Here is a 57,671-nt window from a genome sequence, read left to right on the forward strand (position 1 = left end):
CGCTTGAAAAAAAAGAAGGAACCGATATATATGGAATGCTGGGATTTACCCCTGATATGAAAAAAGTCGGTGAAAAGGACTTCGGAGAGGAACTTGGAAGCACTTGGCGCAAAGGCAGTGCGCCGGAGCGAAAGGATTTAAGCATAGGAAGCTATTTTGCGACGAGAAATAAAAATACAATCAAAATGAAGACTGATAAAAAAACAGGAAAATTAAAAGCAGCTATTTCTTTTATGGAACTACAGGGTTCTGCACATTACTCAATGGAAGAATGCCAAGAGACAGCGCTTCAGTTTTTGTACGCGCTCTATCCGAGAGCTGATGAGTTTTTCAGAGTGAATCCAATCCGAATCGACGAACGAGGCAGGGTCCGCAATCATTTTTCTGTCTGGTATAAAGGAATACCGCTGCGGTTCGGTGCTGCCCGCATCATCGTCAACCCGGAAACAGGAAAAGTTGACGCTTTTATGGCTCCGGATATAGACCCAGAGCAATTAGAAACAATCAACCACAAACCGGATGTTTCAGCTGACGAAGCGAGAGAAGCATTTTTATCAGCGTTTGATGTGAAGCTGGAGTGGCAGCCTGATTTTTCAGCAGGCAGCCATCAGCATTATAAGCTTGTGTATAAGCCGATTTATCCTTCATATATTGATGCGCATAAAAGAAAAAAGAAGAGGCTGTGAGGTGTCTAGTCAGGAATCATCTGCAAGTGAGGGTAATCCTTGAACCGTTCCCAATCCCCGCCCCACTCAAATCCGAGTTTTTTAGCGATGGTGACGACCTCCAGCCAATCTGATTTCCCGTTTTGATTGCCGTCGTAATCCATATCCCATAAGATGCTGCCATCCTTTTTCTGAAGAGCGAAATCAATCGCCAAACCATAATTATGATACGATTCCCCTCCTTTTGCGTAGGTGACAATATTCCCTTTTTTTGTGCGTCCTTGCTTATATAATTCGTCTTGTTCCTTGAAGGATCTGAATCCTTCAGTAATCACGATCGAGATGCCTTTATTTGATGCGGCAGCCTTGAGGGTGTCGGCATTCTGCTTCACAATCGGATCAAGAGCGGAAGGAACAGGCCTGTCCTGCAGAGCGGTTTGAGCGTGCCATGCGTGCCGCACATATGAAAAACAAAGGTCCGCCACAAACAGGAGGCATAAGATGAAGGATGTTTTTGCTATTAATTTCATACCGGTCTCACTTTCTCATGAGGTGCTGAATGTTATGTTTTAAGCCAATGACTCTCTCTAAAAGAGAATAGCTATGATAAAATATAACATAAATAGTAGCAGGAGGAAGGAGGCAGATCATTGAGAGCAAAGATTCCATCTGAAGAAGTGGCGGTAAAACTAAACGAATGGTACAAACACATTCGTGCGTTTGAAGCAGATAAAGCAGAAGCGTTAAAGCAGGAGATCGAGTACGAATTAGAAGATATGGAAGAAAATCAGGATTTACTATTATATTTTTCTTTGATGGAATTTCGGCATCGGATCATGCTGGACAAGCTGATGCCGGTGAAAGACAGCGACACCGAGCCTCCGTTCTCTGACATGCTGAACGAAATTGAAAGCAATCAGCAAAAACTGACGGGCTTATTAGAATATTATTTTTACTATTTCAGAGGGATGTACGAATTTAAGCAGAAAAATTTCATTTTAGCCATCGATCATTATAAGCACGCCGAGGAAAAGCTGGAGTATGTGGAAGATGAGATTGAAAAAGCTGAATTTCTTTTTAAGGTCGCAGAAGTGTATTATCACATCAAACAAACGTATTTTTCGATGAATTATGCAAGCCAGGCGCTTGATATCTATACGAAATACGAACTGTACGGCCGCCGCCGTGTGCAGTGTGAATTTATCATTGCCGGAAATTTGACGGATGTCTACCATCATGAAAAGGCGCTCAAGCACCTGTGCAGCGCTTTGGATCATGCAAGGCAGCTTGAGGAAGCATATATGATTGCCGCCGCTCATTATAACGTAGGCCACTGTAAGTACAGCTTGGGAGATCTTAGCGAAGCGGAGGGCTATTTCAAGAAGGCCGCCGCCATTTTTGAAGAGCACAAATTTCAGCAGACCGTTCAAGCTGTATTTTCACTGACACATATCTACTGTAAAGAAGAAAAATATGACAAAGCAATAGAGACGTATCAACACGGGGTAAAAAGCGCGGCGGAATGGGCGGATGACATGTACTTAACAAAATTCCGCCTTATTCACGAGCTTTATCTTGGCAGCGGCGACAGGAAGGTACTCGAAGAATGCTTTGATCTTCTCGAATCCCGCCAGCTTCTCGCTGATGCAGAGGAGCTGCTGCTGGATGCGGCAGAACGCTTCAATCAGCAGCAAAATTATGAGTCAGCCGCTTTCTTTTACCGCAGGCTGATGGACATAAAAAAGACACTTGCCGAGCAGCGCTTCCAATAAGAGATGGCAGAGAACCGAAAAGGTTCTCTGCTTTTTTTATGCTGTTTTCAACCCGGAAAAATGGGGTATTTTCCAGATACACAATGGAAAATCAGAGGAGGACATCATTTATGTATAAAGACTTAATCGGGAAAACAGCCATCGTAACAGGCTCTTCAAAAGGAATCGGGAAAGCCATTGCGGAACGCTTTGGCCGCGAGAAAATGAATGTGGTGGTGAATTATCATAATGATCCGTCAGGAGCCGATGAAACAGTGGACATCATTAAGCAAAATGGAGGGAAAGCCGTCGCAGTCGAAGCGGACGTGTCAAAGGAAGAAGGGATTCAGGCGCTGATGGATGCCGCTTTAGAACACTTTGGCACGCTTGATGTAATGGTGAACAATTCAGGCTTCAACGGTACAGAAGCCATGCCGCATGAGATGAGCCTTGAAGATTGGCAAAGGGTCATTGATGTAAACGTAACGGGAACCTTTATGGGGGCAAAAGCCGCGCTCAATCACATGATGAAGAACAATATCAAAGGCAATGTGCTCAATATCTCAAGTGTTCATCAGCAGATTCCGCGCCCAGTCAATGTTCAATACTCAACTTCTAAAGGCGGCATCAAGATGATGACGGAAACGCTGGCGCTTAACTATGCAGACAAGGGAATTCGCGTTAACGCGATAGCACCGGGCACTATCGCCACAGAGTCCAACGTCGACACGAAAAAAGAAGAAAACAGACAAAAGCAATTGAAAAAAATTCCGATGAAAGCCTTCGGAAAACCGGAAGAAGTGGCGGCTGCAGCGGCTTGGCTCGTATCGGGAGAAGCGAGTTATGTCACCGGCACAACACTGTTTGTAGACGGGGGAATGACACTTTATCCGTCTCAGCTCGAGTAGAAAGAAAAAAACAGGGGGGAGTGCGGGATGAAAAAAGACTGGTGGAAGGATGCAGTCGTTTATCAAATATATCCAAGAAGTTTTCAGGACAGTAATGGAGATGGGATCGGGGATTTGCGGGGAATGATTTCCCGGCTGGACTACATAAAGGAGCTTGGGGCAGATGTGATTTGGATATGTCCCATCTACCCTTCTCCAAATGTTGATTACGGTTATGATGTGACTGACCATAAGACGATTATGGAGTCTTACGGCACGATGGAGGATTTTCATGATCTGCTTGACGAGGTGCATCAGCGCGGCTTAAAGCTTGTCATGGATTTTGTCCTAAATCACACCTCAGTCGAGCATCCGTGGTTTAAAGAAGCGGAGCTGGACAAAAACAGCAAGTACCGCAGTTATTACTTTTGGCGCCCCGGAACCGAAGATGGCCCGCCGACAGACTGGGTGTCAGACTACGGACGTCCTGTTTGGCAATATGAGGAGCACACTGGCGAATATTATCTGCACATGAATGCCGTCAAACAAGCTGATTTAAACTGGGAAAACCCTGACGTTCGCCAAGCGGTATATGACATGATGAAGTTTTGGCTCGATAAAGGGGTCGACGGCTTGCGTATAGACCAGCTTCATCTGATCTCAAAGAAAGAGTTCCTTCCTTCACATGAGGACTACGTCAATCAGTGTGCAGAACCGAAACCCTTCCAGCCGAACGGCGAACGCATCCATGACTATTTAAAAGAGATGACAGACGAAGTATTTTCACAATACGATGTCATGTCGGTCGGTGAGGTTGGCTCTGTCACACCGGAGGAAGGCTTGACATATACGGGAACGGATAAGCATGAACTGAATATGATTTTTCACTTTCAGCATATGGAGCTTGACCAGCAGCCGGGAAAAGAACATTGGGATCTGAAGCCCCTAAAGCTTTCTGATTTAAAATCTGTATTAACAAAGTGGCAGAAGACGCTTGAACATAAAGGCTGGAATACTCTGTTTTGGTGCAACCACGACCAGCCGCGGATCGTTTCCCGTTTCGGAGATGAAGGGAGATATCGCAAAGAGTCTGCGAAAATGCTTGCCACTGTCCTTTATTTTATGAAAGGCACGCCGTATATTTATCAAGGAGAAGAAATCGGCATGACAAACGCGCCGTTTACGAGAATTGAGGACTACAAAGATATCCAAACGATTAATATGTATCATAAACGGGTGTTTGAGAACGGCTATGATCCTGAAGAAGTGATGACTTCTATCTTGGCCAAAAGCCGGGATCACGCCCGGACGCCGATGCAATGGAGCAGCGGGAAGAATGCCGGATTCACGGACGGAACGCCATGGCTGAAGGTCAATCCGAACTATGCATCCATCAATGCCGAGGAAGCGGAAGCAGACCCAGATTCCATTTTAGCCTATTACAAAAAGGTGATCAGCCTGAGAAAGCAGTATGCAGATCTCATAAAAGGAAGCTACGATCTCTTGCTCCCAGATGATCCGCAGCTGTTTGTATACGTCAGAGAGAACGGCCGGCAAAAGCTTTTGGCGGTGAATAATTTTTCAAAAGAGCAGGCTGTATTCCAATGGCCGGAGTGCTGCAGCAAGGATCAGGCGTCCCTTTTACTCAGCAATTATAAAAACAACGGTGATATTGCTGATGAAATGGTGTTTCAGCCTTACGAGAGCAGAGTATATCTTTTGAACACAAGAGAATAAGAAGTCAGCCCGGCGCAGTTTGCCGGGTTTTTCAGTACATATATCCGCGCTGCACGCGGGAAAAATAAAAACATAGCGTCAACATAAAATTAATCTTGCAAAACGTAATGACTTCGGTTTATTATTATTAAGGATTACAAAATCGTTATCATTTTGATTTAAAGTCATTGTGAAAAAGAGGGGATATCGTTATGTTTAAAAAATGGAGCGGTTTGTTTGTGATTGCAGCGTGCTTCTTATTGGTCGCGGCATGCGGCAACTCATCAACGAAAGGGTCAGCGGATTCAAAGAGTGATAAACTGCACATTGTCACGACGTTCTACCCGATGTATGAATTTACGAAACAAATTGTGAAAGATAAGGGCGATGTGGATCTTTTAATTCCGTCTTCTGTCGAACCGCACGACTGGGAGCCGACGCCGAAGGATATTGCAAGTATTCAGGACGCAGATTTGTTCGTTTATAATAGCGAATACATGGAAACTTGGGTTCCTTCAACTGAAAAAAGCATGGGCCAAGATCATGCGGTTTTCGTAAATGCGAGCAAGGGCATCGATTTAATGGAGGGCTCTGAAGAAGAACACGAACATGAACATGAACATGAACACGGAGATCACGAAGAGCATGAACACAGCCATGAAATGGACCCTCATGTATGGCTCAGCCCTGTTTTAGCGCAAAAGGAAGTTGAAAATATTACTGCGCAAATCGTGAAGCAAGACCCGGATAACAAAGAATACTATGAGAAAAATAGTAAAGAATATATTGCAAAACTGCAGGATCTTGATAAACTATATCGTACAACCGTAAAAAAAGCGGCGAAGAAAGAATTTATCACACAGCACACAGCTTTTGGCTATTTGGCAAAAGAATACGGCCTGACTCAGGTTCCGATTGCGGGGCTTTCTCCTGAACAAGAGCCGAGTGCAGCTGACTTAGCAAAACTGAAAACGTATGCGAAAGAGCATGACGTGAACATTATATATTTTGAAGAAATTGCATCCTCCAAGGTTGCAGATACACTGGCCAGTGAAATCGGCGCGAAAACAGAAGTGCTGAATACGCTGGAAGGCTTAAGCAAAGAAGAACAGGATAAAGGTATAGGGTACATCGACATCATGAAGCAAAACCTCGATGCCCTGAAAGATTCACTATTGGATAAATAAAAAGATAGTGTGCGCCGGAGGGTGCACACTATTTCTTTGTGAGAAAGGAAGATTGACATGAATCTCGTCTCATTGAAAGATATCGTTTTTGGCTATTCCCACACGCCTGTGTTGGATAAAGTATCTCTTGATATTGAAAGCGGCGAGTTTGTCGGCATCACAGGTCCAAACGGCGCTTCTAAATCAACGCTGATAAAAGTGATGCTCGGCATGCTGAAACCGTGGGAAGGCAAGGTAACAATCAGTAAAAAGAATGCAGAAGGAAAACGTCTGACTATAGGGTATGTCCCGCAGCAAATTTCTTCATTTAATGCAGGTTTTCCGAGCACCGTGCTTGAGCTTGTCCAATCCGGCCGGTACACAAAAGGGAAATGGTTTAAACGTTTGAATGAAGAAGATCATATCGAAGTAGAAAAAGCCCTGAAAATGGTGGAAATGTGGGAGCTTCGCCACCGGAAAATCGGTGACTTGTCGGGCGGCCAGAAACAGAAAATCTGTATTGCCAGAATGCTTGCCAGCAATCCCGATCTCTTAATGCTGGACGAACCGACGACAGCGGTTGATTATGACAGCAGAAAAGGGTTTTACGAATTCATGCACCACTTGGTGAAAAATCACAATCGCACAGTTGTGATGGTCACTCATGAACAAAATGAAGTACAGCAATTTTTAGATAAAGTGATTCGATTAGAGAGAGGAGAAAAAGGCGGATGGAAATGTTTGACTTGGAATTCATGCGACGAGCTTTTCTAGCAGGCGGCATGATCGCCATCATGGCCCCGATTTTAGGGGTATATCTTGTGCTTAGAAGGCAGGCCTTAATGGCTGACACACTCTCGCATATTTCACTGTCGGGTGTTGCCATCGGCTTTTTCCTCAGCACCAATATTACCGCGGCGAGCATAGTCGTTGTGACCGTCGGCGCGGTCGGAATTGAATACATGCGGCGGGCATACCGGACATACTCGGAAGTGTCCATTGCCATCTTAATGGCGGCGGGTTTGTCCTTCGCGATGTTTTTAATCAGCCTTTCGAAAGGCGCCGCCAATATGAGCATTGATCAGTACTTATTCGGGTCGCTCGTGACGGTTAACCAGCAGCAGGTCTATATTATCGGCATCATTACATTGTTGATCCTGCTCTATTTTATCGTGCTGAAAAGGCCGCTCTATCTGCTGACATTTGATGAAGCAACAGCCAAAACGTCCGGAATCAATACAAACATTCTGTCGATGTCATTCAGCATTGTCACTGGTCTTGCGATCTCAGTTATTATTCCGATTATCGGCGTACTGCTCGTATCGGCACTGCTCGTATTGCCGGCAGCTTTCGCCATTAGAATCGCAAAAGGCTTTAACATGGTATTTATGTCAGCCATACTCATTTCCTTATTCAGTGTATTTATGGGACTGACGTCATCTTATCAGCTCGGCACACCGCCAGGGCCTTCCATTACCCTGCTGTTAATTGTTCTGCTCCTGATCGGATTTGCAGTTCAGGGGATATGGACGTTTATCAAAAAAGAAACCCAGCGTAAAAAAGGGCACAGATAAAAATAAAAAGCAGTTTTTCCTTTGGGAAAAACTGCTTTTTTTATAGAAATAACCCGGCAAGACGTTCATATGATTCTTTTTTCGCCTCAAAATCAAACACATTGCAAAGAACCATAATTTCATTTGTTTCATAGCGGTCCGCCAGCTCTAGAAGCTGCTGTTTTACAGTGCTTGGAGAACCGATGACCATGCGCTTTCTGTTTTCTCGTATTTGGTTTTTATCTGATTCAGTATAGTGGTATGCTTTCGCTTCCTCAATGCTTGGCACCCTGCTGTCCAAGCCTTTCCCGACGCGAAGAAGCCACAAATCCTGGCTTAACGCGAGCTCCTCTGCCTCTTCATCTGTTTTTGCGCAAATGACAAAGATCGTAAACAGTGCGGCCGGAGATGTGAAATGGGCTGATGGCTGAAAGTTTTCACGATAGATACGAAACGCGCTTTCCCCTCGTTCAGGGCTGATAAAATGCCCAAACACATATCCGATTCCCTGATGGGCCGCTCGCCTTGCGCTGTTCTCCCCTAATCCAAGCACCCAAAGCTCCGGTGCTGTGTCAATAAGAGGAGCCGCTTTGATCCCGGCATACGGATGCCCGGCGGGAAGCGAATCGGTCAGAAAATAAGAGACATCCTGAAGCTGTCTGTTAAAATCGGTTAAGCTTTTTTTGATGCCGTCGGTTAGTGCGAGCCGGGTTTTCGTCGTTCCGCCCGGCGAACGCCCGAGACCAAGGTCAATCCGGTTCGGATACAAGGCCTCAAGCTGGCGAAAGGTCTCGGCCACCTTAAACGGGCTGTACTGAGGCAGAAGCACACCGCCAGACCCGACACGAATCTTGTTTGTGTGAGCCGCGATACGGGCGATCATAATTTCCGGTGCCGTGCTTGCCAGTCCTTTCGTGCTGTGGTGTTCGGCAAACCAATAACGCTTATAGCCCCATTCTTCACTTCGTCCGGCCAGCTCGACCGAATGCTGAAGGGTTGTCACGGGGCTTTCTCCTTTAGAAACAGGTGCCTGATCAAGTATGCTTAAATGAATCAAAAGGCCGCTTCCTTTCCGTTGCTTTTTAGAATGTGATACAAGAATAGGCAAAATGACTCGCTCACGTCAAATGGTTTGTTTGAGATCCGCCATTCATATGATTTGCAAAACATATATCAAATATGGGAGATTTTTTTCGAGGATTTTCGTCAATTATTCTTAACTTTTACGAAACTTTGATATAATAAAAAACGTATATATTAATAATTTACGGCATACTCAAGTTACGTTTGTACGTAAAAATAAATGTGACTATATTCACATTTCGATGATTAGGAGTGAATCGTGTGGCAATTTCTTTAGAAAAAGGTCAGCGAATTGATTTAACAAAAGGAAAAGCGGGTCTGTCAAAATTGATGGTCGGTCTCGGCTGGGACCCGGTTTCATCAGGCGGCGGCTTTTTTGGAAAGCTGCTCGGCGGAGGCGGACCAAATATTGACTGTGACGCATCAGTGCTGATGCTGGAAAACGGCAAATTCACTGATAAGAAAAATGTCATTTATTTTGGAAACCTGAAAAGCCGCTGCGGCAGTGTCAAGCACACAGGTGACAACCTGACAGGCGACGGAGCGGGCGATGATGAGCAGATTTTAATTGATTTGGCGAAAGTGCCTGCCAACATTAATAAGCTTGTATTTGTTGTGAATATTTATGATTGCGTGAGAAGAAAACAGGATTTCGGCATGATTCAAAATGCTTTTATCCGTGTTGTTGATCAATCGAATCATGAAGAAATGCTCAAATACAATTTGAAAGACAATTATGCAGGCAGGACAAGCCTGATTACCGCTGAAATCTACCGCCAGGACGGCGAATGGAAATTCGCGGCGGTCGGCGAAGGCACAAACGATACGAGATTAGAAGATATTGTCAACCGGTACGTATAAAAGAAAAAGGAGTGGATGAAACATGGCAATTTCATTGGCAAAAGGACAAAAAGTAGATTTAACAAAAACAAATCCGGGTCTTTCAAAGGTTGTTGTCGGTTTAGGCTGGGATACGAATAAGTATGACGGCGGTCATGACTTTGACCTTGACTCAAGTGTATTTCTTTTAGATGCGTCTGGAAAATGCGCAAGTCAAAATGATTTTATTTTCTATAACCAGCTTGAAGGCGGAAACGGTTCAGTTGTTCATTCAGGCGATAACCTGACAGGTCTTGGCGAGGGTGATGACGAGAATGTAAAAGTCAATCTCAGCGCCGTACCTGCGAATATCGACAAAATCTCATTTGTTATCACGATTCACGAAGCGGAAGCGCGCAGCCAAAACTTTGGACAAGTGTCAAACGCGTTTGTACGCATTGTCAATGAAGAAACAAATGAAGAGCTTATTCGTTACGATCTTGCGGAAGATTTCTCTATTGAAACGGCAATTATCGCTGGAGAGCTTTACAGACACAACGGCGAATGGAAATTCTCTGCTATCGGCTCAGGCTACCAAGGCGGTCTTGCCCGCATCGCAACAGACTACGGCTTGCAAGTCGGTTAAGACATATTACGAAGAGCAGAAAGGAGAGAGGCAGTATGGCCATTCAATTAGCAAAAGGACAGCGTGTTGACTTAACGAAAACAAACCCGGGACTCACAAAAGCGGTGATCGGTTTAGGATGGGATACAAATAAGTACTCAGGCGGACACGATTTTGACCTGGATGCTTCAGCCTTTTTAGTGGATGCGCATGATAACTGTGTGAATGATCTCGATTTCGTCTTCTATAATAACCTTGAGCACCCGAGCGGCGGTGTCATCCATACGGGTGACAACCGCACCGGTGAAGGCGACGGAGATGATGAGCAGATCATCGTTGATTTTTCAAAAATCCCTGCTCACATTGAGAAAATCGGCATCACAGTTACAATTCATGACGCGGAAGCACGCAGCCAAAACTTTGGACAAGTGTCAAACGCGTTTGTACGCGTTGCAGATGAAGAGACTCAAAATGAGCTTCTTCGCTTCGATTTGGGAGAAGATTTCTCCATTGAAACAGCCGTTGTCGTATGTGAGCTGTACAGACACGGAAACGAGTGGAAGTTCAATGCGATCGGCAGCGGTTTTTCCGGCGGCCTTGCTTCATTATGCCGGAACTACGGTTTGCAGGTGTAAGCGAGTGACAAATAAAGCAGTCACCGTTTTCAATTAATAGGAGGAAAAAACTTGGAATTTTTACATCACATCATGTCTACGTATGCTTCATTTTTCGATTGGAAAATGTGGGGGGAAGTTCTGACTGATCCGGTTTCTTGGGGTCTGATCGGTTCCCTTGTTGTGCTGGAAGGCCTTTTATCGGCCGATAATGCGTTAGTTCTTGCAGTTATGGTGAAACATCTTCCGGAAAAACAGCGTAAAAAAGCGTTAACGTATGGTTTATTCGGAGCGTACATTTTCCGATTTATATTCATCGGACTCGGTATGCTTCTCATTAAATTCTGGTGGATCAAAGTGCTTGGCGCGCTTTACCTGGCTTGGCTCGTCATTAAGCACTTCTGGATCGGCGAAAAAGAAGAGGAAGCAGACGGTATTAAGAAAAACTCTTGGATGGTCCGTACATTCGGTATCTTCTGGGCAACTGTTATTTCAGTTGAGCTGATGGACCTTGCCTTTTCTGTGGACAGCATCTTGGCCGCGTTTGCGGTGTCTGAAAAAGTATGGGTTCTTTTGATCGGCGGTATGCTGGGTATTTTAATGATGCGTACAGTCGCAAAAGTATTCCTTGTGCTGATCGATAAAATCCCTGAGCTTGAAAACACAGCATTCGTGTTAATCGGAATTATCGCGCTGAAAATGGCAGGGAGCGCTTTCCATTATGAAATGCCGCATTCTGTATTCTTCATTATCATTATCGCTGCATTTGCGGTAACATTTATCATTCACTATATCAACAAACAAAAGCAGGTGCGCGAACAAACAGCTGCGTCAAAAGAAGAATAAAACAAAACAAGGAGGGAGTTTCATGTCCTTCCTTTTTTGTTACAGAAAAGAGGGTGACTGGTTTGCGGTATTTCCACTATTTATCAGCGCGTCAAGAAGAGCATGTATTTTATCAAGTGCCGAAACAGGTCACGAAAGAGGCGCCTAAAAAATGGCTTGAACAAGCGCTGGGAGCCCTATTATATATGCCTGCAACCCGCCACGACATAGCCGCTATGATTACTGAACAAAAGTACGAGGATCTAACGTCCGTTGTTTTCTGCTTAGAGGATGCGATTGGGGATCATGAAGTCGAGCAGGCTGAACATAATCTCAATATTCAGCTTGAGCGCATAGAACAGGCGATTCAGCAAAACAAAATAGAACCGGATAATCTTCCGCTCATGTTTGTAAGGGTGCGTTCTCCGAAGCAGCTGCAGGAGCTGGCGGGCCGCTTGAAGCGCTTTCTTCATTTGTTAACCGGTTTTGTGTTTCCGAAATGTTCGGGAGTGAACGCCCGTGACTATGCGGAAACGCTGGAAAACATCTCTCGCGATAGGAGAGCGCCGATTTATGGAATGCCGATTTTAGAAACGCCCGATTTGCTTTCTAAAGAGACGCGGCCGGAGGCTTTCGGAGAGCTGAGTGCGGTTCTGCATCAATATCAGGACTTGATTTTAAATGTGCGAATCGGTGCGACTGATTTGTGCGGGTTATACGGCATCCGGAGAAAGCCGGGGCAAACCATCTATGATATTCGCCTGATTTCCGATTTTATGGCGGATGTCATCAATTATTTCGGCAGGACGTTTGTCGTTTCTGGATCGGTCTGGGAATATTTCCAGACAGCGCAAAAGCCTCACCTTCTGTCAGCGCACCAGCCTTCTGAGCTGAATGAGCATGTCAAAGGTTTGGTGAAGGAAACAGAGCTTGATATCGCTAACGGGATTCACGGGAAAACGGTCATTCACCCGTCTCAGCTTAAAGCGGTAAACAGCCTGTATGTTGTATCAAAGGAAGACTATATGGATGCGTTAAGCATTATTCATCACGGAAACGGTTCAATCGGTGTGATGAAAAGCCATTTTTCCAACAAAATGAATGAGATGAAGCCCCATATGAAATGGGCTGAGAACATCATAATAAAATCAGAAATCTATGGGGTGTATCATGAAAACCGATCTTTCTCCGATTTGCTCAACGAACAGCAAAACACTTCAAATATTGGACAATATGGCGGTTGACCTGTCGGTCACTGACAATCCGCTTTCTATTCCGGAGCAAGTCTTATTTGAAATGGCGGCGCGTGTAAACAAAAAAAGGGGTTTTTTATTTGTCAGCAAAGTGCTGGGAAAGCATATTCCAGTTCATCCGCTGAAGCCGCTTTTGGCGTCAGGGCTGCTTGCTTTGGAGTACGCTGAACGAAAAACGGGCCGTGAGCTGAAGGAGAAGGCCGACATTCTGAACGGTTTTCTTTCAGGAACGGACAGCGGGCTTCGGGCTGCTTATCGAACGTTGCAAAAGCAGCGTATTGCACTAGAGGAGGCGCCGCTTGTGATCGGGTTTGCGGAAACGGCGACAGCCCTTGGACACGCGGTTTATGACTGCATTGAGAATGCGTCGTATGTCCATACAACACGTGAACTGATACGGAACAACGAGCCTTCCATTACCTTTGTCGAGGAGCACTCCCATGCGACCGACCAGCTATGCTATGCGGAACCTCATATGATCAACAACGATTGCCCGGTGATTCTCGTGGATGATGAAATCACGACAGGAAAAACCGCACTGCATATCATTCGGGATATACAATCGAAGTTCCCCCGCAAAGAATACGCTGTTTTGTCTTTATTGGATTGGCGCACTGAGGAGCACAAACAAGCTTATGCTGAAGCGGAACGGGAATTAGGGGTTACCATATCAACAACAGCTTTACTGTCTGGGCGCATTTCCTTTAAAGGAGAGCTTTTGTCAGAGTCCTCCTATGATTACAGACCGAAGCCGCAGGAATCAGCAATAAACAGAACAGACATCGACTTGTCCGGCTTCTTTGCATCCTTACCTTATCAGCCGGCCATATTCGCAGACGAGCATTTTTATGTGAAGGAAACAGGGCGGTTTGGCTTAAAGGCGAGTGACAGGCAGGCGGTTCACGAGGCCTGCCGCCTAGCTGCGCAGCATGTGGAACAGTATCGGAAGGGGAGAAGAACGCTTGTGCTTGGAACGGGAGAGCTGATGTACATTCCTATGAAAATCGCAGCGCATCTTCAGGGCTCCATTTCCTATCACTCTACTACCCGCAGCCCGATTCACCCTGTTGTCAAAGCGGGCTATGCTGTGCAAAACGGTTATTCATTTATGAATCCCGAAGATGAGGCGGTTCGCCATTTTATCTATAACCTCCCCGCCGGAGCGTATGACGAGGTCTTTTTCTGTCTTGAAAAGACCGTTTCGGATGAGGCGTTACAGCCAATTTTTCATATATTCAAAGAAAAAGAAGTGCCGCATATCCACATTGTAACCCTTTCACGAAAGGTGTGATCTGAATTGACTGAGATAATTGACCAGATTGGGAGCTATCCGAAGGAGGATGTCACCTTTCTATTAAAAGATTTGTCCGCTGTTTCGATTGAAAAAAGCACGGAAGAACGGGAACGCTCGATCCAAAGCGGCACCCATTACTCAGAGATGCTGCCGATCGAATATAAGCCGACAGATGAATATATGAAACTGTTTTATGCCTCGCTTGAAGATAGTAAACAGAAGGTTGCGTTAGCGGCCGGAGCTGTAGCGGAGCAGCTTTTCGCCAAACACGGTGAGCATATGGTTTTGTGCAGTCTGGCAAGGGCGGGCACGCCGATCGGTGTATTGATCAAACGGTACATCAAGATGAAGTATCACGTCTCAGTTCCGCACTACAGCATATCGATTATTCGGGACAGGGGAATTGATGAAAACGCCTTGCAGTATATGCTGAAGCATCATCCAGACGGAAAAATCGCCTTTATCGACGGCTGGACAGGCAAAGGCGCTATTACTAAAGAACTGAATCGATCCATCGAACAGTTTAACCAGCGCTGGAATACGAGACTTTCCTCAGAAATTGCGGTGCTTGCCGATCCGGGTGATTGCGCGGACATCTACGGAACGAAGGAGGATTTTCTGATTCCGAGTGCCTGCTTGAACTCTACGGTCTCGGGTCTTGTCAGCCGCACGGTCTTAAATGAAAAATGGATCGGGCCGGATGATTTTCACGGGGCGAAATATTACCGTGAGCTGAGCGAAGAGGATGTTTCTGTATTCTATATTGAAACGATAGCCGAGCAATTTCCGTCTATTTTTAAAGAAGCAGAACGTCTGGCGATTGGCTTGCAGCGCGTACGTATGAAACCGGCTTGGGACGGCTTGGCTTCCATTGAGACGATCCGAAAGCAATTTGGCATCAGCAATACGAACCTGATTAAACCTGGTGTCGGAGAAACGACCCGTGTGCTTCTTCGCAGAGTGCCTTGGAAAATACTGATTCAGCCTGGCGCTGAAGAAACGCTGAAACATATTCTTTTACTGGCAAAGGATCGGGGAGTGCCTGTAGAAGAATACGAGAACATGTCTTACAGCTGCTGCGGGCTGATTCGTCCGGCGGAGAAAAGCCTATGAACGCGTTTGCCAGCGATTTAGACAGAACATTAATTTATTCAAGGCACATGATCGGCACGCCCGATAAGGAAGCCGGGATTGAGCTGATTGAAACATTAAATGGGCGGGAGCTTTCCTATATTTCCTCAGCCGTAAAAGAGCACTTAAATCAGATTCAGAAGGATCACTATTTTATCCCCGTCACCACGCGTACAAACGAACAGTATAAGAGAATCGGATGTTTCCAGCAGGACATTGTGCCGGAATATGCGGTGACAACAAATGGCGGGTGCATCTTAAAAGACGGCGAGCCTCTGAAAGAGTGGGACGAGCTGATGAAAGAGGAGCTGGCGTCGTGTCTGCCGATCGAGGCCATACTGAGGGAAATCGCAGGTCTCTCTTTATCAGAGGCGGTAAAAAGAACCCGAATCGCCCATCACTATTTCGTGTATCTCATTTTACATGAGGAAAAAATACCGTATATCGATATATCCGCTGTGAAAGAGTGGGGCGCCGATAAGGGCTGGCAAGTATCTCTGCAGGGGCGGAAGCTTTACTTTATTCCCAATCCGCTTAATAAGTGGAAAGCAGTTGAATACCTGAAATCCAGGCTCTCTCTTGATGAAATCTATACGGCTGGAGACTCGCTGCTTGATCTTGAACTGATCCGGGAAGCCGATTTTGGCATCGCACCCGCGCACGGAGAGGTATTGAGTCACGATCCGGAACTACGCAAAACAATTGCAAGCGGCATGCTGGCGGGTGAAGAAATCACAGCGTCAGTTTTATTGCAAATATCCAAATTAAAACACGTGTAATATACACAAACAAACCAGAAAGGAGGATATGATGAGACAAGAAGAGCTAATCATTCATAAAGCTGTTCCGGCCGATGGTGATTGGAAAAGCATGCTGTTTCAGCCATTGCCGGAGCGGGATCACTATGAGAATGAACAAGGTCTTGCTTTTTCGAGGCTTGCCGTGCAAATACTGGGCACGCCCATTGATGAGACCGACTACTTTAACGAGCTGTATGAACTTTCTGTAAACGATCATATTTATGTCCTGAGCGAAACACTTGATAAAACAATTGCACCCGAAACCTTTCAGGCGCTTCAGCATATTCATTCCATCAACCAGAAGGAAAAAGGCCTTTCGGTCAGCCGCTTTGTCGCCTTTCTGGACGGGGAACAGCTGATTGCGAAGCATTCCAATTCATTGTTGCACCGCCATTTAAGAAAAGCACTGATGACGCTTTTACATACCTTTGCCGAAAATCATGAGCAGGGGCTGAATCATCCTGATTTTCGCAGAGTGCTTCTTGATGTTTCAAAGTTTTCCTTGAACCACCTGAATCCTTGGCTGGAAAAAGCCGATATAGAGCGGGAGATGCCGAAGGTGGTCTGGTATGGAGACGCGACGAAAAGCCAGCTGTATTTCTTATATTATTTGATGCTTGTCGGCTGTGATGTTCTATTGTTCCATCCGGCGGGAACCGATCAGCTGACGCTCGTTGACCCTAAGCAGGAGCTAAGCTTCACGGAAAAGCTTCCGGATGTTTCAGATCTTCAGCCATTCCCGAAAGAAAAACCTGACCGTAAATCAACGGTGGCGTATCGATCGACAAAGGAAATTGAGCATGTGCTGAATCACGAGGAATCCATGCTGTACAAGCCTTGGCAGTTCAGAGACCACACACCGGTTTCCGTGACGCTGAAAACGACCTATGATGAACTGTTTTTAATTGCGAAAGAACGTGCGTTTATTCGCCCGAATTTCAAAGCCGATAAACATTCGATCGATATTCCGAATGTGTTTGCCAAAATTATGGGTGTGTCGAAGGACAATAAAGAATATTGGAACAGACTTCATACAATGGCGGACTATCCAGAAACGGAGATGGTTCGAAGCTTTCCGTTAACAGAAGAAATCAAATCAAACTATCAATTTCATTACAGCCACGCGCTTGATCATGAAGGAAACATCGATCCGGACAAGCTGATCGCAAGCAATGTGTGGCAGTACAAACAGCTTCCGGCAGGCATTCAGACCGCGATCGCCAAAACGATCTCGAGAATGTGCAGACACCCGCGGCTGAAGGCATTGCAGCAGGAACAGGTCAAGGATGTTCAGATCTACTTGTTTAAACAAACAACAAACCTTCCTGCTAACCTGCTGAAATTGATTCAAATGTTCGACTATGCGCAGACTGTTCCGAAACTGGTGCTGTATCATACGGAAATGAACGGTGAGCTCACACGATCAGACGCCGCAGCCCTGCTGTTTTTAAATGAAATCGGCATTGATATCGTCATTTATAATCCTCCCGGACATCAAGACATTGAGCATTATATTGAAGAGGATCAGTATGATATCCACTGGCTGGACGACATGGTGTTTCAGCAGGACTATAAAGAGCCTTCGCTCGTGAAAAGGCTGTTCAGAACGATTACCCAAAAGTAAGGAGAGAAGAAAAGCATGACAACAGAAAATCAAAATCCGCTTGTTCTCGATAAAAACGAAGAAATTTCTCAGCAAAAGGCAGACGATATCCGCCTGCAGCTCCGCCAGGAACCAGAGGTGCAGCGCCTCGCCCAGCAAATTGACGTGAAAAACCAAATGGAGCTGCTGGAGTATGGAAAGGAGCCGGCTGTTGAAATTTCCAAGTTCTCTGACCGCATCTTGGGAATGATGAAAACAACAAGCGTGACAGACTCAGGCACAATGCTGACTCAGCTTGGAAAAATCATGGACCGCTTTGACAAAAATGATTTTGACGAGCCCAAGGGACTGATGGCCAAAATCTTCAAACGCGGCGGCAGCATGATTGAGAAAATCTTTAAAAAGTACCAGACGCTCGGCGGAGAAATTGAAAAAATCAACGTTGAGATTTCCAAATATAAAGATGAGATGACAAAAACAAACTACACGCTCGATGAAATGTATGAAAACAATATCAACTACTACATGGAGCTTGAAAAATACGTTGTTGCCGGTCAAATGAAGCTGGAAGAGATGCAGTCAATCCTACCTTCATATGAAGAAAAAGCGGCAAGCGGAAACCAGCTTGCGCAAATGCAGCTCGATACGCTGCGCAACGGCATTCAGGCGCTTGAGGAACGCGTGTATGATCTTGATATGGCGCGAATGGTGGCGCTTCAAACCGCACCGCAGATCCGACTGCTCCAGCGCGGTAATGCTAAGCTGATTGGGAAAATTAACTCCGCTTTTATCATCACCATTCCGATTTTCAAAAACGGCATTATTCAGGCTGTTACGGTGAAACGCCAAAAGCTTGTGGCTGACTCTATGAGCGAGCTTGACCGCCGGACAAATGAGATGCTGAAACGCAATGCGGAGAACATCTCGAACCAGAGTGTTGAAATTGCCAGAATGGCCGGCAGACCAAGCATTGATATAGAAACGATCGAATCCTCCTGGAACACGATTGTCAGCGGCATGCAGGAAACAAAACAAATCGAAGAAGAAAACAAACGCCTTCGGGAAGAGGGCGCAAGACGAATTGCCCAGCTGCAGGATAATATTAAAAAAGCAGCATTACAGCAATAAAAAGACCCCCGCTTGTGAATCATAAGCGGGGTTTTTGATTGACATCAATTAGGTAATGACAATGTGTAAAGACAGGTGTAAACTTAAACGGTAATCATTTTGCATATCAGAGGTGTTGGCTATGGGAAAACAACAGCCTATATCCCAGCGTAAGCTGCTGGGTGTCGCCGGTTTAGGGTGGCTGTTTGATGCAATGGATGTCGGAATATTATCGTTTATTATCACCGCGCTCCACGTGGAGTGGAATCTTTCGCCTGAAGAAATGAAATGGATCGGAAGCGTAAATTCCATCGGCATGGCTGTGGGTGCGTTTTTGTTTGGATTGCTGGCTGATCGAATCGGCCGCAAAAAAGTATTTATCATTACTCTTTTATGCTTTTCAATCGGAAGCGGTATATCAGCTTTCGTCACAAGCTTATCGGCATTTCTCATTCTGCGTTTTGTAATTGGGATGGGACTTGGCGGCGAACTGCCTGTCGCTTCAACGCTTGTTTCGGAAGCGGTTGTGCCTGAAAAGCGGGGCCGGGTCATTGTGCTTCTCGAAAGCTTTTGGGCTGTGGGCTGGCTGGCAGCGGCGCTTATTTCTTATTTTGTCATTCCAAGCTTCGGCTGGCAGGCGGCTTTGCTTTTAACCGCACTGTCGGCATTTTATGCGCTGTACTTGCGGACAGGATTGCCTGATTCGCCAAAGTACGAATCGCTTTCTATGAAAAAGAAATCGGTGTGGGAGAACGTGAAAAGCGTTTGGGCGAAACAGTATGTACGGCCGACGGTAATGCTGTCGATCGTCTGGTTCTGCGTTGTCTTTTCTTATTATGGGATGTTTTTGTGGCTGCCGAGTGTGATGCTGTTAAAAGGGTTCAGCATGATTCAAAGCTTTGAATATGTTCTGCTGATGACGCTTGCTCAGCTTCCGGGCTATTTTTCGGCTGCGTGGCTGATCGAAAAGGCGGGCCGGAAATGGATACTGGTTATTTATTTGATCGGAACAGCGGGAAGCGCGTATTTCTTCGGAACGGCAGATTCCTTAGGTCTGCTGCTGACGGCTGGAATGCTGTTGTCCTTCTTTAATCTTGGCGCGTGGGGCGTGCTGTATGCCTATACACCGGAGCAATACCCAACATCGATTCGCGCGACAGGTTCAGGAACCACAGCGGCGTTTGGAAGAATCGGCGGCATTTTCGGCCCGCTGCTCGTCGGAACACTCGCCGCCCGCCATATTTCATTTTCAGTGATTTTTTCAATCTTTTGCATTGCCATTTTACTGGCGGTCGCGTGTATTTTGATTATGGGAAAAGAAACGAAACAAACTGAGCTTGAATAACAAAAGCACCTCATCATGAGGTGCTTTTTACATGGAAACCGGCAGCTTGCGGTTTGTTTTTTCTGCTTGTTTGATAAAGGGCCATAGACAGGACAAATAAAATCGCCGTAAACGCCGTGACAGCCCCAAAATGATGCGTGTTTTGATATAAGAGTCCGGCAAGGCATGTGCCGACAGTGGTTCCTGCATACATAGCCGCATTGGAAAGAGATGCAATCGTTCCGCGCGCGTTCGGTGATATGGATTGGAATATCCCCATCATTAACGGAAAAATGATCCCCGCTATAAAGAAAGTCAGAAAAAAGCTGGTTTCTACAATAAATAAGGTAGGGAAGAAAGGAAGAGAAAAATAGAGCGCGCCCATCAGCAGCATGCCGCTGATTAATGTCTTAAACGTTCCGAGCTTTGATGCAATTTTGCTTCCTATAAGGCTTCCAAGCATATTTCCCAGCCCCAGTACAAGCATCGCGGCGCCGATTTGGGATACGGTTAGATGATAATCTGCAGAAAGCCAGGTGCCGAGAAAGCTGAACGTGGCGAAATTTCCTGTTTGAAAGAGAAAATAAGCAAGCAGGATCATCGATGTTTTTGGCAGTGAAAACAGCTCACGATAAGGGCTGACTATAGATGAACGGTGTGCTGCCGCTTCTGTAGGACGAATATCTGGCATGGCCGCCGCCAAAATGAACAGGAGAACCAGCGAGCCTGCTGACAGAACGAAAAAGGGCGTGTGCCAAGTGAAGGAAGCCAAAAATCCGCCGATCGGAAGCCCGAGCATTTGTGAAGCCGCTAATCCTGCTGTTGCAATCCCCATGCTTTTTAACACTTTTGAGGCATGGACGATGACAGGGATGGATGCCCAAATTTGAGGCGTCACAAACGCGGCGCTGACACCGGCGGCAAAACGGAATGCACACATGGCGGCAAAGGAGGGAGCGATGCCGCATAAAAACGTGGAAAGGATAAAGCCCGCAAGCCCCGACAGCATCACTGTTTTCCGATTAAAGCGGTCAGAGATCGGACCGGCTGCCAAAGCAAACAGCGCATAACCGAGCGCATAAGCACTGACCATCCAGCCTGACAAATCAGTGGAGACATGGAATTGGTCCTGCAAAAGCGGGAGAAGCGGTGAGAGCAAAAAGGTATCTGTGCCGATGACAAACATTACACTGAAAAAAAGCCAAATAAGTTTCAATTTTAACACTCCTATAGTTTTATGATTTTAAAACTATGAGACAGATATGTATATAGAAAACCCTTTTTAGAGGGTCTCCAGAAAGCCAGGCAGGTATGTTTGAAAGGTGTCTTCACGCAGCCTGACATATTTTGTCCGTGAATCTTTTCGCGTTGCAGTCAATCCCGCTTCACGCAGCGTTTTGAAATGATAAGATGCTGTGGTTTTGACGATATTGCATTTTTCACCTACTTCACCGCAGCTGAGTTCTTTTCCGCTGTAATAAAGCGTACGAATAATTGCAAGCCTGGATTCGTCAGACAATGCTTTGAATATGTGAGCTCTGATATGGTCTTCTGATTGTTTCATAGTCATGAAACTATAATACATTACATAGAGATGAAAAAGCAACTTATTTTTCCAGTAAAGGAGCTTGAAGTCATAAGAGGAAGAAGGATTTTCGGTTCAATAAAAGCGTTTTCAATTTAAAAAAGGCTTAATTTTACCTGTAAAATACAATAATAAAGGAGGATTACCGAGTATTTAGAAGCATAAATAAGGTCTTGGGGTCACAGGGATGTTTATCATGAAATGGTACAGAATAAAAGAGAATATGCGGTTTGTGTGTGTTGTTACATAAATGGTACGGTAATAAAGATTGCTTAATATGGAGGGAAAATATGAGTGTAGATGAGAAACCGATTAAGATAAAAGTCGAGAAAGTCTCTAAGATTTTTGGGAAACAAACCAAGAAAGCAGTTCAAATGCTTGCCGACGGAAAAAATAAAAAAGAGATCCTGAAAGCAACCGGATCAACCGTTGGGGTTAACCAAGCAGATTTTGATGTATATGATGGTGAGATATTTGTCATCATGGGTCTATCAGGGAGCGGTAAATCAACTTTAGTACGGCTGTTAAACCGGCTTATTGAACCGACTGCCGGAAAAATTTACATTGATGGTGACATGATAACAAATATGTCTAAAGACCAGCTCCGGGAAGTCCGCCGGAAAAAAATCAGTATGGTCTTCCAAAAGTTCGCTCTGTTCCCGCACAGAACGATACTTGAAAACACAGAATACGGACTGGAGCTTCAAGGTGTAGACAAACAGGAGCGGCAGCAAAAAGCGCTTGAGTCGCTTAAACTTGTCGGACTTGAAGGATTTGAACACCAATACCCTGATCAGCTTTCGGGCGGAATGCAGCAGCGTGTCGGCCTCGCCCGCGCTTTGACGAATAATCCGGACATCCTTCTGATGGACGAAGCATTCAGTGCGCTTGATCCATTAATCCGTAAAGATATGCAGGATGAGCTTCTGGATCTGCATGATAATGTCGGAAAAACGATTATTTTTATTACGCACGACCTGGACGAAGCGCTTCGCATCGGCGACAGAATCGCTCTGATGAAGGACGGAAATATCGTTCAGATCGGCACGCCGGAAGAAATCCTCATGAATCCGTCCAACGAATATGTTGAGAAATTCGTTGAGGACGTTGATTTGTCTAAAGTATTAACTGCCGGCCACATTATGAAACGCGCTGAAACGGTGCGGATTGATAAAGGGCCTCGCGTTGCGTTAACACTGATGAAAAACCTAGGGATTTCATCTATTTATGCAGTCGATAAACAGAAACAATTGTTAGGTGTCATTTACGCAGCAGATGCGAAAAAAGCAGCCGAGTCTGATTTATCCCTTCAGGATATCTTGAATACGGAATTTACGACTGTACCAGAGAATACGTATCTGACTGAGATTTTTGACGTTGTGTCTGACGCGAATATTCCAATTGCGGTTGTAGATGAAAAGCAAAGAATGAAAGGGATTGTCGTAAGAGGCGCGCTGATTGGCGCACTTGCGGGCAATAACGATTATATCAATGTTGAAGGCACTGCTGAGCAAACACAAGATCCTTCTGTACGGGAGGTGAAGTAAATTGGATAGACTGCCTAGAATACCTTTAGCAGACATCATTGACCGTTTTGTTGACTGGATTACGATAACGTTTGGCGGATTCCTCGATGGAATCGCAAATGGCTTGGCCATTTTTGTAAACGGGATTGTAAGCGGGCTTGGATTTATACCTTCTATTTTGTTAACGATTATTTTCGCAGCTCTTGCATGGTGGATCAGTACGAGAGGAATTGCGCTGTTTACTTTAATTGGCTTTCTCGTTATTGACTATTTAGGATATTGGGACCCAATGCTGCAAACGTTAGCGCTGGTTGTCACGTCCGTCATTATTTCGATTGTAGTCGGTGTGCCGATCGGAATTTGGGCATCTCAGAAAGAAACGGTTCGCCGTATCGTAACGCCTATCCTTGATTTAATGCAGACAATGCCTGCTTTTGTATATCTTTTGCCGGCAATTTTCTTCTTTAATATCGGTGTTGTGCCGGGTGTTGTTGCGTCTGTTATCTTCGCAATGCCGCCGACAATCCGTATGACGGTTCTCGGTATTAAACAAGTGCCTGCGGATCTGATTGAAGCAACTGAAGCGTTTGGTTCTACAACAGCTCAGCGTTTGTTTAAGGTTCAGCTTCCGCTTGCAACAAAAACCATTCTTGCCGGGATCAACCAAAGTATCATGCTTGCATTATCAATGGTTGTTATCGCAGCAATGGTCGGTGCGCCTGGACTAGGTTCAGAAGTATACAGCGCCGTTACACAGCTGAAAACAGGGGTCGGTGTAGAAGCAGGTATCGCTATCGTTATCGTTGCGATTACGCTCGACCGTATTACACAAAATATTAAAGTGAAGAAGAAAAGCAGGGGGAATGCCTGATGTTTAAAAAAATCATCGGTATCGGTGTTTCCGCCATGCTGGCACTCTCACTTGCGGCTTGCGGACAAGAAAACGACGAAAATGCGTCCGCGGCTGAACAGGTGAATAAGACGATCATCGGGATTGACCCCGGTTCAGGTATTATGAGCCTGACTGATCAAGCGTTGAAGGATTATAACCTGGACGACTGGACACTGATTTCATCGTCAAGCGCTGCAATGACTGCTACGCTCAAAAAGTCATACGACCGTAAGAAACCAATTATTATCACAGGATGGACACCGCATTGGATGTTCTCCAGATATAAATTAAAATATCTCGATGATCCGAAAAAAACTTACGGCAGTGCTGAGGAGATTCATACGATCACCAGAAAAGGCTTCAGCAAAGAACAGCCGAATGCCGTTAAGCTTCTGAGCCAGTTTAAATGGACGCAAGACGACATGGGTGAAGTGATGATCAAGGTGGAAGAAGGCGAGAAACCTTCCAAAGCCGCTGCTGAGTATGTGAAGAAGCACAAGGATCAAATCGCGGAGTGGACCAAAGGCGTGCAAAAGGTCAAGGGAGACAAAATCAACCTTGCCTATGTGGCGTGGGACAGTGAGATTGCAAGTACAAACGTTATGGGCAAAGTCTTAGAAGACTTGGGCTATGACGTGAAACTCACTCAGGTAGAAGCTGGTCCGATGTGGACGGCGATTGCGACGGGAAGCGCGGACGCATCCCTTTCCGCATGGCTGCCGAATACCCATAAACCATACGCTGTCAAATATAAAGGCAAATATGATGATGTAGGCGTCAGTATAACTGGCGTGAAGATGGGTCTTGTTGTGCCTCAATATATGAAAAACGTCAACTCAATTGAAGATCTAAAGAAATAATGAAGAAAGCAGCCTGTTCGCAGGCTGCTTTTTTGATTTAAGAAGCGTTGGCTGATGCGAGTGTATCGGCTTTTTGGAACGTTTTTAACACGGCGTTTGCTAAAATGTGAATCCCGGTAAACATCGCGTTTCTGTCAAAGGTCATATGCGGGTGATGGAGTCCTGGCTGAAGTCCGCAGCCGAGGCCAAGCATGGTCGTTTTAAGGTTCGGCACTTTCACAGAATAAAAATGAAAGTCTTCGCCGCCGGTTGTCACAAGCGGTTCATCGAGCTGATCAGCTCCGATAACGTCTGTGATTGCTTCAGCCATAATGCCTTCAGCTTCTTTATTTTGTGTTGCCGCTGGAAGGCTGTGTTCCTTGTGAAGTTCAATTTTCGCATCGAATGCCGCGGCAGCCGCTTCGCAGGCTCTTTCTGTTTCAGCGATCAGCGTCTCCATGGCTTCATTTGTTTGCGCCCGCAGGTCAAGGCTGAAGGTCGCTTTTCCGGGAATGATGTTAGAGCTGTCGCCGCCGGCTTGAAGCTTTGTCATTTTGACAGTGTGCGGGATTTTCGGATCGATGTGAATCAGCCCCAGCTTATGGACGAGAAATGCCGCGATTTCGATGCTGTTTTTGCCAAGATGCGGCCGTGCGCCATGAGCTTCCTCTCCGATGATTGTGCCTTCGATGTGCTGGCTTGACCCATGCAGAATGGATGGGGCGCAGCGTCCGTTTTGGGTTTCCTGAATTGGACGGACGTGGACGCCATACAAATAGTCGACGTCATCAAGCACGCCTTCCTCTATCATTTTCAGAGCGCCTCCGCCTTTTTCTTCTGCTGGCTGAAAGATAAAACGGATCGTTCCGCTCGGAAGCTGCGGCTGTTTTTTCAGCAGCATTAACGTACCTAAAGCCATTGTCATATGCGAATCATGCCCGCAGGAATGATTGGCGCGAAATGTGCCGTTGACCTCCTGCCATAATGCATCAATGTCAGCGCGGACAGCTACAACAGGCGAACCCGAACCTATTTCGCCGACAACTCCGGTACAATCTGAAAACGTGCGCGTGCGGCACCCTGCATCTTCGAGTTTTTGTTTAAGAAATTCAGTTGTCTCATATTCTTTCCAGCTGACTTCAGGGTTGGCGTGAAGATGTTCAAAGATGTGCATTACGGTTTGTTTCATTTCTTCTGAGAGTTTTTGCATGGGAAGAAAAACCTCCTTCATTCCTTTTTTTTATATTGAAACAGGTAGATAGGCTGTTTATAATATAGCACATATTTATATTTTTCAGAATAATAGATATTTTCTAAAAAGAGGGGATGGATCGAAATATGAGTATGCCAGCAGCCGAAACACAGCCAAAGAAGAAACGCACCGCCTTTAACATGCCTGACGCCTATGTCCTCTTATTTATCATCGCTTTCATTTGCGCCGTTGCTTCGTATATTGTGCCGGCGGGAGAATTTGACCGTGTGACGAAAGGGGAGGTTACCACTGCGGTGCCGGGAAGCTACCATTCAATTGAACAGTCTCCGGTCAGCCTGATCAGCTTTTTCACTTCTCTTCAGGATGGAATGGTGGGATCAGCGCCTATTATTTTTCTGATTTTATTCACAGGCGGCACGATCGCTATTTTAGAAAAAACAGGTGCCATTAACGGACTGATTTACAATGTCATCAGCAAGTTCCGCACAAAGCAATTATTATTTATTTGTATTGTCGGTGCGTTGTTTTCTATTCTTGGAACGACTGGAATTGTCGTGAATTCAGTGATCGGATTCATCCCCATCGGCCTTATTGTCGCACGCTCCTTAAAATGGGATGCGGTCGCGGGCGCGGCTGTTATTTATATTGGCTGCTATGCCGGGTTTAACTCTACCATTTTATCACCGTCCCCGCTTGGCTTATCGCAATCGATTGCGGAGCTGCCTCTGTTTTCGGGGATCGGCCTTCGTGTGGTCATATACTTATGCTTTTTGGTGTCTTCTATCATTTATATCTATTGGTATACAAGAAAATTAAAGAAATCAAAGGATGCCAGTGTGTTAGGCACAAACTGGTTCCCGGCGGCAGGATTGAGCGATGCGAATCAAGAAGAAGATAAGTCTGTGCCGTTTACCGTTCGCCATAAGCTGATTTTGGGAGTGGCGGGTTTGTCGCTGATCGGATTTTTGTACGGCGCATTGAAGCTCGGCTGGTCAGATTCCCAAATGGCTGCGACGTTTATTTTTATTTCTGTCCTTGCCGGATTCATTGGAGGGCTTGCGGCAAACGATATTGCCAAAACTTTTATTACCGGCTGTCAGAGCCTTGTATACGGTGCGCTGATTGTCGGGATGGCGCGGAGCATTTCTGTCATTCTTGAAAATGGGAAGCTGCTGGATACAGTCGTCAATGCTTTGGCTTCGGTTTTGGACGGGTTCAGTCCGATGGCCGGCGCAATCGGCATGTATATCGCCAGCGCCCTGCTTCATTTTCTCATCTCTTCAGGATCGGGCGAAGCGGTTGTGTTCATTCCGATTCTGGCGCCGCTCGCTGATTTGATGGGCATCACGAGACAGGTCGCGGTGGAAGCGGTTATGCTTGGAGAAGGGGTCGTCAACTGTGTGAACCCGACGTCCGGCGTTTTGATGGCAGTGCTTGCCGCCAGCGGAATTCCGTACGTCAAGTGGCTTCGGTTTATGCTGCCGCTCGCTCTGATTTGGTTCTTAATCGGGCTTGTGTTTATTTGTATCGGTGTCCTGATCAATTGGGGGCCGTTTTAAACATTGCTGCCCGCCGGCTTGTACGGCGGGCTTTTCATTTATTCGTTGCAGAAGCGCAGGCTGTTATTGTAACATGTAAGCCATAAGCCATTCGTAAAAGTGCGGGAGGAAGGTCATGAATAATCTGCATAACAGACTTTCAGGCGTGAATGGGAAAAATAAGAGAGTAAAAGAAAAAGAACAAAAGATCTGGTCGGATATCGGCAAGTTAGCCGGGGCGTTTGCGCTCCTGGATGTGATCATCCGCGGCATTATGTTTGAATTTCCGTTTAAAGAATGGGTCTCGAGCCTTGTGTTTTTGTTCATTATCATCTTATATTACTGCATCAGGGCATCAGCTTCTGGAATGCTGATGCCGAGAATAGACACCGAGGAAGAACTGCATAAACGGGTGAAGCAGCAGTTCATAGAATCAATAGCTGTCGCCTTTGCGGTAGTGGTGCTTACGATGTATGACAGGGGAGTTCCCCATACATTCTTCGCTTGGCTGAAAATGTTTCTCCTATTTATCGTCTGCGGCGGCGTTCTGTTTCTGCTTCGATTCGGAATCGTGAAGCTGTCTTACAGAAGAACGGTAAAAAAGGAGTTTAAGAAGAAATCATCATAGAGATGGTTTCTTTTTTTGTTCATAAATCAGACAATATCTCCACTTGCTGTTTAAGAATGTAAAATGGCTCTATCAAGTTGTTTTGATAGAGAGAGTATGATAGCTTAAAATGTAAGCGTTAACAAAATTCTCCAGTCTTCACATTCGTCTGAAAGGAGGAAGTGGAAGGATTGAGTAAGAGGGATTTCTGACTCCGCAGTAAGTCTTCAGAAATGAAAAATGAAATAAGGAGTGTCCAGAATGTCTAAAAAACGATTAAATACCTCTTTACTGCCGTTATTCGCTGGATTATTATTGCTGTTTCATTTGGTTCTGGCAGGGCCGGTGGCTGTAAATGCAGAGACCGCGAACCAATCAAATGAATATACAGCGCCATCAATAAAGAGCGGGACCATTCTTCATGCTTGGAATTGGTCGTTCAACACCTTGAAAAATAATATGAAGGATATCCATGATGCAGGATATACTGCCATTCAGACGTCTCCTATTAATCAAGTAAAGGAAGGAAATAATGGAGATAAAAGCATGGGGAACTGGTACTGGCTTTACCAGCCGACCTCTTACCAGATTGGCAACAGGTATTTGGGTTCCGAGGAAGAGTTTAAAGAAATGTGTGCGACGGCTGAAGAATATGGCGTGAAGGTTATTGTCGATGCCGTCATCAATCACACAACCAGTGACTATGCTGCGATTTCAAATGAAATTAAAAGTATTTCAAATTGGACGCATGGAAACACACAAATTAAAAATTGGTCCGATCGAAGGGATGTCACGCAGAATTCATTGCTGGGGCTTTATGATTGGAATACGCAGAATACACAAGTACAGTCATATCTGAAACATTTTCTGGAAAGAGCATTGGATGACGGTGCTGACGGATTTAGGTATGATGCGGCCAAACATATAGAGCTTCCGGATGACGGTGATTTTGGCAGTCATTTTTGGCCGAATATCACAGATACATCTGCAGAATTCCAATATGGAGAAATATTACAAGACAGTGCTTCCCGAGATGCTGCATATGCGAATTATATGAATGTTACAGCATCAAACTATGGGCATTCCATAAGGTCTGCTTTAAAGAATCGCAATTTTAGCACATCGAACATCTCCAATTATGCATCTCATGTATCTGCGGACGATTTGGTCACATGGGTGGAATCGCATGATACGTATGCCAATGATGATGAAGAATCTACATGGATGAGCGATGATGATATTCGTTTAGGCTGGGCGATTATTGCTTCTCGTTCAGGAAGTACACCCTTGTTTTTCTCCAGACCTGAGGGCGGCGGAAATGGTGTAAGATTCCCTGGGAAAAGTCAATTAGGTGATCGCGGGAGTGCTTTATTTAAAGATCAAGCCATCGCTGCAGTCAATACATTTCATAATGCCATGGCCGGACAGCCTGAGAAACTCTCTAACCCGGATGGAAACAATCAGATATTCATGAATCAGCGCGGCCCTGAAGGTGCTGTTTTGGCAAATGCATCTTCATCACCAGTTTCCATTCATACTTCAACGGATTTACCTGATGGCAGCTATGATAATAAAGCCGGGGATGGTTCGTTTAAAGTAACAGATGGCAAACTGACAGGTACAATCAGCGGCAGAGGTGTGGTTGTGCTTTATGCGGAAGATACCGCAAATGTACCTAATGTCTTCCTCGAGAATTATCAAACAGGTGTAACCCATTCTTTCTATGATGATCAGCTAACGGTAACTCTGCGTGCCGACGCTCATACCGCAAAAGCTGCTTATCAAATAAATCATGGTGATGAGACACAGTTTAAGGACGGGGATCAATTAATGATCGGAAAAGGGGACCCGTTTAATACAACATACAAGGTCACTTTAACAGGAACGAACAGTGATGGAGCATCTGGGACAAAAGAATATACTTTTGTAAAAACAGACCCATCTTCTGAGAAAAGAATAGGCTATCAAAACCTAAATAATTGGAGTCAAGTTAATGCATATGTATACAAGGAGAATGGGGGGCAGGCAATAGAATTGACCGGATCTTGGCCGGGAAAAGCAATGAGTAAGAATGCAGACGGCATTTACACTCTGACGTTATCGGCGGATACTGATACAAAAAACGCCAAAGTGATTTTTAACAACGGCAGCGCCCAAGTACCTGGCCAGAACCAACCTGGTTTTGATTACGTGCAAAATGGTTTATATAATGACTCTGGCTTAAATGGTTCTTTGCCCCATTTAGTCCGGACATTTCGTTAACAACAATACCCTAAAGTGAACAATCGCTTACTTTATCTGTTTGGAGATCACCATGTATAGACTCCGGCAATGTCAGATCGATGCGTCACAATCATGATAAATAATGAGCATTCACATTGCCCGATACAATGCTTTTTGAGGAAAGCAGCGAAAGAAACTAACAAACATTCCTTCTTTGTCTTGCGATTCTCATGCTGAAAATCACTCAAGAAAACGGTAAGAAACTATCATAGATAGTTTCTTTTTTTGTTCATAAATCAGACAAATCTTTTCTCTTGCAAAAGTTTGTGAAATGTTGCACAATATAAATGTGAAATACTTCACAAACAAACACCAAAGATAAACAAACACTGGAGGATGAGGATAAATGATGAATGAACGTGTAAATAAAGTAGCTTTAATCGGAGCGGGTTTTGTTGGAAGCAGTTATGCATTTGCGTTAATTAACCAAGGGATCACAGATGAACTTGTGGTCATTGATTTAAATAAAGAAAAAGCAATGGGCGATGTAATGGATTTAAATCACGGAAAGGCGTTTGCGCCGCATCCGGTCAAAACATCTTTCGGAACATATGAAGACTGCAAGGATGCTGATATTGTCTGCATCTGCGCCGGCGCAAACCAAAAGCCTGGTGAGACACGCCTTGAATTAGTAGAAAAGAACTTAAAGATCTTCAAAGGAATCGTCAGTGAAGTCATGGCGAGCGGATTTGACGGCATTTTCTTAATCGCGACAAATCCGGTTGATATTCTGACGTATGCAACATGGAAATTCAGCGGTCTGCCAAAAGAGCGAGTGATCGGAAGCGGCACAACACTTGATTCTGCGAGATTCCGTTACATGCTGAGCGAATACTTCGGTGCAGCGGCACACAACGTGCACGCTCATATTATCGGCGAACACGGCGATACTGAGCTTCCTGTCTGGAGCCACGCGAATATCGGCGGAGTGCCGGTCAGTGAACTGGTTGAGAAAAACGAAGCATACAAACAAGAAGAGCTTGACCAGATCGTGGATGACGTGAAAAACGCCGCTTATCATATCATTGAGAAAAAAGGCGCGACATATTACGGGGTAGCCATGAGCCTTGCGCGAATCACTAAAGCGATTCTTCATAATGAAAACAGCATTTTAACAGTCAGCACATATTTGGACGGACAATACGGAGCAGATGACGTGTACATCGGAGTGCCGGCTGTCGTCAACCGCGGCGGAGTCGCTGGCATCACTGAGCTGAACTTAAATGAGAAAGAAAAAGAGCAGTTTAACCACAGCGCCAACGTGCTCAAAAACATTTTGAAACCGCATTTTGCAGAACAAAACGTCAACTAGAACGCAACTATAGAGTAAAGGGCTGATTGTCAATGTGGGAGCAGTTGTATGATCCGTTTGGAAACGAGTATGTGAGCGCACTGGTTGCGCTCACACCGATTCTCTTTTTTCTCTTAGCTTTAACCGTTTTTAAGATGAAAGGCATTCTTGCGGCATTTCTGACCCTAGCCGCCAGCTTTTTGGTTGCCGTATGGGCATTTCATATGCCAGTTGAAAAAGCCGTTTCTTCTGTTTTATTAGGCATTGGAAGCGGTTTGTGGCCGATCGGCTACATTGTCCTGATGGCAGTGTGGCTCTATAAAATCGCTGTGAAAACCGGGAAGTTTACCATTATTCGTTCCAGCATTGCCGGCATTTCGCCTGACCAAAGATTACAGCTATTATTAATCGGTTTTTGTTTTAACGCATTTTTGGAAGGTGCGGCCGGCTTTGGTGTTCCGATTGCAATTAGTGCGGCGCTGCTCGTCGAACTTGGCTTTAAACCGTTAAAGGCGGCGGCGCTCTGTTTGATTGCGAATGCTGCCTCTGGAGCCTTTGGCGCGATCGGGATACCGGTGATTACAGGCGCGCAAATTGGAGACTTGTCTTCTCTTGAGCTGTCTCGGGCATTGATCTGGACACTGCCGATGATTACTTTTCTGATTCCGTTTTTACTCGTGTTCTTATTAGACCGGATGAAGGGAATCAAACAAACCTGGCCTGCCTTGTTGGTTGTCAGCGGTATATATACAGCGGTTCAGACGCTGACAATGGCTGTGCTCGGACCGGAATTAGCTAACATTTTGGCGGCGCTGTTCAGTATGGGCGGGCTTGCGCTCTTCCTGCGCAAGTGGCAGCCGAAACAGATTTACCGTGAGCAGGGAGCTGAAGAAACCGGTGAGAAAAAGAGATACAGCGCGGCAGACATTGCCAAAGCGTGGTCTCCTTTCTACATTTTAACTGCGGCGATCACCATCTGGAGTCTCCCTGCATTCAAAGCGCTTTTCCAAGAAGGCGGGCTCTTCTATCAGACAACGCTTTTGCTCAAGATGCCTTTTCTGCATCAGCAAATTATGAAAATGCCGCCAATTGCCCCATCTGCCATGCCGCTTGATGCGATTTTTAAAGTCGATTTGTTATCGGCGACAGGTACAGCGATTTTAGCCGCAGTCATCGTTACAGGACTGTTCAGCAAAAATTTCTCTTATCGGGATGGCTTCAGTTGCTTGAAGGAGACAGGGAAAGAACTGTGGATGCCGATTGTCACGATCTGCTTTGTGATGGCGTTTGCCAATCTGGCCAACTTCGCGGGGCTCAGCTCTTCCATCGGGCTGGCACTGGCGAAAACAGGTGATTTGTTCCCATTTGTCAGTCCTGTGCTCGGCTGGATCGGCGTGTTCATTACTGGCTCAGTTGTCAGCAATAACGCTCTGTTCGGGCATTTGCAGGTTGTCACCGGAGCACAGATCGGTGCCGGTTCTGATTTGCTGTTAGCCGCAAATACGGCGGGCGGGGTGATGGCGAAGCTCGTTTCTCCGCAATCTATCGCCATTGCCGCTGCCGCGGTCGGCCAGACAGGGAAGGAATCAAAGCTGTTTAAACGGACAGTGATGTACAGTCTGATTCTGCTATTGATCATCTGCATATGGACGTTTATTCTTGCAAGATTAGGTGTTTAATAGAAAAAAGCAGTACACTCGAGGTGTACTGCTTTTTGTATTAATTTGCTTTCTTCGTCATTTCCTCAGTTGTTTTGACTCTTGTTTTTCCCATAAACAAAACGGTAATCGCCGCGAGGACAATTGGAATCAAAGCAAGTAAAAAGACATATGTGATGCTTGATGACATGGCGTCGATGATCCGGTTCAGAATCGCAGCAGGGATCTGTGATCGTGTGCCGGCTTGGAAAATCGCCTGTGGATCACCGATATTCTGCGGAGCGCCTGAGCCGGCGGAGCCTTTTATCCCGCTGAAGGCATCGCTGAGCTGGTTTGTGAATACGTTCGTCTGAACCGTGCCGAAAATCGTGACGCCGAGCGTCATGCCGAATGATCGTAAAAATGAATTCGTGGAGTTGGCCGTTCCCCGAAAACGAGGTTCAAGATCATTCATGGATGCTGCCGGGAGAAGCGAGAAGTTAAAGCCTACGCCGAAGCCTGAAATCATCATAAAGACAGTCAGCCATACGCGCGCTGTGTCCGGCGTCATATTGGAAAGCAGCAGCATGCCGATAAAGAAAGATATGACAGAAATCAGCATCAGATTGCGGAAGCTTGCCTTCGTTTGGAAGATTCCGCCGATCATACTTCCGATCACTGATCCGATCATCATCGGTGTCAGAATGAAGCCTGCGCTTGTCGCTGAGCTGCCGTATACCGCCTGTACGAAAATCGGAATAAACACTGCTAAAATAATGAATGTTCCGCCATAAAGAAAAGCGAGAATCTGCGCTGTGGCAAACAAGCGGTTCTTAAACATCCAGAAGGAGATAATCGGTTCTTCCGCTTTTCTCTCCACAATAAAAAAGGCAATAAAGAAAACAGCGAAAATGATAAACAGGCCAATGATTTGAATCGAATTCCAGTCGTATGTTTTGCCGCCGAGCTCAAGCGCGAACATCAGGCACACAATGGATACGACTAAAGTAATCGCGCCGCCCCAATCAATTTTCTGCTTTTTATGCTCCAGCGATTCTTTGTAATAGCGAATGATGAAAAACAATGACAGTGCACCGATAGGGACGTTGATGTAAAACACCCAGTGCCAGCTGATAGAGTCTGTGATAATAGCGCCTAACAGCGGGCCGAGAACACTTGATAATCCAAATACAGCGCCGAACATGCCTGACATTTTTCCGCGTTTTTCCGGCGGAAACAAATCAAAGATAATCGTGAAGGCAATCGGCAGGAGCGCTCCGCCCCCAATCCCCTGAATGGCCCGGTAGATGATCAGCTGGTTCATTGTTTGTGCGATTCCGCATAATGCCGACCCGATTAAGAAAAAGATAAGTCCAAACAGGAAAAAACGTTTTCGGCCGTACATGTCGGAAAGCTTGCCGTAAATCGGCATTCCAGCCATCACCGCTACCATGTAGGATGCAGTTACCCATGCAAATTTATCAAAGCTTCCAAGATCAGCCACGATGCTGCCCATCGCTGTGGCAACAATTGTATTGTCCATTGCCGACATTAAAATGCCCAGCAAAAGACCGAGAACCACAAATTTAGTGGAAGGATTTTTTGCGGCTGTTGTATCCATTTATTCTACCTCCTCTACCTTTTCTAAGTAAGGTTTGATATCATGATAATAGTTTGATTATTAATTATCTCGATTATCAAGATAAATTTGATTTTATAGGGAGGACTGTCAGTTGTCAACAAGAGATTCCAGAAGTGAGTTGGAAAAGACTTCCGTTAAGCTTTTTCGGAAATTGGGCACAAGAACGGTTCTGTTTCATCAGGCAGCCGCTCAGGCTCTCGGTCTGTTTCCCACCGATTTGAAATCAGCTGACATCTTAAATGAAGCGGGGCCAATGACGGCCGGTGAACTGGGGAAAAAGACGGGACTCAGCACGGGTTCCGTTACGGCGCTTGTTGACCGCCTCGAAAAAGCGGGGTATGTGACGCGCGAAAAGGATCCGAACGACCGCAGAAGAGTGATTATCGTGCCTTTAACCGCTTCTAAACAGCATGTGAAGGATTTGTTCCGTTCACTGTCAGAGTCGACGATGGATCTGTGCCGCGAGTATACGGAGGAGGAATTGGAACTGATTTTCGGTTTTATCGGCAAAGCCTCCGATATTATAGAGGAAGAGCTTGACCGCTTGAAACAATAGGTGATTTTTGTGCATAGCTTGGCCCGTTCCCGAATAAATTGTACAAGTTGAGTAAGAGAGGGGAGTACGGGCCGGTGAACATTTTTTTGAGTTATATTGTGCTGGGGCTGTCCTTGTCTGCGCCTGTGGGACCTGTCAATGCGGCGCAAATCGATAAAGGCATTAAAAACGGGTTTTGGCATGCGTGGATTTTTGGTTTAGGCGCCATGACAGCTGACGGGCTGTACATGCTTTTCATCTATTTCGGTCTGTCACAGTTTTTGACCGCTCCGTTTGTGAAAACGTTTTTGTGGCTCTTTGGCTTTTTTGTACTGACCTATACCGGTATTGAAACGCTGAAGAATATCAGGGAAGCGATAGACGTACGCAGCTCGAAGGGGAAGCCGTCCTACAGAAAAACATTTGCCTCGGGTTTTCTCATCTCATTGTCAAATCCATTGAGTATCCTCTTTTGGCTTGGGATTTACGGGAGTATTCTTGCAAAAACGGCGGAGGCTTACAATATGAGTCAGCTTCTCATCTATAGTTCCGGCATTATGATTGGCATTTTAATCTGGGATTTTTGCATGGCGATCGCAGCCAGTACATTCAGGAACCTGCTTCACGAAAAGCTGTTGCGGGGATTCACCGCGATTGCTGGCATATCCTTGCTTGTATTCGGTTTTTACTTCGGTTATCAAGGCATTAAAGAGTTATTGGGCTGATTCAAAAAGGACAGTCACCTGCCGCCTTCCGTTTTAATATAGTATCCAGATGATACTGGAGGTGGATCAATGGTGAAAGGGATTTACACCAAAAGTTTTCTGGAACGGAATCAAGCTGAGTTCCCGGAATGGCAAAGAATCGCTTTTGAGCTATTAGCAGAAACTTTGGCGGATGACGCGGATACGTTCCCGTGTATTCCCGGCCGTCAGGCATTTCTGACTGATCAGCTTCGCATTGCCTTTGCAGGAGATCCCAGGGAAAACGGTACGGTGGAGGAACTGGCGCCGCTGCTTGCGGAGTATGGGAATATCTCGCGAGACACCGGGAAGTATACGTCATTGGTTGTGTTATTTGATACACCGGAGGATTTGGCTGAGCATTATTCCATTGAAGCATATGAAGAGCTGTTTTGGCGCTTTTTAAATAGACTGAGCGAACAAGATGAAAAAGAGTGGCCGGCAGATATTCCGGCCGATCCAGAGCATTATAAATGGGAGTTTTGTTTTGACGGCGAGCCGTATTTTATTCTGTGTGCAACGCCGGCTCATGATGCGAGGAGAAGCCGAAGCTTTCCTTATTTTATGATCACGTTCCAGCCAAGATGGGTGTTTGAAGATCTAAATGGTTCAACCACATCTGGCCGAAACATGAGCAGGCTGATCCGATCCCGTTTACAGGCTTATGATCAAGCTCCGATTCATCCGCATTTAGGCTGGTACGGAGGAAAGGATAACCGGGAATGGAAACAGTATTTTCTCCGGGATGATGAAAAACAGGTATCAAAATGCCCGTTTTCATATTTAAAGAACATGTTTAACAAAATGAAATAGTTCACGAGCTGGCAGGGCGGTCTTTGTGTCCCTGCTTTTTTTGATAGATCAAGGTGACAACGGCAATGACAGCTAAAAATCCCAAGCTGACAAAAAATCCGGGTCGGCTTGATTTTTCAAACAGCGTGCCGGACACAGCCGCCGCGATCAGAATTGTCGCCAGATAAATTTGCGTTTTCGCCATGGCTGCCGGATCGGTCAGCTTTTTGCTGGAGAACAGGATAAACAGCCAAGTGTATAAAAGCATAAGCCCGGCCGCTGTTGTCATGTGCTCATATATATTTTTAGGCAGCACTAAAGACAGTACGATAGACACGATAAGCCCCGCAAATGTTAATCCGAGCGCGGGCCAGCATATTTTTTTGCCTTCTTTTAGAGTAAAGCATTTCGGCGCGTCGCCGTCATCGGCCATCGTACAAAGCAATGTTGTCACGGCAAAGAGTGAAGCGACAAGGGTCGAGAAGCCCGCGATAATAAAAATGCCGTTAAAAATATCAAGGATCACTTCGAGATGAAATCCTTTTAAAGACGTAATAAACGGGCTGTCCTGTTCTGTAAACTTGTGTAAAGGAACTAGTAGCAAAGCGAGCCCGATTGAAATGATATAAATAATCGCCAGCGTTGCCAGCATCAGCTTTCCTGATTTTGAGGCTTCCTCCGGCTTCTTTAAATGAACCGTCATGAGCCCCATGACTTCAATGCCGCCAAACGCGTAAAATGCATAAATCAGGCCTGTCCACAGTCCCATAGCTCCGAATGGGAAAAATTCTTTCGTCTCATTCGGAATCTGCACCTCCGGCTTTCCGCCTGATAATATGCCGCACAAAGCCAGAATGGCAATCACGATAAACATGAAGATAGCGGCTGTTTTGATAACTGCCAGCACGTTTTCTGTTTTTTCAAAAACAGAAAGTCCGGTAAAAATAATGAGAAGCCCAAGTACAGCATAGATGGAAGCAAATACCCACAGTGGCACTTGAGGAAACCAATGCTTCGTAAATAACGAAATGGCTGTCAGCTGGCTTCCGGTAATCAGCATTTCAGATGACCAGTACACCCAGCCATTGCTGAAGCCGGCCCACCTGCCGAACGCTTTTCTCGCATATGAACAGAACGAGCCCTTTTCAGGGTGTTTTGCCGAAAGTTTGGCAAGCTGTTCGAATACAAAATAAGTGCCGATCGCTCCAATTAGAAATGAAAGCAGAACGGAAAATCCGCTTTTCACAATTGCGATGCTGGAACCGAGAAAAAATCCTGTTCCGATTGTGCATCCTATCCCGATTAATGAAAGCTGCCACCAAGCCAGATTTCCTTTTTCTTGGTCTTTTTTTGTTTGACTCATTTACATTCAACCCCTTTTATCTAAGGTTAGATTGCAACCCGCGCAAGGCTTATATGCATCGGATTTTTGCCTCTTTTTACATGGAGGCGATGGTAAACGCTCATACTAATAGAAAAAGGAGCGAAGCGGATGACACAGCAATATATCGTTCAGCCGAAGAAAGGGCTCGGCCTGAAGCTGAAAAAGGGCCAGATTTTGAAGGTGGTTGATGTAGAGGGGCAGCAGGTTGCTGATTTTGTGGCGTACCACGCAAAGGATTTTTATGAGCATCTTGATCAGGGAGCGACCATTGATGCCAATCATTCCATTCATGTGAAGGTCAACGATCATATTTACTCTAATTTGTATAAACCGATGCTAACGCTCATTGAGGATACAGTCGGCAAGCATGACTTGCTTCTGCCGGCCTGCCGTCCTGACATGAACAGGCTGTTATACGGAAAACAAAAGGACGAGTTCCAGGATACGTGTTATGACAATATGAACCGGGCGCTTGAGCAGTTCGGCGTGCCGAAGCCGCATATGCATTATCCGTTTGCGATTTTTATGAATACCGTTCTGGATGAGAAGGGGAATCTGTCTGTGGAAACGCCGCTGTCAAATGCCGGGGATTACGTCAGACTCAGAGCGGAGATGGATTTGGTTGTCGCGTTTTCTTCCTGCCCGATTGAAAAAGGAAAGTGCAATGGCGACAGTGTGACGTCCATACGGGTTGAAGTCAGCTGATCTCTCTTATTCACTATGAAATAAGACCTGTGCTATAGTTAATATGGATACATAACAGTCATGATTCATTTTCATTGATTCGGGGAAATGAACAGTAAGAAACAAGCGAAAATGTACAGGAGGAATGATTGGGATGAGCATGCAGGAAAAGATTATGCGTGAATTACATGTGAAGCCCTCAATTGATCCAAAGCAAGAAATTGAGGACAGAGTCAATTTTTTAAAACAATACGTAAAGAAAACCGGCGCTAAAGGACTTGTGCTTGGCATCAGCGGCGGACAGGATTCAACACTTGCGGGAAGACTTGCTCAGCTTGCGGTGGAAAGCATTCGCGAGGAGGGCGGAGACGCTCAATTTATTGCGGTCCGTCTTCCGCACGGCACACAGCAGGATGAAGATGACGCCCAGCTCGCTCTGAAATTCATCAAGCCGGATAAATCATGGAAATTTGACATTCAATCAACAGTCAGCGCTTTTGCGGATCAATATCAGCAAGAGACAGGCGATAAGCTGACAGACTTTAATAAAGGAAACGTAAAAGCGAGAACCAGAATGATTGCTCAATACGCGATCGGCGGCCAAGAAGGCCTTCTTGTGATTGGAACAGACCATGCGGCCGAAGCCGTGACTGGTTTCTTTACGAAATACGGTGACGGAGGCGCAGATCTCCTGCCGCTGACAGGCTTAACAAAGCGTCAGGGAAGAAGCCTGCTGAAAGAGCTGGATGCACCGGAACGCTTATACTTAAAAGAACCGACTGCCGATCTGCTGGATGAAAAGCCGCAGCAGTCTGATGAAACTGAGCTTGGCATTTCCTACGATGAGATTGATGATTATCTCGAAGGAAAAGAAGTATCGGCAAAGGCGTCAGAAGCGCTGGAGAAACGCTACAGCGTGACGGAGCATAAGCGCCAGGTCCCAGCTTCTATGTTTGATGACTGGTGGAAATAATATGATAAAAGCCCACTCTTGGAGTGGGCTTTTTATTTATTGATCCATTTGCATGTATCAGGGACATGATTTCAAAACGTCTTTTATTTGATGCGGATATGATTCAGCTTCACCATCAATCTGTCAGTGAATCTTCGCAGGCTGCCTCTCGAATCAGGATCAAGCGGCAGATTTGCTTGGGCAGCGATCGTTTCTGCGACCTGCTGAATAGACATTTGGTCTGTATGGAGATGTTCTGTGAAGAGGCTATCAGACAGGCTGTTGATGCAGCGGTCGATTTGTTTTGCGGCCCAGGAGTTTTTTCCTTCCGCTCTGGTGCGCAGGCGTTTCAGCAATGTTTCCTTTGAAGCCAGCAGGGTAAAGTGGTGAATGGTCCGGCCATCCTGTCTCAGCCTGCCGATAATGTCATCGAAGTATTGATCATTCGTAATGGTCATGGGCACAATGATGATGCCCTGATATGTATCTGACAAATAGGAAAGCATGCTGTAATTGAATTCCCGCCACAGATGGTAGCTTTGAAAGTCATCTTCAGCGATATCCGGCGGTATCATCGAACGCATCGCAAATCCCATCTTTTCAGGATCATATACGTAAGACGATTTCAGCCTTCTGTGCAGTTCAAACGCTGTTTGTGTTTTTCCGGAACCGAAAGCCCCATTTATCCAAATGATCATCATGATATCCCCCTTTTTGTTTATGATACAAAAAAAGACCCTTCGATCGAAGAGTCAGCGGGAAAAAACAGACGTATATTCGCGGAGCGATTCCTTTATATGCGTAAAGGCATGTTCTCCAAAATACTCAAGAGAAACAAAACCATCATATTGTCTGTTCATCAGCTCTTTTAAAAATGCTTTTTGATCGAGATCTCCTTGAAAAATCGGAGTTGGCTCGCTCAGATACCAGTTATCAAAGTTCCAGCGGTAGTTTTTCAAATGGATATGGCTGTTCGTATGAAAGGTTTTTTCTAAAGCGGGCAGCTGGTCAATTCGGTTCACGTGCAGATTTGACCCGTCAAAAATCGTTCGGAGTCTTGGATGGCCGACATCCTTCAAAAATGTTAAAGCAGCTTCAGGTGTATCGGCATACGTATCATAGTGAATTTCCAGACCGATATTCACCTCATAGCCGTCTGCCATTTGCGCAGCCTGCTGGAATTGTTCAACCGCACGCAGCCATTTTTCCGGTGACGTTCTGTTTGACGCCTGATTGCCGGCAAATACGCGAATAAGCGGGCTGTGAAGCTGTCTCGCCGCCCGAAGCCCTTTTCTCACTGCTTCTTTTGTCTCTTCTTCTCCTTGTGTCACAAAATCGGTGTATAAGCTGACCGCGGGCACCTTCAGTTTATGCTGCAGCAGCAGGGTATAAAGGCCGTCCAGCGGCCCGAAGTCCTGTTCATACTGTTCGATGTGGCCGTACCACAAATCAATCCCGTCAAAGGACTGCTCCTTCGCAAAGGAAATGACGTCCATTACATTTTGCTTTTTACATCCGGTTGTACAAAAGCTTATTTTCATCTCACATCCCTCCCGTCATCTTTTTCCCTGTTGAAAAACGGATAAACGCAGAGGGAGGAAGGACGTTTAATCATTTAATGCTTTTTTGCGTCGAAGTATTAAATTATTTCTGAAAATGTTGTACAATGAATGTCATCCGGAAAAGAAGGTTATTGAACGCAAAAAAGAAACGGAGCCGACTGCTCAAAAACGACGTTTCGTCATGTTACATCTTTTATTCTGCATCACGGAGGTCATTGCGTTTTCTTATGTTTTATTGTAGGAAAGCTTAATGAAATAGAGGACGCCTGAGCCGGTATCTATATAAATATTCGCAAAATCAGCATATAATGAAGATAAACTTTCATTCCTTAGGAGGATTTCGCCGAAGATGAACGCTAAACGAGCCATCCCAGTAAGAGAAAGAAATATCGTCCTGATTGGATTCATGGGTGTAGGAAAAACGACAATCGGCCAATTGGTCGCTAAGAAATTATATAGAGATTTTATCGATATTGACCAAGAAATCGAAAAGGATTTCAACATGTCGATCCCTGAGATGTTTGAAAAAAAAGGTGAGGACTTTTTCCGTAAAACAGAAAAAGAATATATCCTGAATCTATGCCACCATACAAGATTTAAAATTGTCTCACTTGGCGGAGGCTCTTTTAAACAAGAGGAAATCAGAAAGTGCTGTCTCGAACATTGTCTGGTGCTTCACCTCGATCTGTCTTGGGAGAACTGGAAGCAGCGCGCGGATTTGCTGATCGAAAGCCGTCCGGTGCTGCATAACCGGTCAATGGATGAAATGGAGCAGCTGTTTAACGAGAGAAAAGTCATCTATGACAAGCACAATTCAAAAGTGGAAACAGACAACCTTGCTCCTGAAGAGATTGCAGATTACATTGTGGAGACGCTAAAAATCGGTTGGGATCTTTATCAGCCAATGTAAAAGCCGTGCGGTAGGGACTGACCCCATAAGATGAGACAAATAAAAAACACCTTCAAGTTTGAAAACGGATAGTTGTTATCCGAAATAAGACTTGGAGGTGTTTTTTGTATGGGAACAAGAATGAGTTATCCGATTGAAGTCAAACAGAAGGCTGTAGAAATGAGATTGGCAGGCGTGCCTATGAAAGAGATCATGCAGGAATTGAATATCAGGAATAAGACGCAGGTTCAGACATGGGTTAGATGGCATAAAGCTGGGGATACACATCGATTTGAACAGCCTGTTGGTAAGCAATACACTTACGGAAAAGGTCCGGAGTATTCTTCCGAATTAGAGAAACTGCAGGCAGAGAACCGTTATCTGAGACAACAAAATGAAGTTTTAAAAAAGTACAACGAATTGGAAAGGAAGTTGATAGCCAAACGTCAGTCGAACTTGTAGAAGTATTGCACGGCACAATGACCGTACAGAATATCTGTGTTCATTTAGGTATCTCACGAGCGTCTTATTATCGTTGGAAGAAGAACCTGATGAAAGATCATCCCAAGCGCCATTTGGAAAAACAAATCGGCACGTTGTGCCGAGAGCACAAGTATCGATATGGATATCGAAAAATTACAGCTATATTAAAAAAGGAAATGCGTATTAACCATAAAACGGTTCAGCGTATCATGCAGAAAAATCAGTGGCAGTGCCGGGTTAAGGTGAAAAAGCGCAAGAAGAATGGGCAGCCATATGCCGTGGTTGATAATATATTAGATCGAAACTTTCAGTCCGATCATCCTCTTGAAAAACTAGTAACGGATATCACGTATTTGCCTTATGGACAGAAACAATTGTACCTTTCCAGTATATTGGATGTATACAATGGAGAAGTAATTGCTTTCACGATTGGAGATAAGCAGGACACAGACTTTGTCTTAAACACACTTGATCAGCTGCCAACACTGCCTCAGAACTGCGTGTTACATAGTGACCAAGGATCTGTGTATACATCTTATGAGTATCAGAAAGCTGTTAAAACAAAAGGCATTACCATGAGCATGTCCCGCAAAGGGACGCCCGCTGATAATGCCTCCATCGAATCGTTTCATTCCTCACTAAAGTCTGAAACGTTCTATCTTAACAGCATTAATCGAACCACGACCGCCATCGTAGAACGCACTGTCAAAGAATACATTTATTATTATAACAACATTCGTATTCAAACGAAACTAAACAGCCAATCACCGATAAGCTATCGGCAATTGGCTGTTTAAAAGGTGTTTTGATCCCTGTCTCAAAAACGGGGGTCAGTCCCGTATGCACGGCTTTTTTTATCGCTTCACGCCTTGGATCAATATCGCTTTTAAGCAAAAGGATTCAGGCTTTCCGTTTTGATTCAATTCGAGGCAAAAGGTGTCACGGGCTTCGTCAGACGCGTTGTTCAAATGGCTGATGATACGCTGTTCCCGATCGTCGGGGGTTCCGCCTCGTTTGATCCAGCTGTTGTATTCAATCGGCAAATTCCACTTTTGGATTTCTTCATAGCCAAGCTGGTTGGCCGTAAACATTGACTGCCATTCCGATAATGAACTTTCGCGTACGTGAGAAGGATCTCTGAGCCGGTTCAAATCATTGACAAACTCATCAAGATCAGGAGCTTCAGGCGCATAGTGATCGACCAGGAAAAACCGCCCGTTCTTTTTCAGCACGCGTGCAACTTCACTGACGGCTTGATGAACATTGGAAAAGTGGTGAGCCGCATATCGGCAGGTGATGACATCAAATGAATCGTCAGGGAAAGGAAGCTCCTCTGCCGTTCCTTTCTGAAAGTGTACATTGCCAGCGCCTTTTTCTTTCGCAAAAGATGAAGCAACGTCAACCATTTCTTGCGTCGCATCAATGCCGATGCATTCTTGGACGTAAGGGGCAAAAGCCAGCGCTGTATGGCCCGCTCCCGCTCCGACATCAAGCACTCGCTGCTCTGCACGGCATTCCGCAGTTTTGATCAGCATCGCTAAATCTTCACCCTCAGCAAATACCTTCTCATCACGGTACATCTCAGCATTTTTCGAAAACGGAGTTTCATTTGGCAAGTGAACCATCTCCTTCATTTTTGGTGGTGATATGGATTATGTTAGCAATGTCTGTTATGATTCGTCCAAGGTATAAAAATGATGAATTCGATAGTTTCAACCTATGGAGGCTGAAATGGATATTAAAGTGATGGAATATGCTGCGGAAATTGCCCGCCGACAGAGCTTTACAAAAGCGGCGAAGCACCTTCATATCGCCCAGCCTTCTCTCAGCCAGCAAATCAAAAAGCTGGAGATGGAACTTGGGCTTACTCTTTTTCACAGGTCACACGGCTCTGTTACGCTGACACCGCACGGCCGCCGTTTTATTGAAAAGGCTGAGGACATCATTCGATCAAGGGATGACTTGCTGCGGGAGATGCAGGAGCGTTCTCAAGGACTGGGACACAAGCTTTCGATCGGAATTCCGGCTGTAACAGGGAGATATATTTTTCCTCCGCTGCTGAAGCAGTTTTTGGCGCGTTATCCCCGTGTGGAGGTTCAGCTTATCGAAAAAGACCCAGCTGCCTTAGAGGAGATGACGGCAAAGGGTGAGGTTGATCTTTCTGTTTTATCCTTGCCGATCGAGGATGAGAGGCTCTCCATCGAACCCTTGCTGACGGAGCCGATCGTTCTTGCCGTACCAAAGGAAAAACAAAGGTGGATGCCGCCCGAAATGACTGCACTGATTGATAAAGCGCTGGAAAGAGAGGGGAGCCGGCCGCCGTGCGTGCAGCTTGAGATGGCAAAGCACGTTCCTTTTATTTTGCTGAAGGAGGGCTACGGTTTTCGCCGGACGGTACTTGACCTATGTGCGGAAAGCGGCTTTAAGCCACACGCGGCGTTTAAAACGAGCCACATCGAAACCGCGCAATCCCTTGTGGCAAACGGTTTGGGGGTAACACTGGCGCCAAATATGGTCAAAAGAGACAAAGACCCGGGTGTCATCTATTTATCTCTTGAATCCGCGCCTTCACGCACTCTGGTTTTTGTATTTTTAAAGAACCGCTATGTCAGTCTGACCGCTCAGGCCTTTATAGAACTGAGCCGGGAATCGGTTAAACAAACGTTTGATCAAGAAGAGTGAATTGGTGTTCAAGGATAGAAGGATATACATCACAAGATCAAATGCACGTCGAGGGATTGAATCAGAAAACAGATGTTAAAAAATTTAGAAAATAGATTCAAAACGTGATAGTATAGAATAAACTAAATCTTATTAAACAAAGGAGAATAATCGGAAATGCAACTATTCGATATGCCGCTCGACCAATTGCAAACGTATAAGCCTGACAAAACTGCCCAAAAAGATTTTTCTGAGTTTTGGAAATCCTCTTTGAATGAGCTTGCCAAAGTTTCAGCAGTTCCTGACTTACAGCCGGTTGATTATCCTGCTGACGGGGTAAAGGTATACCGCCTCACATATAAAAGTTTTGGAAATGCCAGCATTGCCGGATGGTATGCGGTGCCTGACAAAGAAGGCCCGCATCCGGCGATCGTGAAATATCACGGCTACAATGCAAGCTATGACGGAGACATTCATGAAATGGTCAATTGGGCGCTGCACGGATACGCTGCGTTCGGCATGCTTGTCCGCGGCCAGCAGGGCAGCGAGGATACCAGTATTTCTCCGCACGGACACGCATTGGGCTGGATGACGAAAGGAATTCTTGATAAAGATACATACTACTACCGGGGAGTTTATTTGGACGCCGTCCGCGCGCTTGAAGTCATCAGCAGCTTTGATGAAGTCGACGAAACGAGAATCGGCGTGACGGGCGGAAGCCAGGGCGGAGGCTTAACCATTGCGGCCGCGGCTCTGTCAGATATTCCGAAAGCCGCTGTTGCTGATTATCCTTATTTAAGCGATTTCGATCGGGCCATCGATGTGGCGCTTGAACAGCCGTATCTCGAAATCAATTCCTTCTTCAGAAGAAATGGCAGCCCGGAAACAGAAGAGCGGGCCATGAATACACTAACGTATTTCGATATTATGAATCTGGCTGACAGGGTGAAGGTGCCTGTACTGATGTCGATCGGGCTGATTGACAAGGTTACGCCGCCTTCTACTGTGTTTGCGGCCTATAACCATCTGGAGACAGAAAAAGAGCTGAAGGTGTACCGCTACTTTGGGCATGAGTATATCCCTGCCTTTCAAACGGAAAAGCTTGCGTTCTTTAAGCAGCATCTTAAAGGCTGACAGACGTGAAGAGCCGCCGCATCATCGGGCGGTTTTTTTCTGCAAACAGCCGGAATGAGAAAAGACGGGAGACGAATATATATGAAACAAAGAATCATTGATGAACTAAAACGAATTGAGCAGGAATACAGCGTTAAAATCGTGTATGCCGTTGAATCAGGGAGCCGTGCTTGGGGATTCCCGTCGCAAGACAGCGATTATGATGTCCGCTTTATTTATGTGCCGAAAAAGGAGTGGTATTTTTCAATTGAGCAGGAGCGGGATGTCATTGAAGAGCCGATCCACGATTTGCTGGATATCAGCGGCTGGGAACTGAGAAAAACGCTGCGTCTTTTCAAAAAATCAAACCCTCCGCTGCTTGAGTGGCTGTCCTCAGACATTTTGTATTACGAAGCTTTTACGACCGCAGAGCAGCTGAGAAAGCTGCGAAGCACAGCGTTTAAGCCTGAAGCCAGTGTGTATCACTATATCAATATGGCAAAAAGAAACGTCAAGGATTACCTGCAAGGGCAAGAGGTGAAAATCAAAAAGTATTTTTACGTGCTGCGGCCGATACTGGCGTGTAAGTGGATTGAAAAGCACGGAACCATTCCGCCGATGGATTTTACTGTTTTGATGAATGAATTGATTACGGAACCCGAACTGAGAGCAGAGATGGAAACCTTGCTTGAGCGCAAAAGAAAAGGTGAAGAACTGGATCTAGAAGCAAGAATTCATGTGATTCACCAATTCATTGAAACGGAGATTGAAAGGATTATGGAAGCGGCGAAAACGCTGAAAATCATCAAAAAAGATATCACTCCTGAGTTGAATCGTCTGCTTTTGAATACTGTTGAAGAAGTGTGGAATGATGGAGGAAGCTGATGTTTCATGTCGCTTCCTCTCTCCATATTTCGACAGGAAGTCCCCCGACTTTCTAACTATCTGATTGTGAGAAACCCACAAAAATAATCAGAATCTTTGTATTTTGAGAATATTGCGAACGAAGGTTTTGTCCATTTACAATAAACTCATACAAATACTTCTTAGATTGCGGGGTGTTGAGGTTGGAAGTGATCACAAGAGATTTTTTCTTGTTTTTATCCAAAAGCGGCTTTCTCAATAAGATGGCGAGAAACTGGGGAAGCCGGGTGGCAGCGGGTAAAATTATCGGCGGGAATGATTTTAACAGTTCAATCCCGACAATTCGACAGCTTAACAGCCAAGGCTTGTCAGTTACTGTCGATCATTTAGGCGAGTTTGTGAACAGCGCCGAGGTCGCAAGGGAACGCACGGAAGAATGCATCCAAACCATTGAGACCATTGCGGATCAGCAGCTGAACTCACACGTTTCTTTAAAGATGACGTCTTTAGGTCTCGATATAGATATGGATCTGGTGTATGAAAATATGACGAAAATCGTCCAGACGGCCGAGAAGCATAAAGTCATGGTCACCATAGACATGGAAGACGAGGTCAGATGCCAGAAAACGCTTGATATTTTCAAGGATTTCAGAAGGAAATACGAGTATGTAAGCACGGTGTTACAGGCCTATCTGTACCGGACGGAAAACGATATTGACGATTTGGATTCTTTGAAACCGTTCCTTCGTCTTGTAAAAGGAGCATATAAGGAATCAGAGAAAGTGGCTTTTCCGGAAAAAAGCGATGTCGATGAGAACTACAAAAAAATCATCCGAAAGCAGCTCTTAAATGGTCACTACACAGCGATTGCGACACATGACGATAAAATGATCGATTATACAAAGCAGCTTGCCAGGGAAAACGGCATTTCCAATGACATGTTTGAATTCCAGATGCTGTACGGCATGCGGTCGCAAACCCAGCTCAGCCTCGTAAAAGAAGGTTATAACATGAGAGTCTACCTGCCTTACGGAGAGGATTGGTACGGCTACTTTATGAGACGCCTGGCAGAACGTCCGTCAAACATTGCATTTGCTTTCAAAGGAATGACGAAGAAGTAAAAAAGGAGAGATTACAATGACAACACCTTACAAACATGAACCATTCACAAATTTCCAAGACCAAAACAACGTAGAAGCGTTTAAAAAAGCGCTTGCGACAGTAAACGAATATTTAGGAAAAGACTATCCGCTTGTCATCAACGGTGAAAGAGTGGAAACAGAAGCGAAGATCGTTTCCATTAACCCGGCTAATAAAGAAGAGGTAGTCGGCAGAGTCTCAAAAGCTTCTCAAGAGCACGCTGAGCAAGCAATTGAAGCTGCGGCTAAAGCCTTTGAAGAGTGGAGATACACGTCTCCGGAAGAAAGAGCGGCTGTCCTGTTCCGCGCGGCTGCCAAAGTCCGCAACAGAAAGCATGAATTCTCCGCTTTGCTCGTGAAAGAAGCAGGGAAGCCTTGGAACGAGGCTGATGCTGATACTGCTGAAGCGATTGACTTCATGGAATATTATGCACGCCAAATGATTGAACTGGCAAAAGGAAAACCGGTCAACAGCCGTGAAGGCGAGAAAAACCAATATGTATACACGCCGACTGGCGTAACAGTCGTTATTCCGCCTTGGAACTTCTTGTTCGCGATTATGGCGGGAACAACAGTAGCACCGATCGTTACCGGTAACACAGTTGTTCTTAAACCTGCGAGCGCAACGCCTGTCATTGCTGCGAAATTCGTTGAGGTTCTTGAAGAATCCGGTCTGCCAAAAGGCGTTGTCAACTTTGTTCCTGGAAGCGGAGCGGAAGTCGGTGACTACCTTGTTGATCATCCAAAAACAAGCCTTATCACGTTTACAGGATCAAGAGAAGTCGGTACGAGAATCTTCGAACGTGCGGCAAAAGTTCAGCCAGGCCAGCAGCACTTAAAACGTGTTATCGCTGAAATGGGCGGTAAGGATACAGTTGTAGTGGATGAGGATGCGGACATTGAATTGGCGGCTCAATCCATCTTTACATCTGCATTCGGCTTTGCGGGCCAAAAATGTTCTGCGGGTTCACGTGCTGTTGTCCATGAAAAAGTGTATGATCAAGTATTAGAGCGCGTTATTGAAATTACAGAATCTAAAGTAACGGCAAGCCCTGACAGCGCAGATGTTTACATGGGACCTGTCATTGACCAGGGTTCTTATGATAAAATTATGAGTTATATTGAGATTGGAAAAGAGGAAGGCCGATTAGTAAGCGGCGGCACTGGTGATGATTCAAAAGGATTCTTCATCAAACCGACGATCTTCGCTGACCTTGAACCGAAAGCAAGACTCATGCAGGAAGAAATTTTCGGGCCTGTTGTCGCTTTCTCTAAAGTATCAAGCTTTGATGAAGCATTAGAAGTGGCCAACAATACTGAGTACGGTTTAACGGGAGCGGTGATCACAAACAACCGCAAGCACATTGAGCGTGCAAAACAAGAATTCCATGTTGGAAATCTGTACTTTAACCGCAACTGTACAGGAGCCATCGTCGGCTACCATCCGTTCGGCGGCTTCAAAATGTCCGGCACAGATTCAAAAGCCGGCGGTCCTGATTACCTGGCACTGCACATGCAGGCAAAAACAATCAGTGAAATGTTCTAAAGCGGGACTAAATGGGCATCCTCCCTGCGGGGGTGTCCATTTCATCCATATACTATAAAAAAGAGGAGGAAGTGCCATAGAAAACACACAGCTGATTATTTCAATTTGTATTTATATGGCGGGGATGCTGCTGATCGGCTACTTTGCCTACAAACGTACGTCAAACCTGACGGATTACATGCTGGGAGGACGTTCCTTAGGTCCGGCTGTAACCGCTCTCAGTGCGGGAGCTGCCGATATGAGCGGCTGGCTGCTGATGGGGCTTCCGGGCGCCATGTTTTCAACTGGACTAAGCGGCGTTTGGATTGTGTTCGGGCTTTGCCTTGGAGCATGGGCAAACTGGCTCTACGTCGCGCCGCGGCTGAGAACATATACAGAAAAAGCGGGGAATTCGATTACGATTCCCGGATTCCTTGAAAATCGTTTCGGAGATCAAACAAAGCTCCTCAGACTGTTTTCAGGAATTGTCATTTTAGTCTTTTTCACATTTTATGTATCGTCCGGAATGGTGTCCGGCGGCGTCTTATTCAACAGCATCTTGGGGATGAATTATCACACCGGCTTGTGGATTGTGACTGGTGTTGTTGTCGCGTACACCCTGTTTGGGGGCTTTCTGGCTGTCAGCTGGACAGATTTTGTTCAGGGGATCATTATGTTTGCAGCACTTATTCTCGTTCCTATCGTTACGTTTTTCCACACCGGGGGAATAGGTGAAACAACTGCTGAGATCCGCTCTGTGGACCCTGATATGTTTAATATTTTTAAAGGAACCAGTGTTCTTGGCATCATTTCATTGTTTGCCTGGGGCTTGGGCTACTTCGGCCAGCCGCATATCATTGTGCGCTTTATGGCGATTACGTCTGTCAAAGAGATCAAAAGAGCGCGCAGAATCGGAATGGGATGGATGATTCTTTCGGCAGCCGGCGCAGTGCTGACAGGTTTGGGCGGAATCGCTTATTACCATCAGCGGGGCATGACATTGAAGGACCCGGAGACGATTTTTATTCAATTAGGAAACATTTTGTTCCACCCAATTATCACAGGTTTTCTGATTTCTGCGATTTTAGCGGCCATCATGAGTACGATCTCTTCCCAGCTGCTTGTCACATCAAGCTCTTTGGTAGAGGATTTGTATAAGTCGATGTTCCGGCGCTCAGCTTCTGATAAAGAACTGGTGTTTTTAGGGCGTCTGGCTGTGCTGGCTGTTTCAATTGTCGCGTTAGTTCTGGCATGGGAGAAAAACAATACCATCCTTGGATTGGTCAGCTACGCGTGGGCGGGCTTCGGTGCATCTTTCGGACCGGTTGTACTGCTCAGTTTATTTTGGAAACGAATGACCAAATGGGGGGCACTCGCCGGCATGATTGTAGGGGCAGCGACTGTAATCATTTGGGCGAATGCCGGTCTTTCGGGCTTTCTGTATGAAATCATACCTGGTTTTGCTGCGAGTCTATTATCTGTCTATATCGTCAGCGTATTGACGCAGGCTCCGTCACAAGATGTGACAGACCAGTTTAAAGACTACCAAGATACGATGTCACAATAAAGATCGAAAGGAGGAGGAAGGGGATATCCCTTTTTCCTCTTTTCTCCTTTTAAGACCGCTGTTTTTTCTTTTGGAAACAAACGTATTTTTTTCTATACAAAAAGACCCCGTATGGATATGATTAAAGTAAAAAAAGTATAGGAGAAAAAAGGTATGGAAGAGCTTTTAGAGAGAGTTTTTTCATTTTCAGATGTTGATAAGCTGATTGACTTTATCAGCTATGAACTGCAAAAACCAGTGATACTGGAAAGCGCGGATTTCTTTTTGTTAGCCTACAATTCTTACTATATTAACCATTTTGATTCTGCGAACCAGCAGACTATTTTTTCAAAAAAATGTCCGGTTCAGATTTTTGAGAGGTTTTTGAAGGACGGGATCATTGAAAAGCTGAAAACAGAACCTGAGCCTTTTCGCGTCAATAAAATTGAGAGCATTGGGTTAAATCAGAGAGTAGTCGTGAGTGCGAAGCATAAAGGGGAAGTCATGGGCTACATCTGGATTCAGGAACTGGATCGTGATCTGACAGACGAAGAGCTCGATTTTTTGTACGAGACCTCCTTCCATGTCGGAAAAATTATTTATAAAGCGAACAAGCTGAAACAGGAAAAGGAAGAAAGAGCTGAGGACCTCATCAAACGGGCTATCTATCAGCAATTTATTTCTGAAAAGGAGCTCAGGCGCGAAGCTGAGAGAATCAACACCGTGCTGCCTTCTGTGTTTTCAGTTGTCATCCTGCACGCCGCGAATGGGGATGGGGAAGCGGTGGAAGATTTAAAGGAAAATATCAGGTCTTACCTGAATTTGCGGGATAAAGTCAGTCATGTCTTAACGATAGAATCCAATATTGTCATCGTCGTAGCGAGTTTTTCCCAAAAAAGCTCCGCCTCCTCAGCAGCTGCTGAATTCATTAACAAGCTGTTAACACATTTTCACTTTCAAAAAATTCCTACCCCTATCTATATCGGTATCGGAAACGAATATGACCACATCTTAAAACTTGGCAAAAGTTATACAGAAGCATTGGAAGTCATTAAAGCCGCAGAAATAACCGGTAACCAGGAAAACATTCCATATGAATATGAGAAGCTCGGTATTTATCGTTATTTAGAAAGCATTGAACAGAAAAATGACTTTTTGGAATACGAGAATAAGGATTTGGCTTTACTAAAAGCGAAAGACCAAGAAAGCAGCACCGAGCTGCTGAAGACGCTGGAAATCTATCTCCTCAACAACTGCAAAACAAAACCAGCCGCAGCACAGCTGTTTATTCACCAAAACACATTAAATTACCGCATCAAGCAGATTCTTGAAATGACATCCATCGATTTAAGCGATTTCAGAACGCGATGCCAGCTCTATCTTGATTTGATGCTGATGAAAAAGAAATAAAAAAAGAAACCAGTACTTGTACTGGTTTCGTCTTCAATTAAAATCCTCTGTAAACATACGGATCATCAGGTTTTTTAATGGTGTTCCAGTCCGTCACTTTCACGACAGGGAGGGTGGATTTGAATGGCTGATAGTATTCTGAGGACAAAGTGCCTTTGATATGAATCCATTCATCATCCTTAATATCCATGTCCTTCGGAAATTCCACAAGCATCCCGTAAACGCCGGAATCAGCGATACAGTGAATAATGCCAAACCGCAATACGAAAAGCTGGTTTTTGTTAATCGCGTTTCCTTTATACGCAAATCCATGAAATTCAATCGTACGGCCGAGAAATTCACCCGGATAGTTATAAATGGTTTCCATACCCTTTAAGAAATCATCATCGGTCAGAGAAATCTCTTTTTTACCAGAATATTTTTTATACAGCTGTTTCATCTGCTTGTCATAGCTGTCTTGCGCATAATAAAGGCTGGCATCAGGCCGCAGATACTGGGTTTGGGAGTAGTGATCTCCGCTTTCCATGGCCTTAAACGAGAATCCTTTCGTTTTGACGATGGATGAGTCAAGCGTCGCAATCGGAAAAAAGATGCCTGACACCAAAGGGAAAACAAAAACAAGATAAATAAAATACCGCTGATAAAATGGTTTGTTTTGTTCATGGTCATGATCATGGCCGCAGCCGCAATCATCGTCATGATGATGCCCGCCTTTTTCAGGCGATTTGATAAATAAATACGCTTGAACAGCTGTCAAAATGGCCAGCAGGAAGATCGCAATAAAGGAAAGATAGGCATATTTCATATTGATATATTTTGTTAGATTTCCTGAGGTGTGCAGATGATAAAAGAAAAACGTAAATCCCATCAGCACCAATAGACGAAACATCCAATCACCCCTTTACCAGTAGTGATCCCGCTAAGACGATCACGACAATATACGTAATCAGCAGGAAAACAAATCGTTTTTTGAAGGCCGCGAGCATCATCAAGAGATTCTTAATATCAACCATCGCACCGAAGACGAGAAAGGCGATGAGCGAGCCTAAAGAAAATGTGCTGCTGAAGGAAGATGCAATAAATGCATCCACTTCTGAACAAAGCGACAAGACAAACGCCAGGCCCATCATCACGAGGGAAGATGATACATCATTCTGTCCGATCGCAAGCAGAGTGGATGTTTTGACGTACGTCTGCATCGCAGCTGCGATAAAGGCGCCGATGATTAAATATTTCCCCACGGAGAAAAATTCATCAATGGCGTGACGCAAGGTCCCTCCCAGCTTTTGCAGCAGGGTGTGGTGATGATGATGGCGATGCCCGGGTTCATCAGGCTTTAAAAGCTGGTTATCCTTAAATTGATAGGATAAGATGATGCCGATGATCACCGAAACGGCCAGCGCCAGCCCGCCCCGGTAAAAGACAACGCTCCATCTATTCCCGAATGCAATATACGTAGAAAACAAAACAATGGGATTGATGATAGGAGCAGTCAGCATAAAAGCAACGCCTGCATGAAGAGGAACCCCTTTTAGCAGAAGCCGCCTCGTAATCGGGATAATGCCGCATTCGCAGGCGGGAAATAAGATGCCGGCAAGCGCACCAAATAAGACTGCGAGAAACCGGTTTTTCGGCATGATCCTTGCAATCATTTCTTCAGAAACAAACATTTGAATAATTCCGGACAGAATGACGCCAATCAGAATAAACGGAATGGCTTCTATTAAAATACTGATAAAAATAGAATTCAGCTGAAGAAAAGACGATTGTGCTGTCACAATAAAACCTCCGCTCATGGTAAGCTGCCTCTGATTATATCACGAAAAAAGGCACTGATTGTTTGACGGAAGAGGAGGAAGGATCGTTTCACCTTGTATAGGATTCTAAGAAATCCAGTGGTGAACTGCGGCACCTTTGCAGCAAACATCCTGCGAGGGAATTATTATTCAGGGCCGGCAAAATGGTTGAACACGGACTCTGGAAATATGATATACTTTGTATTGATATTCATTCTCAATTAAACGATATAACGTTAATGATAGATTTGGAACGGGAGGCAGGACGGATGGCTGAAAATCAAGAGGTGTATGACGTCACGATTATAGGCGGGGGACCGATCGGGCTGTTTACGGCTTTTTACTGCGGCATGCGGGAGCTGAAAACGAAAGTGATCGAGTTTTTGCCGCGGCTCGGGGGAAAGGTGTCTTTATTTTTCCCTGAGAAAATCATTCGCGATATTGGCGGGATACCGGGGATTGCCGGGGAGCAGCTGATCGAACAGCTGAAGGAGCAGGCGGCGACGTTTGACCCTGATATTGTGCTGAATCAGCGAGTGACCGGATTTGAGCGTCTGGATGACGGAACCATGGTGCTGACTAGCTCTGAGGGGGAGAAGCACTATACAAGAACCGTTATTTTGGCTGTCGGAATGGGCACGCTGGAGGTCAATGAGTTTGACAGCCAGGATGCAAGCCGATATGCAGGAAAAAATCTTCATTATAAAGTGGAGAAGCTTGATGCGTTTAGAGGCAAACGGGTTGTGATTTCTGGCGGGGGAGATACTGCGGTCGATTGGGCTAATGAGCTGGAACCGATTGCGGCGTCTGTTACTGTCGTGCACCGCAGGGAGGAATTCGGCGGACTGGAAAGCAGCGTGACGAAAATGAAGCAGTCATCTGTGCGGGTGCTTACTCCTTATCGGCTGGAACATCTCAGCGGCACTGAAGAACGCATCGAAAGCGTCACCGTTTGTCATGCTGAGTCTGGACATACCGAGGAAATCGAGCTTGATGAGCTCATTATTAATCACGGGTTTAAAATTGATCTCGGCCCGATGAAGGATTGGGGTCTCGAGATTGAAGAAGGCCGGATTAAAGCTGACAGACATATGCGGACGAATCTTCCGGGCGTGTTTGTTGCGGGGGACGCGGCGTATTATGAAAGCAAGCTCAGATTGATTGTCGGCGGCTTTACGGAAGGCCCGACTGCCGTCAACAGTGCGAAATCTTATCTGGACCCTCAGGCGGAAAATATGGCGATGTATTCCACCCACCACAAAAAATTGGTTCATAAATAAAAAAGCCCTTTGGAAAAGGGCTGTATCATCAGCTGTGGAGGAGCTTTTTCTCCACTTGCTCATTTTGTATAAACGCAAATAATTGCTCTTGGTCTTGTACGGCAGTAAACCCATATGCAGCGGCGGGCGCGCCATCGCCTATACAGATGACAGGGGGGCGGCTTGCTGACGGTTCTGGTGAAATGCCGATTTCTTCTCCTGCGCTGATCAATTGCTGAGCGGACTGCTTGCCGGGGCAAATGATCATGTGCAGAGGAGACTCACTGATCGTCCGTTCGGTCATTCTGGTGAATCGCTCATCTATGACGTTTTCATGGGTGATATAGCACAAACAGGACTCTGATTTCTGCATTTCTTCTACTGAATGACGGCTGCCGACAATCAGCTTTTTAGGTGAATTGTGATGGTGCGCGGATATGATGAAGCCGCGTTTTATAAGCTCTGCCTTTCCTGCTTCTGACGCTGCACTCAGGCGTGCGGTCAGCTGGCGAATGTCGATTCGTTTGGACGCGAGCGCTTGAAAAAATTCGCTAACCGCACGGCGTGATGTGAAGAAAATATCCTCAAAGGTGCTGATCTGTCCTAGAATATCCTCGTTGGCAGGCATTTTTTCAGTACGCCATTTTGGCCATTCGATGACATCGGCACCATAATCGCGCAGCTTGTCTGCCAGCGTATGCTCATCTTCGCCATGAGTGACTATCATCATATGCTGCCCGATGAATGGTTTGCTTTCAAACCAGCTGTGTGTTTGAACGTTTACAATATCACCGATGACGATAATGGCGGGATTTGTGATTTGCTGTTCCTGTATTTTTTGATGGATATCCTGCAGCGTTCCTTTTACGCTCCGCTGGCGGCCCCACGTTCCCCATTGAATCACGATGACAGGGAAAGAAGGAGATTTTCCGTACGCGATGAGCTGCTGGCAAATAAATGGAAGGTTTTTGACACCCATGTAAAACACAAGCGTTTGAACGCTTCGGGCAAGCCCTTCCCAGTCAAGGTTCGGCTTTCCTTTTAAGGATTTATCATGTGCGGTAA

The 57,671-nt window shown here is 45.5% G+C and carries 54 protein-coding genes (2 of these 54 running past the window's edge); 41 read left to right on the plus strand and 13 right to left on the minus strand.

From position 1 onward, the window contains the following. On the plus strand, positions 1–686 hold the 3' portion of the coding sequence (locus NYE43_RS01610; RefSeq protein WP_095714478.1) for a YcdB/YcdC domain-containing protein. The gene continues 676 nt to the left of window position 1, outside the view; only the last 686 of its 1,362 coding nucleotides appear in the window; its start codon lies off the left edge, out of view; the stop codon is at positions 684–686. 5 nt (positions 687–691) lie between these two features. On the opposite strand, the gene NYE43_RS01615 is transcribed toward NYE43_RS01610, so the two are convergent. Continuing rightward, positions 692–1,195, minus strand: a complete 504-nt coding sequence (locus tag NYE43_RS01615) for a M15 family metallopeptidase (RefSeq protein ID WP_024120117.1) — start codon at positions 1,193–1,195, stop codon at positions 692–694. A 120-nt stretch (positions 1,196–1,315) separates the two neighbouring features. Between NYE43_RS01615 and NYE43_RS01620 the strand changes: the two genes are divergently transcribed. The 6 genes from NYE43_RS01620 to znuB all read left to right on the plus strand — a co-directional run bounded on the left by NYE43_RS01620 (position 1,316) and on the right by znuB (position 7,759). Further along, the gene (locus tag NYE43_RS01620) at positions 1,316–2,437 is read left to right on the plus strand and encodes a Rap family tetratricopeptide repeat protein (protein ID WP_024120118.1); all 1,122 of its coding nucleotides are present in this window, start codon (positions 1,316–1,318) and stop codon (positions 2,435–2,437) included. A 110-nt stretch (positions 2,438–2,547) separates the two neighbouring features. Next, positions 2,548–3,324, plus strand: coding sequence for an SDR family oxidoreductase (locus NYE43_RS01625; protein WP_024120119.1), 777 nt, complete (start codon positions 2,548–2,550; stop codon positions 3,322–3,324). Between the two features lie 27 nt (positions 3,325–3,351). Then, positions 3,352–5,040: a glycoside hydrolase family 13 protein gene (locus tag NYE43_RS01630; RefSeq protein ID WP_341060709.1), complete on the plus strand. Its 1,689-nt coding sequence runs from the start codon at positions 3,352–3,354 to the stop codon at positions 5,038–5,040. Positions 5,041–5,231: 191 nt separating this feature from the next. After that, a complete protein-coding gene (locus tag NYE43_RS01635; RefSeq protein ID WP_185848323.1) occupies positions 5,232–6,206 on the plus strand; it encodes a metal ABC transporter substrate-binding protein in 975 nt (324 codons plus the stop codon). A gap of 57 nt (positions 6,207–6,263) precedes the next feature. Continuing rightward, complete coding sequence (gene znuC, locus NYE43_RS01640) at positions 6,264–6,959, plus strand: zinc ABC transporter ATP-binding protein ZnuC (RefSeq protein ID WP_024120122.1); 696 nt, start codon at positions 6,264–6,266, stop codon at positions 6,957–6,959. Next, positions 6,917–7,759: a zinc ABC transporter permease ZnuB gene (gene znuB, locus NYE43_RS01645; protein WP_024120123.1), complete on the plus strand. Its 843-nt coding sequence runs from the start codon at positions 6,917–6,919 to the stop codon at positions 7,757–7,759. Before znuC ends, znuB begins: the two co-directional genes overlap by 43 nt. Before the next feature lie 40 nt (positions 7,760–7,799). Here the strand turns inward: znuB and NYE43_RS01650 are convergent, their stop codons facing one another. Next, positions 7,800–8,795 (minus strand): LLM class flavin-dependent oxidoreductase, encoded by a 996-nt coding sequence (locus NYE43_RS01650; protein ID WP_101860199.1) that lies wholly within the window; start codon positions 8,793–8,795, stop codon positions 7,800–7,802. A 287-nt stretch (positions 8,796–9,082) separates the two neighbouring features. Between NYE43_RS01650 and NYE43_RS01655 the strand changes: the two genes are divergently transcribed. The 11 genes from NYE43_RS01655 to niaP all read left to right on the plus strand — a co-directional run bounded on the left by NYE43_RS01655 (position 9,083) and on the right by niaP (position 20,237). After that, the gene (locus tag NYE43_RS01655) at positions 9,083–9,682 is read left to right on the plus strand and encodes a TerD family protein (protein WP_010332925.1); all 600 of its coding nucleotides are present in this window, start codon (positions 9,083–9,085) and stop codon (positions 9,680–9,682) included. Between the two features lie 22 nt (positions 9,683–9,704). After that, on the plus strand, positions 9,705–10,286 hold the full coding sequence (locus tag NYE43_RS01660) for a TerD family protein (protein WP_010332926.1): 582 nt from the start codon (positions 9,705–9,707) through the stop codon (positions 10,284–10,286). 35 nt (positions 10,287–10,321) lie between these two features. Beyond that, on the plus strand, positions 10,322–10,900 hold the full coding sequence (locus tag NYE43_RS01665; protein WP_010332927.1) for a TerD family protein: 579 nt from the start codon (positions 10,322–10,324) through the stop codon (positions 10,898–10,900). Positions 10,901–10,951: 51 nt separating this feature from the next. After that, positions 10,952–11,725, plus strand: a complete 774-nt coding sequence (locus NYE43_RS01670; protein ID WP_024120125.1) for a TerC family protein — start codon at positions 10,952–10,954, stop codon at positions 11,723–11,725. Positions 11,726–11,787: 62 nt separating this feature from the next. After that, positions 11,788–12,948, plus strand: coding sequence for an HpcH/HpaI aldolase/citrate lyase family protein (locus NYE43_RS01675; protein ID WP_185848322.1), 1,161 nt, complete (start codon positions 11,788–11,790; stop codon positions 12,946–12,948). Continuing rightward, complete coding sequence (locus NYE43_RS01680; protein ID WP_185848957.1) at positions 12,938–14,248, plus strand: phosphoribosyltransferase family protein; 1,311 nt, start codon at positions 12,938–12,940, stop codon at positions 14,246–14,248. Before NYE43_RS01675 ends, NYE43_RS01680 begins: the two co-directional genes overlap by 11 nt. Before the next feature lie 6 nt (positions 14,249–14,254). Next, entirely contained in the window at positions 14,255–15,364 is a 1,110-nt protein-coding gene (locus NYE43_RS01685) for a cysteine protease StiP family protein (protein WP_185848321.1), read from the plus strand. Next, positions 15,361–16,161, plus strand: a complete 801-nt coding sequence (locus NYE43_RS01690) for an HAD family hydrolase (protein WP_185848320.1) — start codon at positions 15,361–15,363, stop codon at positions 16,159–16,161. The genes NYE43_RS01685 and NYE43_RS01690 overlap by 4 nt, the downstream gene beginning before the upstream one ends. Before the next feature lie 31 nt (positions 16,162–16,192). Next, on the plus strand, positions 16,193–17,806 hold the full coding sequence (locus tag NYE43_RS01695; RefSeq protein ID WP_185848319.1) for a YceG family protein: 1,614 nt from the start codon (positions 16,193–16,195) through the stop codon (positions 17,804–17,806). Between the two features lie 15 nt (positions 17,807–17,821). Further along, complete coding sequence (locus tag NYE43_RS01700; protein WP_010332934.1) at positions 17,822–18,913, plus strand: toxic anion resistance protein; 1,092 nt, start codon at positions 17,822–17,824, stop codon at positions 18,911–18,913. A 121-nt stretch (positions 18,914–19,034) separates the two neighbouring features. Beyond that, complete coding sequence (niaP, locus tag NYE43_RS01705; protein WP_185848318.1) at positions 19,035–20,237, plus strand: niacin permease NiaP; 1,203 nt, start codon at positions 19,035–19,037, stop codon at positions 20,235–20,237. Between the two features lie 13 nt (positions 20,238–20,250). On the opposite strand, the gene NYE43_RS01710 is transcribed toward niaP, so the two are convergent. Together NYE43_RS01710 and NYE43_RS01715 are read right to left on the minus strand one after the other, a co-directional pair. Then, positions 20,251–21,432, minus strand: a complete 1,182-nt coding sequence (locus tag NYE43_RS01710; RefSeq protein ID WP_341060720.1) for an MFS transporter — start codon at positions 21,430–21,432, stop codon at positions 20,251–20,253. A 66-nt stretch (positions 21,433–21,498) separates the two neighbouring features. Then, on the minus strand, positions 21,499–21,801 hold the full coding sequence (locus NYE43_RS01715; RefSeq protein WP_081638228.1) for an ArsR/SmtB family transcription factor: 303 nt from the start codon (positions 21,799–21,801) through the stop codon (positions 21,499–21,501). A 290-nt stretch (positions 21,802–22,091) separates the two neighbouring features. On the opposite strand from NYE43_RS01715, the gene opuAA reads away from it, so the two are divergent. From opuAA to NYE43_RS01730, 3 genes are read left to right on the plus strand one after another with little or no spacing between them, the layout of a single operon-like run. Beyond that, positions 22,092–23,348 carry a glycine/proline betaine ABC transporter ATP-binding protein OpuAA gene (opuAA, locus tag NYE43_RS01720; RefSeq protein WP_024120134.1) on the plus strand — a complete coding sequence of 419 codons (1,257 nt, stop codon included), beginning with the start codon at positions 22,092–22,094 and terminating at the stop codon, positions 23,346–23,348. Position 23,349: 1 nt separating this feature from the next. Next, complete coding sequence (gene opuAB, locus NYE43_RS01725) at positions 23,350–24,198, plus strand: glycine/proline betaine ABC transporter permease subunit OpuAB (protein WP_095714454.1); 849 nt, start codon at positions 23,350–23,352, stop codon at positions 24,196–24,198. Further along, entirely contained in the window at positions 24,198–25,079 is an 882-nt protein-coding gene (locus NYE43_RS01730) for a glycine betaine ABC transporter substrate-binding protein (RefSeq protein ID WP_024120136.1), read from the plus strand. Before opuAB ends, NYE43_RS01730 begins: the two co-directional genes overlap by 1 nt. A gap of 37 nt (positions 25,080–25,116) precedes the next feature. Here NYE43_RS01730 and NYE43_RS01735 read toward each other — a convergent pair whose 3' ends face one another. Beyond that, entirely contained in the window at positions 25,117–26,268 is a 1,152-nt protein-coding gene (locus NYE43_RS01735) for a M20 peptidase aminoacylase family protein (protein ID WP_024120137.1), read from the minus strand. Between the two features lie 128 nt (positions 26,269–26,396). Between NYE43_RS01735 and NYE43_RS01740 the strand changes: the two genes are divergently transcribed. The 5 genes from NYE43_RS01740 (at position 26,397) to NYE43_RS01760 (ending at position 33,669) form a co-directional block, all read left to right on the plus strand. Next, positions 26,397–27,830, plus strand: coding sequence for a YfcC family protein (locus NYE43_RS01740; protein WP_024120138.1), 1,434 nt, complete (start codon positions 26,397–26,399; stop codon positions 27,828–27,830). 115 nt (positions 27,831–27,945) lie between these two features. Beyond that, positions 27,946–28,437 (plus strand): DUF6773 family protein, encoded by a 492-nt coding sequence (locus tag NYE43_RS01745; RefSeq protein WP_024120139.1) that lies wholly within the window; start codon positions 27,946–27,948, stop codon positions 28,435–28,437. Positions 28,438–28,677: 240 nt separating this feature from the next. Then, positions 28,678–30,678, plus strand: a complete 2,001-nt coding sequence (gene amyE, locus NYE43_RS01750) for an alpha-amylase (protein ID WP_185848317.1) — start codon at positions 28,678–28,680, stop codon at positions 30,676–30,678. Positions 30,679–31,045: 367 nt separating this feature from the next. After that, a complete protein-coding gene (locus NYE43_RS01755) occupies positions 31,046–32,011 on the plus strand; it encodes an L-lactate dehydrogenase (protein WP_103672191.1) in 966 nt (321 codons plus the stop codon). A 32-nt stretch (positions 32,012–32,043) separates the two neighbouring features. Next, positions 32,044–33,669: an L-lactate permease gene (locus NYE43_RS01760; protein ID WP_185848316.1), complete on the plus strand. Its 1,626-nt coding sequence runs from the start codon at positions 32,044–32,046 to the stop codon at positions 33,667–33,669. A gap of 40 nt (positions 33,670–33,709) precedes the next feature. Here NYE43_RS01760 and bmr3 read toward each other — a convergent pair whose 3' ends face one another. After that, a complete protein-coding gene (bmr3, locus tag NYE43_RS01765) occupies positions 33,710–35,248 on the minus strand; it encodes a multidrug efflux MFS transporter Bmr3 (RefSeq protein WP_185848315.1) in 1,539 nt (512 codons plus the stop codon). Positions 35,249–35,360: 112 nt separating this feature from the next. Between bmr3 and NYE43_RS01770 the strand changes: the two genes are divergently transcribed. The 3 genes from NYE43_RS01770 to NYE43_RS01780 all read left to right on the plus strand — a co-directional run bounded on the left by NYE43_RS01770 (position 35,361) and on the right by NYE43_RS01780 (position 37,360). Next, positions 35,361–35,825, plus strand: a complete 465-nt coding sequence (locus NYE43_RS01770; RefSeq protein WP_024120144.1) for a MarR family transcriptional regulator — start codon at positions 35,361–35,363, stop codon at positions 35,823–35,825. 74 nt (positions 35,826–35,899) lie between these two features. Next, positions 35,900–36,529 carry a LysE family translocator gene (locus tag NYE43_RS01775; RefSeq protein ID WP_024120145.1) on the plus strand — a complete coding sequence of 210 codons (630 nt, stop codon included), beginning with the start codon at positions 35,900–35,902 and terminating at the stop codon, positions 36,527–36,529. A 69-nt stretch (positions 36,530–36,598) separates the two neighbouring features. Further along, on the plus strand, positions 36,599–37,360 hold the full coding sequence (locus NYE43_RS01780; RefSeq protein ID WP_185848314.1) for a YqcI/YcgG family protein: 762 nt from the start codon (positions 36,599–36,601) through the stop codon (positions 37,358–37,360). Position 37,361: 1 nt separating this feature from the next. Here NYE43_RS01780 and NYE43_RS01785 read toward each other — a convergent pair whose 3' ends face one another. Further along, positions 37,362–38,702 carry an amino acid permease gene (locus tag NYE43_RS01785; RefSeq protein ID WP_103672186.1) on the minus strand — a complete coding sequence of 447 codons (1,341 nt, stop codon included), beginning with the start codon at positions 38,700–38,702 and terminating at the stop codon, positions 37,362–37,364. 129 nt (positions 38,703–38,831) lie between these two features. Between NYE43_RS01785 and NYE43_RS01790 the strand changes: the two genes are divergently transcribed. Continuing rightward, a complete protein-coding gene (locus NYE43_RS01790; RefSeq protein WP_044161986.1) occupies positions 38,832–39,428 on the plus strand; it encodes a DUF1989 domain-containing protein in 597 nt (198 codons plus the stop codon). A gap of 133 nt (positions 39,429–39,561) precedes the next feature. Continuing rightward, entirely contained in the window at positions 39,562–40,380 is an 819-nt protein-coding gene (gene nadE / locus NYE43_RS01795; protein ID WP_101860186.1) for an ammonia-dependent NAD(+) synthetase, read from the plus strand. Positions 40,381–40,463: 83 nt separating this feature from the next. On the opposite strand, the gene tmrB is transcribed toward nadE, so the two are convergent. Both tmrB and NYE43_RS01805 read right to left on the minus strand, forming a co-directional pair. Then, positions 40,464–41,057, minus strand: coding sequence for a tunicamycin resistance ATP-binding TmrB (gene tmrB, locus NYE43_RS01800; protein WP_185848956.1), 594 nt, complete (start codon positions 41,055–41,057; stop codon positions 40,464–40,466). 54 nt (positions 41,058–41,111) lie between these two features. Next, positions 41,112–41,900, minus strand: coding sequence for a sugar phosphate isomerase/epimerase family protein (locus NYE43_RS01805; RefSeq protein WP_185848313.1), 789 nt, complete (start codon positions 41,898–41,900; stop codon positions 41,112–41,114). 370 nt (positions 41,901–42,270) lie between these two features. On the opposite strand from NYE43_RS01805, the gene NYE43_RS01810 reads away from it, so the two are divergent. Then, complete coding sequence (locus tag NYE43_RS01810; protein ID WP_024120152.1) at positions 42,271–42,831, plus strand: shikimate kinase; 561 nt, start codon at positions 42,271–42,273, stop codon at positions 42,829–42,831. A 108-nt stretch (positions 42,832–42,939) separates the two neighbouring features. Further along, positions 42,940–44,090, plus strand: a protein-coding gene (locus NYE43_RS01815; RefSeq protein WP_127695692.1) for an IS3 family transposase whose coding sequence is annotated in 2 segments (ribosomal slippage) — positions 42,940–43,213 and positions 43,213–44,090 — 1,152 coding nt in all. Because the reading frame shifts where the segments join, the coding sequence is not laid out codon by codon here. Between the two features lie 57 nt (positions 44,091–44,147). Here NYE43_RS01815 and NYE43_RS01820 read toward each other — a convergent pair. Continuing rightward, positions 44,148–44,909, minus strand: coding sequence for a class I SAM-dependent methyltransferase (locus NYE43_RS01820; protein ID WP_341060731.1), 762 nt, complete (start codon positions 44,907–44,909; stop codon positions 44,148–44,150). 115 nt (positions 44,910–45,024) lie between these two features. Here NYE43_RS01820 and NYE43_RS01825 point away from each other — a divergent pair, with 115 nt between their 5' ends. The 7 genes from NYE43_RS01825 (at position 45,025) to putR (ending at position 53,551) form a co-directional block, all read left to right on the plus strand. Next, on the plus strand, positions 45,025–45,975 hold the full coding sequence (locus tag NYE43_RS01825) for a LysR family transcriptional regulator (protein WP_185848311.1): 951 nt from the start codon (positions 45,025–45,027) through the stop codon (positions 45,973–45,975). A 156-nt stretch (positions 45,976–46,131) separates the two neighbouring features. After that, the gene (gene cah / locus NYE43_RS01830) at positions 46,132–47,088 is read left to right on the plus strand and encodes a cephalosporin C deacetylase (protein WP_024120155.1); all 957 of its coding nucleotides are present in this window, start codon (positions 46,132–46,134) and stop codon (positions 47,086–47,088) included. An 81-nt stretch (positions 47,089–47,169) separates the two neighbouring features. After that, complete coding sequence (locus tag NYE43_RS01835) at positions 47,170–47,952, plus strand: nucleotidyltransferase domain-containing protein (protein ID WP_340928051.1); 783 nt, start codon at positions 47,170–47,172, stop codon at positions 47,950–47,952. Positions 47,953–48,140: 188 nt separating this feature from the next. After that, positions 48,141–49,052 (plus strand): proline dehydrogenase PutB, encoded by a 912-nt coding sequence (gene putB / locus NYE43_RS01840; RefSeq protein ID WP_081638229.1) that lies wholly within the window; start codon positions 48,141–48,143, stop codon positions 49,050–49,052. 16 nt (positions 49,053–49,068) lie between these two features. Next, on the plus strand, positions 49,069–50,616 hold the full coding sequence (pruA, locus tag NYE43_RS01845) for an L-glutamate gamma-semialdehyde dehydrogenase (RefSeq protein ID WP_044161972.1): 1,548 nt from the start codon (positions 49,069–49,071) through the stop codon (positions 50,614–50,616). Between the two features lie 91 nt (positions 50,617–50,707). Further along, positions 50,708–52,162, plus strand: a complete 1,455-nt coding sequence (putP, locus tag NYE43_RS01850; RefSeq protein ID WP_024120158.1) for a sodium/proline symporter PutP — start codon at positions 50,708–50,710, stop codon at positions 52,160–52,162. A 153-nt stretch (positions 52,163–52,315) separates the two neighbouring features. Further along, on the plus strand, positions 52,316–53,551 hold the full coding sequence (gene putR, locus NYE43_RS01855) for a proline utilization transcriptional regulator PutR (protein WP_341060734.1): 1,236 nt from the start codon (positions 52,316–52,318) through the stop codon (positions 53,549–53,551). 37 nt (positions 53,552–53,588) lie between these two features. On the opposite strand, the gene NYE43_RS01860 is transcribed toward putR, so the two are convergent. Both NYE43_RS01860 and NYE43_RS01865 read right to left on the minus strand, forming a co-directional pair. Next, positions 53,589–54,440 carry a TIGR03943 family putative permease subunit gene (locus NYE43_RS01860; protein WP_103672181.1) on the minus strand — a complete coding sequence of 284 codons (852 nt, stop codon included), beginning with the start codon at positions 54,438–54,440 and terminating at the stop codon, positions 53,589–53,591. A gap of 4 nt (positions 54,441–54,444) precedes the next feature. Continuing rightward, complete coding sequence (locus NYE43_RS01865) at positions 54,445–55,329, minus strand: permease (RefSeq protein WP_082687818.1); 885 nt, start codon at positions 55,327–55,329, stop codon at positions 54,445–54,447. 287 nt (positions 55,330–55,616) lie between these two features. Between NYE43_RS01865 and NYE43_RS01870 the strand changes: the two genes are divergently transcribed. Further along, positions 55,617–56,627, plus strand: a complete 1,011-nt coding sequence (locus tag NYE43_RS01870) for an NAD(P)/FAD-dependent oxidoreductase (RefSeq protein ID WP_340928049.1) — start codon at positions 55,617–55,619, stop codon at positions 56,625–56,627. 28 nt (positions 56,628–56,655) lie between these two features. Here the strand turns inward: NYE43_RS01870 and cobA are convergent, their stop codons facing one another. Then, a protein-coding gene (cobA, locus tag NYE43_RS01875; protein ID WP_340928047.1) for a uroporphyrinogen-III C-methyltransferase crosses the window boundary here: on the minus strand, positions 56,656–57,671 show its 3' portion. Its footprint extends 436 nt past the window's final position; the window shows 1,016 of its 1,452 coding nt (coding positions 437–1,452); its start codon lies off the right edge, out of view — the gene reads right to left on this strand; it ends in the stop codon at positions 56,656–56,658.

The sequence above is a fragment of the Bacillus sp. FSL R5-0434 genome (assembly GCF_038004745.1).
In the GTDB taxonomy this organism is placed as follows: domain Bacteria; phylum Bacillota; class Bacilli; order Bacillales; family Bacillaceae; genus Bacillus; species Bacillus halotolerans.

Coding starts and splice junctions, on each gene's coding strand:
- NYE43_RS01615 (WP_024120117.1), bottom strand. CDS start 1,195: ATGAAATTAATAGCAAAAACATCCTTCATCTTATGCCTCCTGTTTGTG.
- NYE43_RS01625 (WP_024120119.1), top strand. CDS start 2,548: ATGTATAAAGACTTAATCGGGAAAACAGCCATCGTAACAGGCTCTTCA.
- NYE43_RS01630 (WP_341060709.1), top strand. CDS start 3,352: ATGAAAAAAGACTGGTGGAAGGATGCAGTCGTTTATCAAATATATCCA.
- NYE43_RS01635 (WP_185848323.1), top strand. CDS start 5,232: ATGTTTAAAAAATGGAGCGGTTTGTTTGTGATTGCAGCGTGCTTCTTA.
- znuC (WP_024120122.1), top strand. CDS start 6,264: ATGAATCTCGTCTCATTGAAAGATATCGTTTTTGGCTATTCCCACACG.
- znuB (WP_024120123.1), top strand. CDS start 6,917: ATGGAAATGTTTGACTTGGAATTCATGCGACGAGCTTTTCTAGCAGGC.
- NYE43_RS01660 (WP_010332926.1), top strand. CDS start 9,705: ATGGCAATTTCATTGGCAAAAGGACAAAAAGTAGATTTAACAAAAACA.
- NYE43_RS01665 (WP_010332927.1), top strand. CDS start 10,322: ATGGCCATTCAATTAGCAAAAGGACAGCGTGTTGACTTAACGAAAACA.
- NYE43_RS01680 (WP_185848957.1), top strand. CDS start 12,938: ATGGCGGTTGACCTGTCGGTCACTGACAATCCGCTTTCTATTCCGGAG.
- NYE43_RS01690 (WP_185848320.1), top strand. CDS start 15,361: ATGAACGCGTTTGCCAGCGATTTAGACAGAACATTAATTTATTCAAGG.
- NYE43_RS01695 (WP_185848319.1), top strand. CDS start 16,193: ATGAGACAAGAAGAGCTAATCATTCATAAAGCTGTTCCGGCCGATGGT.
- NYE43_RS01700 (WP_010332934.1), top strand. CDS start 17,822: ATGACAACAGAAAATCAAAATCCGCTTGTTCTCGATAAAAACGAAGAA.
- niaP (WP_185848318.1), top strand. CDS start 19,035: ATGGGAAAACAACAGCCTATATCCCAGCGTAAGCTGCTGGGTGTCGCC.
- NYE43_RS01715 (WP_081638228.1), bottom strand. CDS start 21,801: ATGTATTATAGTTTCATGACTATGAAACAATCAGAAGACCATATCAGA.
- opuAA (WP_024120134.1), top strand. CDS start 22,092: ATGAGTGTAGATGAGAAACCGATTAAGATAAAAGTCGAGAAAGTCTCT.
- NYE43_RS01730 (WP_024120136.1), top strand. CDS start 24,198: ATGTTTAAAAAAATCATCGGTATCGGTGTTTCCGCCATGCTGGCACTC.
- NYE43_RS01735 (WP_024120137.1), bottom strand. CDS start 26,268: ATGCAAAAACTCTCAGAAGAAATGAAACAAACCGTAATGCACATCTTT.
- NYE43_RS01740 (WP_024120138.1), top strand. CDS start 26,397: ATGAGTATGCCAGCAGCCGAAACACAGCCAAAGAAGAAACGCACCGCC.
- NYE43_RS01745 (WP_024120139.1), top strand. CDS start 27,946: ATGAATAATCTGCATAACAGACTTTCAGGCGTGAATGGGAAAAATAAG.
- amyE (WP_185848317.1), top strand. CDS start 28,678: ATGTCTAAAAAACGATTAAATACCTCTTTACTGCCGTTATTCGCTGGA.
- NYE43_RS01755 (WP_103672191.1), top strand. CDS start 31,046: ATGATGAATGAACGTGTAAATAAAGTAGCTTTAATCGGAGCGGGTTTT.
- NYE43_RS01760 (WP_185848316.1), top strand. CDS start 32,044: ATGTGGGAGCAGTTGTATGATCCGTTTGGAAACGAGTATGTGAGCGCA.
- bmr3 (WP_185848315.1), bottom strand. CDS start 35,248: ATGGATACAACAGCCGCAAAAAATCCTTCCACTAAATTTGTGGTTCTC.
- NYE43_RS01780 (WP_185848314.1), top strand. CDS start 36,599: ATGGTGAAAGGGATTTACACCAAAAGTTTTCTGGAACGGAATCAAGCT.
- NYE43_RS01785 (WP_103672186.1), bottom strand. CDS start 38,702: ATGAGTCAAACAAAAAAAGACCAAGAAAAAGGAAATCTGGCTTGGTGG.
- NYE43_RS01790 (WP_044161986.1), top strand. CDS start 38,832: ATGACACAGCAATATATCGTTCAGCCGAAGAAAGGGCTCGGCCTGAAG.
- nadE (WP_101860186.1), top strand. CDS start 39,562: ATGAGCATGCAGGAAAAGATTATGCGTGAATTACATGTGAAGCCCTCA.
- tmrB (WP_185848956.1), bottom strand. CDS start 41,057: ATGATCATTTGGATAAATGGGGCTTTCGGTTCCGGAAAAACACAAACA.
- NYE43_RS01805 (WP_185848313.1), bottom strand. CDS start 41,900: ATGAAAATAAGCTTTTGTACAACCGGATGTAAAAAGCAAAATGTAATG.
- NYE43_RS01810 (WP_024120152.1), top strand. CDS start 42,271: ATGAACGCTAAACGAGCCATCCCAGTAAGAGAAAGAAATATCGTCCTG.
- NYE43_RS01825 (WP_185848311.1), top strand. CDS start 45,025: ATGGATATTAAAGTGATGGAATATGCTGCGGAAATTGCCCGCCGACAG.
- cah (WP_024120155.1), top strand. CDS start 46,132: ATGCAACTATTCGATATGCCGCTCGACCAATTGCAAACGTATAAGCCT.
- NYE43_RS01835 (WP_340928051.1), top strand. CDS start 47,170: ATGAAACAAAGAATCATTGATGAACTAAAACGAATTGAGCAGGAATAC.
- pruA (WP_044161972.1), top strand. CDS start 49,069: ATGACAACACCTTACAAACATGAACCATTCACAAATTTCCAAGACCAA.
- putR (WP_341060734.1), top strand. CDS start 52,316: ATGGAAGAGCTTTTAGAGAGAGTTTTTTCATTTTCAGATGTTGATAAG.
- NYE43_RS01860 (WP_103672181.1), bottom strand. CDS start 54,440: ATGTTTCGTCTATTGGTGCTGATGGGATTTACGTTTTTCTTTTATCAT.
- NYE43_RS01870 (WP_340928049.1), top strand. CDS start 55,617: ATGGCTGAAAATCAAGAGGTGTATGACGTCACGATTATAGGCGGGGGA.